Origin of the sequence: Sphaerospermopsis aphanizomenoides BCCUSP55 (assembly GCF_001586785.1) — a bacterium.
GTDB classification, from domain to species: domain Bacteria; phylum Cyanobacteriota; class Cyanobacteriia; order Cyanobacteriales; family Nostocaceae; genus Sphaerospermopsis_A; species Sphaerospermopsis_A aphanizomenoides_A.
Map to the genome: position 1 here is coordinate 1 of NZ_LUFH02000053.1, position 43,508 is coordinate 43,508.

The window sequence follows — 43,508 nt, forward strand, 5'->3', positions numbered from 1 at the left end:
CCCCACACCCCAGACCCCAGACCCCAATTCCAAATCCTTACTTTTGGTTGAGAAGCTTTAACTTTTATTTACTTAAACTTTACTCGATTCCCAGCCAAGAGTATGATGACTTGCTAGTTATCCAAATTAAACACTGTACAAGCCGCTTCGTTTTGTACAAAGAACTTCTTGTTTTGTAATAAAAGGAAACAACTCCATGCGACGATTGTTTGCTTTGATTTTAGCGATTGGTCTTTGGTTCAATTTTGCCCCTTCGGCTCATGCTCTGGGTGCTAACCTTGTACCTTGCAAAGACTCTGCCGCATTTCAAGCATTAGCTCAAAATGCCCGCAATACTACTGCTGATCCAGAATCTGGTAAAAAGCGGTTTGAGCGTTATTCTCAGGCACTGTGTGGTCCTGAAGGCTATCCTCATTTGATTGTTGATGGTCGTCTTGATCGCGCTGGTGACTTCTTAATTCCCAGCATTCTCTTCCTTTACATTGCTGGTTGGATTGGTTGGGTTGGTCGTGCTTATTTACAAGCGATCAAAAAAGAATCTGATACTGAGCAAAAAGAAATCCAAATTGATTTGGGTCTAGCATTACCCATTATCAGCACCGGATTTGCTTGGCCAGCAGCAGCACTTAAGGAGCTTGTTTCTGGTGAATTGACAGCTAAAGACTCAGAAATCCCCATTTCTCCACGCTAATTCATCTGCTCTCATTCACTTGTTCAAAGGAGGCTAAATTCATGGCTGACAAAAGCGACCAATCCTATTTGATCAAATTTATTTCCACAGCTCCTGTGGCAGCTACCATCTGGCTGACAATCACAGCTGGCATTTTGATTGAGTTTAACCGCTTTTTCCCAGACTTACTTTTCCACCCTCTACCATAGGGTAAAAACGGGATTTACATCAGTAAACAGTCAACAGTAAACACACTAATCACTGATCACTGTTTACTGATAACAGCATAAATGCCAACATTATGAATTTTGAGGCAAGATAAAACATGGCACAAGCAGTAGATGCATCAAAAAATCTCCCCAGTGATCCCAGAAATCGGGAGACAGTAAGACCTGCTGGACGTAACCCACAGGATGGAAACCTGGAAACCCCAGTGAATTCTTCTCCCTTGGTGAAGTGGTTTATTGGCAATTTGCCTGCTTATCGTTCTGGTCTAACTCCTTTCAGACGTGGGTTAGAAGTAGGTATGGCTCATGGTTACTTACTATTTGGACCTTTTGCTAAATTAGGCCCCCTGCGGGATGCTCCCAATGCTAACTTAGCTGGTTTGTTGGGTAGCATTGGCTTGGTTGTAATTCTCACCGCCTGCCTATCCCTGTATGCTAATAGCAATCCTGCTAAAGCACTTGCCAGTGTGACTGTACCTAACCCTCCAGTAGACGCTTTTAACTCTAAAGAAAGCTGGAATAACTTTGCCAGTGCTTTCTTAATCGGTGGTATTGGTGGTGCTGTAGTTGCTTACTTTTTGACTGGTAATTTGGGCATCATTCAAGGCTTAATCGGTTAATTTAATCGGTGGTAATGGGTAATAGGTCATTGGTAATTGTCAATTATGTGTGGCAATTACCCATTACTTCTGACTTATAGCAGCTTTCAGCAGTCAGCGGTCAGCAATCAGCAGTAAAACCCTATTGGTGCAAGGCTTTATCATCAAAATTTGTACCTTCTTGATCTGCAATATGCTGTATTACCACATGCAAATGCTTTTATCCAAATAAAACTGTTTCAATTTGATTTAAAGCAATTTCTAAATTGTCATTGACGATTTGAATGTCAAATTCATCAGCTGCTTGAATTTCCTCTTGGGCGCGGTGCAGACGGCGGGCGATCGCCTCTTCAGAATCTTGTCCCCGTCCGCGTATCCGTTTCTCTAATTCTGAAAATGACGGTGGTAATATAAAAATACTCAGAGCTTTAGGGAAGGAATTACGAATTTGTCTTGCTCCTTCGAGTTCGATTTCTAGTACTACCAACTTACCAGACTGAATCTGGTCAAGCACATCTGCACGGGGTGTGCCGTAGTAGTTACCAGCAAATTCTGCCCATTCCAAAAATTCTCCTTGAGCAACTAATTGTTCAAACTTACTGCGGCTGATAAAGTAATAGTTTTTGCCATTTATTTCTCCTGGACGGGGGGAACGAGTTGTTACAGATACTGAATAATACAGTTCTGGATGACGGTGGAGGAGCGATTTCATTAAAGTTCCTTTGCCAACTCCACTGGGTCCAGTTAAAACAATCAGCTTGCCCAGAGACGGGCATTCTTGGGTAGTAGCACCACTATGTATGGGTAAAACTTGCATTATCCGTTCAACTTGTGAATTAATCAATACACACTATTCATTAGTCTGGTATGAGTTACTAGAGTAACGAAAGACTAATGAATTGGTAGCACCAGTGACAGAAAACTTGTCTACTTCATATCCTACGGCCGATATAGTACAAATAGGGGGGTTGATAGCCCCACCCCTGATTAATTTTCTACAGTCTGATGGTCACGGGAAATAACAAAGCGATTTGCTACCGTTTCCGGCTGAATCGCTGATAAGATCACATGGCTAGAATCAGTGATAATTACAGCCCTAGTCCGACGACCATAGGTTGCGTCAACTAGTTGCCCTCTGTCCCTGGCATCGGTAATTATCCGTTTAATTGGGGCAGACTCTGGACTGACGATGGCAACTACTCGATTGGCAGATACGATGTTACCAAAACCGATGTTAATTAACTGAATGTCCATAAAAAAAACTGGCGCTAATGGCGCTAGGAAAAGCTTGTCATAAACATATCCCCATGTTATATCTAAAGAATCGGAGTTACAACGCTTAAAGTCTGGATAAATTAAGTTTTTTAATAACAACTGCTGTCTTTTAGCTATTTATAAGCTAAAACTGCTAAAAATCTTTCTAAAGATATATGGAAAATTATGCTCATCAGAGTTAAAAGAAAATTTCCATAAAACCATCCTCAATAAATTATACCAATTCAAAATAGTTCAGGAAGTGCCAAGGTTTGAGGCAGGGAAAAATATAGAGATTAAGGGACTTTTAAAATTAGCAGCACCAAAAGTAGCGTTGAACTTGCGACACCAGATAGCAACAGATTTGTAATTTCCTAAGTTAATGTTGTTAGAAATGAGATATTTATATTGGTTTGGGGAAAGGTGAAAGGTTTTTCTGTCCCTGTTCCCCCTCCTCATTCCTCCTTCATCAAGCGATATTGCCTAGAGATGGAATTTTAGGCTTAAAGGTTTTAGCTGGCAGTTGCTTTTTCGGAATTAGCTGCTTCAGCTGCTTTAGATGCAGCAGTTCCACCCATGCGAATCTCAGAGGTGAAGGAAGCCATACTAAAACCACCAAATCGCTTGAGGACACTTACACGCATCCGCAAATTGGGACTGGCAAACCATAGTCTTTCCTCAGACCACATGGTTTCATATTCAGTAATTAAAGTTAAAGCGCCATCTTCACCCATTTTGTAAGTTCCTGCTACGGGTGCTTTTTCTGCATAACCCATTTCTCGCAGTAACTTACCTTCATCGGGTTTATCTGCATCTGGTACTGTCACTAAAACTGTAGAACCTTCGTGTTTTTCTTCGTCCCATTCCATTGTCCCTTTCCAGGTAACTCTTGCACCACAGGAAGCCGCACTGGGAGGAATTTCATACTGTTGACACAGTTTGATCACTTCTGGATGGTCTGCGGCCAGCATTTCAATTATGATGTCTGATTTGCCGTCTTCTGATTGCTTAAAGGCTAAATGGTGACTAGTGCGATGGGAAAACCATTTACCAGCACTTAACTCAAAAAATTCTTCAATATTCATGAATCAAACTATCCTGAATCAAAAGACAAAAATTCCACTTTTATTATTAACAAGGTAGCAGGAAGCGTTAACTTAAACTTGATTTTCTACCTCTTCTAGTCTTTTGAGGGAAATCGTCGCGGCTTCAGCAACGTGAGGATGACTGTCTTTTTCTAAGTATTTTAAGGCTGAAATGCTCTTTGGTGTAGGTAAATTACCCAAAGCTTCTGCCAGACGTTGCCTAACTAACCAATCCTCTGCTTGGGCAAAACGCAGGATATGATCTACAGACTCTAGAGATTTAATTTCCCCTAAAGCAGAAATAGCTGCTTGTTGGATGACTACTTCTTTGCTATCTAGTGCTTGAATGAGAATATTATAAGCGCGAGAATCTTTAATATTACCCAGAGCTACAGCAGCACTAAATCTAACTAACCAATCAGTGTCTTCATAAAATGCCCGTGATAGCGCCTCAACGGCTCTGTTATCACCTAAATATCCTAAAGCACCAGCAGCATCAGCACGTATACCATAGTCCGGGTCTGTTTCCAAAATTTTGATTAAAATCGGATAACATTCGGATGTTTGCTTAATACCTAGAGCAAATATAGCCATTGAACGCAGTTGCAGAGATTCATCATCTAAGACCTTTTTAATCAAAGGTACGGCATCTTCTGAGGGGATATCACGGAGGTTAGCAAGGGCTACCATGCGATCGCGCAAATTGGGACTTTCTAACTGGGTAGAAATTACCTCTAAATTGGGAACAGTCATTTACTTTAAATCACTTTCTTTACTTATTTTTACTTTAACTTAATCAATACCAGGTTAAAAAAGAAGGTGATAAGTAGTCGTGCAAAATAAATTTTATAGTTAGGAGAGGGAACAGGGAACTCTGAACAGGGAACAGGTAAGGAATACAAACATTTTTGTTTTCACTCTATATGTTAAATTAATTTTGTTTGGGTACTTAGATGTAAACCTGGAAACCCAGATCAAATTTGACCGGGAATTTTAGATTTTAGATTTTAGATTTTAGATTTTAGATTAAAAAAGTTTGGTATAGTTCCTGGTCATTCAGGACGGAAAAATACTCGCTGCGCTGCGTACGCTTCGCTAACGTCAATCCAAAATCGAGTGACTGTCTTAATTTGTAATTTGTAATTTTTAATTTGTCTACCCCAAGTCTCATACTTATATCCTCAAATAGTAGTCAAAGGTCATAGTGAAACTGTATCTCAGGCATGACGAGAAGACTGAAGGCTAAACGTAGGGTTAAAAGGTACAACTTGAGAGTATAGGGTGAAACCTTCAGGAGAATAACAATGGTTCTACTCAATGAACGTCCAGGTGTTAAAAAAATCTCCAGCTTGCAAGATAAATTTATCTATGAAGTTGGTACTATGTACGATGCTGAAAATCGCTTTTTAGAAGCACAACAAATGATGCTTCAATGTTGTCAAAATAGCCAATTGAAATCACTAATTGAAACACACATTCGGGAAACCCAGCAGCAAATTGGCAACCTAGAGGAAGTTTTCAAAGCCTTGGGACAACCACCGCAACGAGTTACTTGTGATGCAGCGGCTGGTGTGATTAGTGACGGTCAAAAATTCATGCTGCTGGCTGCTGATAGTCAAAAAATTCTGGAACAGGGAATAGCAGGAGGACAGTTAGTAGTTGAACATTTGGAAATTGCCTGTTATCGCTGTTTGATTAAAACTGCTGAACAAATGGGACAAAGCCAAGTAGTACAGTGGCTACAACAAAACTTGCAACAAGAAGAACAAACAGCACAAAAATTAGAACAGTTCATCCCACAGTTACTGCAACAATCTTCCTCTAGTGAAGGAAAAACTACTGCCAAATCTCGCTAATTGACAGCGATTTGTATTCAAATAATCCACATTGTAGAGACGTTTCATGAAACGTCTCTTTGTGCGTATGAGACCAAAACCTCATTCTACAGACTAGGAGGCAAAATCAAGTTATCAATTACATGAATAACACCATTACTAGCTGGAATATCTGCCTTTGTCACCTTAGCATCATTTACATTTACTCCTGTATCAGGATCGACTTTCACAGTAATTGGATCACCTTGTAAACTAGGGACTTGACCAGATTTTAAATCACTGGACAGGACTTTACCTTTGACTACGTGATAAGTTAAAACCTTAACCAATACTTCTTTGTTTTCTGGCTTTAACAAATCCTGAACTGCATCTTGTGGTAACTTGGCAAAAGCTGCATCAGTGGGGGCAAAAACAGTAAACGGACCTTCTCCTTTTAACACTTCTGTTAGTCCAGCAGCTTGTAAGGCTTTGAGGAGGGTTGTAAAAGAACCTGCTGTTTCAGCTACTTTTATAATGTTTTTGTCTGCTGTTGTTCCTGCTGGTGGTTGGGTTGGCGCTGGCGGAACTTTTTCAGGTTTTTCACTATCTGGAGTGGATGGTACTTGTGTCGGAGACTGAATGGGTTGAGTTTTGTCAGGTGCAGTACGTCCGTTGTAGGGAGGTTCGTTAAAAATGCTGGGTCGGGGATTTGTGCGTTGTTGTGCTAGAGATGGTAAAGTCATCAAGAGACTAACGCTAGTTACTCCTAGTAGCCCAGCGATATTGGTGAACAATTTGTTGTAATTAGCCTTCATAAATTTTGTTTGTCGAAATTTTTAACAACCTACTTGACACTCCCCTACCTAAAGGCGTTCGCGCAAGGGTCTCGCCAGAGATGGGGATTCTACATTCACTGACTCGCCATTAGACGACAGGTTTACACCAATCGCCCAAGAGGGCAAATCTCCTGTAGCGTAAGTTCCCGAATGTCCTGCGGTACTTAATCCTAATTTCAGGATATTAATACTAGCATTTACATCTCTATCTTCTATGAATCCACAATGATGACAAATATGAGTTCTAGTTGATAGGGATTTTTTCACTTTTTGACTACAGTTAGAACAATTTTGAGAAGTATTATGGGAAGGAACGGCAATTGTTACCTTCCCATATTTATGGCCAAAATATTCTAACCATTGCCTAAAAGTAGACCAGCCAGCATCAGAAATTGACTTAGCTAAATGTCGGTTTTTTACCATGCCTTTTACATTCAAATCTTCATAGGCTACCAAATCGTTAGATTGGATCACGGAATATGCTAATCTCTTGCAATATTCTTTTCGCTGCCTACTTACTCTTAAATGTTTACGGGCATACCTATTTCTAGCTTTGTGGTAGTTGTTAGATTGTCTCTGTTTAGCTTTTTTACGTTCTCTGCTGTACTTTTTGGATTTTTTGCGGTTAGCTCGGTTTAGTTGTTTTTCTGACTTACGGTAAAAGTTGGGAGATTGTTCTACATTGCCTTTACTGTCAGCAATGAAGTAATTTAATCCCAAATCCAGTCCTACTACCTGATGAGTTGGTTGTGTTTCAACTCTAATATTTACATCAATTGCAAATTGAGCATAATAGCCATCAGCACGACGTACTAAATGCACTCGTTTAATTTGTTTGATGTCGTAGTAGTTCAAGTCATAAGTACCTTTTAATTTCAGAGTACCTATTCCTTTTTTGTCAGAGAAAGTAATTGCTTTTCTACTTTCAGATAGTTTCCAGCCACTTGTTTTATATTCAACAGAACGGCAATTTGTCTTAAACCTTGGAAAGCCTTTCTTGCCCTTAACTTTCTTTTTACAGTTGTCGTAAAAACGAGCTATTGCACTCCAAGCACGTTCAGCAGCAGATTGTCTTGACATTGAGTTGAGTTCATCAGCAAAGTTAAATTCAGATGCTAATACCGCACAATATTTGTTGAGGTCATATTTGCCCACACCTTTATTGTCCATCCAATAACGTAAACACTTGTTTTGGATGAATTGACTAGTGCGAATAGCCTCATCTATTGCTTGATATTGCTTATCTTTTCCTTTGACTTTGAACTCGTAAATTATCATGGTGACGACCTAACAACCATGATATTATGCTAAATTATAAAGCATAAACTGTCAAGTAGAAGCAAATATCACGAGCGGGCTTAAGCCTTGGGCTTAAGCTTTCATCCGCTATATAAAACCTACTCAAATCTACCTATCTACTGACAGACTGATTCTTGAGTGTCGTTTACTTCCTGCTTCCTCCTGAAAGTGTAGGCACTACTAGGGTGAAACAGGAAAAAAAAGCTGGCTCTTGTTAGCATTAGTTAGCTTTTTTGTATCGGCAGTTATGCTAAAGTAGCTTGAACAGGAATGGTAAAAAACCTGTATAAAAACTTAACTGCCTAACGGCAATCTGTACCTTGACAATTGAAGATTAGTGGGTTCTATTCCATAGTTCTAGTTCCTTCCCAGGAATAGGTAAAATCTTCATGGGAGCTAGAAACTAAGATTTTTGGATAAGGTATTGGGATATGAAACATTTTTTATTAACTTGGCTTGGTACTGCGATCGCATTACTAATTACAGCTAAAATTGTTCCTGGATTCATTATCAAGACTTTTGTTGCAGCTTTACTTGCTGCTATTGTAATTGGTTTGGTAAATGCTATTATCCGTCCAATTTTGAAAATATTAGCATTTCCCATCACTTTAATTACTTTTGGTCTATTTACATTTGTTATTAACGCCTTAACTCTGTGGTTAGCAAGTGCTGTTACTCCTGGTTATGGGTTTCACATTCAGGGTTTTATCCCTGCTTTTCTCGGTTCTATTGTGCTTTCAATTGTTTCTAGCATCATTAACTATTTTCTACGAGTCCTTGATTGAAGGGTATAGGGTGTAGGGGAACAGGGGAGCAGGGGAGAAAATAAATAATTACGAATTACGAATTACGAATTACGAATTACGAATTACGAATTACGAATTACGAATTACGAATAATTTGAGCAATAGCTACTGTTACAGATCCAGTTTCCCCTGGTAAGCGGAAAATTGTTTTGGGAACTAACAACCTGATCTGCGAACTCATTGTTGTAGCTGCTAGAATAGCCGCAGCCTCAGCTACACTTGGCGTTCCTACTGTTTGTTCGATAATTTTGGCCGGGTTGGGAACACTCACACTAGCGAGAATGTCTGCTGTAAAAGTTCTGAGGGAAAAATTGTGTAAACGACAAAATTCCAGTAACCCATGTTCTGAAGCTTTAGATTCTATGGTGGCAATACCCGCTATGGAGGAATAGGTAAATTGTGTGTCTCGCAAAATTTTCTCAATTGCCAAACTGATTAACTTAGCAGAAGTTCCCTTTTGACAACCGATCCCTACCCATAAAACTTGCTGATCTAGTAACTCTACTTGCATATTCAAATCATTCAGTGTTATCATGGGGAAAATTTAATATTTTATATAGAATCTCCTGAAAACCTTATCAGTAGCCAGAAAATCACACTTAAGAAAGATTGATTTTTGGCAAATGTACTTTTAGATACAATCAAAATGATAAGTTTAATACTTTTTGTCAAACAAAAACCGATATATTTAGTACATCTAGCACAGTAGGAAACATCGAGGGATAGACACAGCAAAGGTAAAAGGTAAATTAAGTCTTCATGTTTACTTTTTTCTTCCCTTGTAGAACAAGTTTTTGATCTTGGTGTTTCAATTTCTTATTTCTCCGTCGTAGCAAACTCACATCAGTTACGACGGAGTTTTGCTTGTTGAGTAAGGTAAACGGACTGGAGACTTGACCGAAAACAGGGTGTTGGGTGTTGGGAAAAATAAGCTTTTACACACATAGCTACAAGCAATTGATTTAATATGTTTTTGTAAAAGTGTAAGTCTTGTAGATGTATTTTGATGCACCTATTTTTATTTGCAAGTCCCTTACTCCTTGGCCCCAGCTTGGCGTAAAATACTAGCAATTTTGCGATAACCATTAAACTCAGCAATCATTAAAGCTGTGTAACCACCTTGGTTTTTTAAATTCACATCCGCCCCGGCTGTAATTAACATCTGCACAGCTTGGCCATATCCTTCAGCAGCTGCCCACATCAAGGCCGTTGCACCTGCTGAGTAGGTAAAATTCACATCTGCACCTTTTTCTAGCAACAGTTGGAATATTTCTGGCTGGTTGCTAACTAAAGCTTTGACTAAAGCCGTTTTACCGTCATTTGTTAAAGCATTGATATTAGCACCTTGGTCTAGTAATGTTTTCACAGCTTGGGTGTGTCCTTGGGATACTGCTAATGTGAGGGCAACTTCCCCCAAATTCTTTTTATTCATATCTGCTTTAGCACATATCAAAGCTGCCATTATGTCACTATGTCCCTGAAATGCTGCTATAAGTAGCGGTGTATCTCCAAGATGGTTTCTGATTTCTACATTTGCGCCGCGCTGAAGTAGAATTTTTACTACATCTAGGTAGTCTTCAACAACGGCAAAGTGGAGGGCGGTTTCACCTTCTTGATCTTGGTGATTAATTTGGGCATCTCCATCTAATAAAGCTGCAACAATATGACTATGGCCTGCGGCAGATGCGGCTAACAATGCGGTGCTACCATCGGGGTTTTTAAAGTTAGTATCAGCACCATGCAATAACAGTGTTTCTACTATATCTAAATATCCCAAGTCTGCGGCCATCATTAAAGGTGTTTCGCCTTCTGCATCTGGAACATTGACAATTTGAGTATATTGTAGTATTGATTGAACAATTGCTGTGTAGTCTTGTTTGATGGCTAGTTTTAAAGCTGTATCATCATCTTTATCGGCAATATTCGCATCAGCACCCGCAGCTAAGAGAACTTGCACGACATCAAGATGACCTTTTTGGGCTGCTGCCATTAAAGCGGTGCTGCCATCTTCATTAACGGCATTAATATCTGCACCTCTAGAGATTAAAAGCTTGACAATATCAACTTGATTGTTACTAGCTGCCAGCATTAACGCTGTTAAACCGTATGTTTTTCTAGGGAGGTTGATATTAGCGCCAAAATCTAAGAGCGATCGCACTATTTCTGTATAACCTAAATTAGCCGCAAACATTAATGCTGTCGTGCCATGGCGATCGCACCCATCCACCTGAGTACCAGTTGCTAGTAGTTCAGACAGTCTTTTGATATCGCCACTTTTTGCAGCTTTTAGCCATAAATTATTGTTGTTTTCAGTCATAGTAAAAGTCCCATATAGGTATATTTGAGTAAAAGGGAACTCTGAGATTATTTATTGGTATGATTGCAGGATACAACGGCTGTTGCTTTACCACTGTCACCTGTCACCTACTAAATGTGTACGCTGCATAAACTTTTAGTGTATATTTCGATGATGGGGAAATTGTGCCATAAAACGGCGATCAATACAGTCTTTCCATTGCCACAATAATTGATGGGGTGGTAAAGTCCAACTACCTCTATTAGCTAATGCTCGTCCGTCTCCTGTACCAATTAAACTCAAATAAGCTGTTTGTGGGTTGTAAGGTTTGAGAGATGCACTTAAAATCATCCTTCGTAAATTCTCATATAAAGGTTGACCTTGACGCACCGCAAATACACCAGCTTTTGGTAGTTGATAATTAATCATGGTGGCTATATCACCTGCGGCGAAAATATGCGGATGGGTAACAGATTGCAAATAATCATTGACTAAAATAAACCCTTGGTCATCAGTACCAATTCCCGAATCTTTTACCCAATTTGCTGCTGATGCTTGTGTCACCCAAAATACTTGATCACAAGTTACTATTAACCCAGATTCACATTTAATTCTCAAGCTTTCATTGATTAATTGTGTAACCTCACACACTGTTTCTGCTAAATGCAATTTCACACCTTTATTGATTAATAAATCTTGCATAATTCGCCGCACTGATGGGTGATGACTGGGCATTAATTCCCCACTACTTTGAAATAAATGAATTTCCGATTTTTGCAAGCCGGCAAGCATTGATAAGGCTAATTCCACACCACCAGCACCACCGCCAACAATGGCAATATTTAGGGATTTTTGAGGATTTTTAACTGAATTTTCCTGCAATTTATACCAGTGGGTTAAAAATTGTGCGACAGGTTTCACAGCAATTGTATATTCGGCTGCACCTAATACAGACAATTTTGTCGGAGTGCTGCCAATATCAATAGACAGCAGATCAAAATCTACCGCAGATTGGTTAGCACAAAGCACTTTTTTGTTGTTTAAATCCAGCCCAATTACGCGGTCAATATACAACTGCGCCTGAGCAAAATTACTTAAACTTTGTAAATCAATATGGCACTGGGAATAACTATAAAATCCGGCAATATGTCCGGGTAACATTCCTGAGTATGGCGTATATATATTTGGCGTAATTAAAATCAATCTGACTCCAGGTAAAGGTTGATTACCAAAAAGTCTCAACACTAGGGCATGACTGTGACCACCACCTATCAGCACTAGATTTTTCAGAATTGGCTGGGTATTTGGTTGCATCTCAAGAGTTTAGTAAATAACGTCAGGAGTATGGCTGACACCAAGCTATGCCTATGGCTCCTGCGTCGCCACGCAAGCTATCGGCACGCTGCGCGTTAGCGGAGCTTTCGCTTTAGCGATACGTTATCAGAAGCTAGGAGACAGAAGTTTTTTAATTTCGACTTTTGACCAACAATTCCTTGATGATATCAATCCAAAATCCAAAATCCAAAATCTAGAATCTAAAATCGAATGACTTTTAACTTGATTTATCTGTCTACACAAGTATGTTCAATTATCCCAGCGGATTGCTAGATCAATATGATGAAAATGTTAAAAATTATTCCTCTCACTTATGAATACGCCAAGAAAAATATTTTCATCAATCAAATACTGGCAATAAAAATCATCCATTGGATACTGGAAAATGCCAAAACAGTAAAACATAATCTACACAATAACTCCTATCAATATCACTTAATGAAGGTTATCAAAGGACTGGAGAATAATTCAATAGAAATCAGTTTATCTGCAATTCAGGATTTAGAGCGTCTTGCTGAAGTGAATCCACAATACCACTGGATAATTATGGATATGCTGATGAATTTCGTGCGAAATAAAGCTGGCAATCTATCATCACAGGAAGTAATAAATAATTCTACAGCTAATACGCGGATAGTAATTCAAGCAGCTATTACCGTGATTGCTAGAAGAGACGCAAACCAAGACCCAGAAAATGAGCAAATTGATTTAAGTTACACAGATTTAAGGGGAGTAAACCTACAAGGTGCAAACCTAGAACAAACAAATCTTTATCAAGTTAATTTATCACAAGCAAATTTGTCTGGTGCTAACCTTTCAGGTGCAATTCTCAGTGCAGCAAATTTGTCTGGTGCTAACCTTAATTGTGCCAACCTTTCTGGTGCAATTCTCAGTGCAGCAAATCTGTCTAGTGCGAATCTGTCTGGGGCAAATTTGCGTCGAGCGAATCTATATTTAGCTAGTTTACAGGATGCTATTTTGAATGATGCTATTCTTGATGGTGCAAATCTCAGAGAAGCTAAGTTGAACTGTTAAAATCAAAAATAAGGGTGTAAGGGTATAAGAGTGTAGGGATGTACGGGAAGAAATACTGTTTCTTTCATTCGCAGCAAGTAGTTTACCACCAGTGTGCCTGGTTTTAAGAAACAAAATATACCAAAAATACTAAAGAAAAGGGAAAAGGTAAAAATTTTTTCCCTTTTTTCGTGAGAAAAGTTTAGATATCTAAATTTGAAGCTAAATGCTATACTGTTTTTTTTATTCATCTCAGTAATAACTCATTCTTGTGAAGCATCTTTCTGGTATGTCTGCTAAAAAGACAGACGCAACTTTGCATTGGTTGATCACCATCATCGTTATTGCTGCTCTGTCCTTAATACTGATTGTCTTCGCATCTACTAATATTGAGAAGTTATCACTCCAGCAGCGAATTGCTGACAAAAATCAAGCATTAACTACTATTGCTATAGTTTTTTTGGGTTTAGCAGTGACGGTTAATGTTTACTACGCAGCCAAGCGGATTCAAGTAATGCAAAAAAATGCCATCACGGCTGAGAAAACTCTAGAAATTGGCATTGAAAATACTAAACTCACCCAAGAAAGACTAGTTGCAGAAAGATTCATTGGTTCTATTGCCCAGTTAGGACATGAAAAGGTAGAAACGCGCATCGGTGCGATTTATGCCTTGGAAAGAATTGCCCAAGATTTTCCTCAAGAACATTGGACAATTATGGAAATTCTTACTGCATTTGTCCGTGAAAATGCACCTATACAACTGGAGCGGAAGCCACAAAAACCAGAAGATTTTATGGCGATTGATTTCGCTAAAAATCGTGACAGGTTACGTCGTCAACAGTCAGCAGATTATTCTTTGCCCTTAGAATCTTTTAAACTTCGTACTGATATTCAAGCAGCTTTAACTGTCATCGGTAGACGCAATTTTCAACAAGATCGAGAAAATCAAAAACTCAATTTACGCAATACCGATATCAGACGAGTAAACTTAGCAGGGGCTAAACTACAACGAGTAGACTTACGCGGATCTGATTTGTGTGGTGCGGATTTGCGGGAAGTAGATTTAAGTGAAGCAGAATTGGATGGTGCAAAACTTATCGGTTCAATTCTTTATGAAGCCAATTTATTTAAAGCGAGTTTGCGGGGAGTTAATTTGAGTCGAGCCAATCTCAATCTTGCTAATTTATATGGAGTAAACTTGCGTTCTGCTAATTTGTTTGGTGCTAGTTTGCGTTCTGCTAATTTACAAGCTGCAAATTTGTATAAAGCTAATTTGCAACAGGCAACTCTCAAAGCAGCAAATTTATCTGGTGCTAAGTTATTTCTTGCTAACTTGCAAGGTGCGAAATTGGGTAAAACTAATTTACGTTCAGCAGGTTTGATTGCGGCGAATTTGCAAGGAGCAAATCTCAATGGTGCAAATCTCCAAGGTGCAAATTTGAACGCTGCCAAATTACAGCAAACGGATATCTATTTTGCTAATCTCAGTGAAGCTAGTTTAACAGAAGCTGATTTAGATCATGCGAATTTGATGGGAGCTAATCTTTGTCAAGCAACCCTTGATGAAGCTGATCTTTCTTGGGCAAATTTAATGGGTGCTAATTTGTCTGGCGCTCGTCTTTGTGATGTGAGACTGACTGGGGCAATTTTAACTGGGGCAAAAAACCTGGAATCTGAGCAGATAGTTATGGCGTTGGGCGATCGCACCACTCGTCTCCCTGATTATATCGAAGCGCCAGCCAGTTGGTTACAATCGGTTTAAATACCTCAACTTCAAGATTGCTAGTTTCGGTGCATTCTACCTTTTGTCAGCATTCAGCCGTCAGCCGTCAGCTATTTAATTGAAATATTGTTATCAAAATCTCATATTTTATGCTCAACAAAGTCATTAAATCATAACTTAATAATTGTCATGATTGCTTGTTTTTAAATTAGTGAATTCGTAATCAAAATAGCTTTTTAAAACTGTCACTTCATAGTAATTTTTAGATAAAGGGGAATAACTAGCAATTTCCAGGTGTAGGCAAGCTTTTGTATAACAAAGGCTAAAAAGTTATGCTGTTTTAAAAATACTATATTTGAGGATTAAAGTCTAATGAAATTTGATATTACTAACAATTTTTCTGATCATAAAGACCTGAATATTACTCCTATCTCCCCAGTAGATACCTTTCAAACTCAGGCTGATAGCAGTTTAAGTTGGGGTCATCGTAGTAGCTTACCGACTAAGGACAATAGTGAACCTATTTTCACCACTAGCAGCTATAACTCCCAGAATGGCTATGGCTTAGTCAATGCAGGAACAGCAGTCAGCAAAGCCGCTGGTGAAAGTCCTTATGCAGACGCGCCAGATTTGGGTGGAAATAATTGGGGTGCAGATATGGTGAATGCCCCCGCCGCATGGGAAAATGGACATACAGGCCAGGGAATAATTGTCGCTGTTTTAGATACTGGAGTTGACTATAATCATGAAGATTTAAATAATAATATTTGGACAAATAATAAAGAAATTGCTGGTAATGGTATAGATGATGATGGCAATGGCTATGTTGATGATTATCAAGGTTGGAATTTTGATAGTAAGAATAATAATGTTTTAGATGACAATGGTCATGGAACTCATGTTTCTGGAACTATTGCTGGGGAAAATAACGGTAGAGGTGTAACTGGTATTGCCTATAATTCCCAAATTATGGCAGTCAAAGTTTTAGATAAAAATGGTTCAGGTTCTTATGCAAATATCGCTAATGGTATCCGTTATGCTGTAGATAATGGTGCTGATGTGATTAACCTGAGTTTAGGAGGAAATTCTTCTAACAATACTCTGAAATCAGCGATTGAATATGCGGGCAGTAAAGGGGTAATTGTGGTGATGGCCGCAGGTAACGATGGCGATTCTACACCAACCTATCCGGCTCGTTATGCTTATGATTCAGGAATTGCTGTTGGGGCGGTAAATCAAAATAATCAACTAACTAATTTTTCTAACCGTTCTGGTTCTCAAGAAATCAAATATGTGACTGCTCCAGGTGAGGATATTTACTCCACATTGCCAGATAATAAATATGGTACTTACAGTGGAACTTCTATGGCTGCTCCCCACGTTGCAGGGGTGGTGGCGTTGATGCTGAGTGCTAACCCTAACCTGACAGAAAGCCAAGTGCGGGAAATTATCACAAGTACGGCTGAAAATGGGACAAATGCTCAAGATCCCACTCAGCCTTCAAATCCTATGCCTTCTATACCCTCTGAATTTCCGCCGCTAGATTCTTTCTTTCCTATCGACATGATTGATATAGGATCTCAATTTCCTTTTGATATTGGTTCATTCTTTCCACTAGGTTCAGAAGCACAATCAACTATGCAATTACCGCCGGTTGTTTTGTCTGTTGGTGATGATAATTTACAGTTAAGATTTGGTGATGGTGGTGCTAAAACTCCTAAGTTGGAGAGTTTAAATCAGGGGGATGATGATAAATTGGTGAGTTTAGTTGCTCAGTCTTTATCGCGTTCTTATGATAGTGCTGGGGTGAAATATACTATTGCTGGTGATGGGGATATTGAGAGGGAGGATTTGTTTAAGAAAAGGTAATCAATAGGGTGAATAAACTCATATAATTTTTTATTATTTCATTTCGCGCAAGCGAATTTTATTTGTGTAGCCACATTTTCTCAAGCTTTGTTTAGATATTTTACTCAAGGGTCAACTTGTGCCAAAATTAACCATACATCAACCAAGATGACTTTTTGAGTAGGGGTGAATATCAAAATGAAGATAGGTGGGCGTTACGAATATGATAATTACAAACCCTTGGGGAAAGGTGGGTTTGGAACTACTTTTTTAGCGAAAGACACCAAACGACCAGGAAACCCTTTTTGTGTAGTTAAGCAGTTTACACCACCCAGTATAGAAGCAGATACTTTAAAAAAACTTAAAGAATTTTTTGACCAAGAAGCAGAGATTTTAGAAAAGCTAGGACAACATGATCAAATACCCACTCTTTTAGCTCATTTTGCAGAAAATAAAGAGTTTTTTATAGTTCAGGAATATATAAAAGGCCATGATTTGAGTGATGAATTAATATCAGGTCAAAAAAAGAGAGAATCTGAAGTTATTCAACTCATAATAGAAATTTTAGAAGTATTAGAATTTGTTCATAAAAATGAAGTTATACACAGAGATATTAAGCCAGATAATATCCGCCGTCGTCAATCAGATAATAAAATTGTGATCATTGATTTTGGTGCAGTTAAAGAAGTGACAACACAGGTGATAAATAGTCAGGGAAAACTTACCTCTACTATAATTATTGGTACTCCTGGTTATATGCCACCAGAACAACAAAGAGGTAAACCACAATTGAGTAGTGATATTTATGCAATAGGAATTATTACCATTCAAGCACTTACAGGTTTATTACCTCATGAATTAGCAGAAGATGCAAAGACAGGAGAAATTATTTGGCGTAAATATGCAAATGTTAGTCCAAAACTAGCAGCAGTTTTAGATAAAATGGTGAGCTATGACTTTCGTAACCGTTACCCGACTGCAAAGGAAGCTTTACAAGCAGTTAAAAATTTAATACCAAAGCCTATACCTAAACCGATAGATTGGCGGGTTTGGGTAGGATTAGGAATTGCCACCGTTACTAGCTTAATTATCTTCCTGATTCCCAAAGATGATTTTAATTTATATGAAAATTCCAATTATGGAATCAAGTTAAAATATCCAAAAGTCTGGGAAAGACAAGATTTAGAAAACCCGATTACTGCGGAAATTGTTACTTTTATCTCTCCTAAACAAAGTGATACAGATAATTTTCAAGAAAAGGTAACAATTAGTGTTGATAGATTTTCTGGTACATTAGAGGCGTTGCAAGCATCCAATATTCAAGAAATTCAAAATACTTTTTCAGGTTCAAAGATAATTGAAAAATTGATAACAACAAAGGCAAATAAACCAGCTAGTCAATTAATTTTTAGTGGCACGAATGGGAAATATAGTTTGAAAAATATGCAGGTTGTGATTTTAAAAGGTGAACAGGCTTATACAATTTTTTATACTGCAACAATAGCTGATTATGATGAGTTTGTGGAAACAGCAGAAAAAATGATTAAATCATTGGAAATTGATTAATTGTCTGAATCATGATTTACAGCATTTAGTGATAATACTAGAAAATCATTACAGTTTTCTTATCCTGTAAATCCTTTAATCCTGGCAATCCTGATTCAGACAGTAAAGAACCTATTAGTCTTTAGGACATTCTCTGACCTTATTGGATACCCATCTCTTGCAAGGAGAGAAAAAACCTTTACCTTTTTCTGCACAGTATCCTTTATCTACTTCTGTGGCTTCTCGATAAACTTCTGATACAGTGGAACTTCTGTTCACGACAGCCGAAAATTGTCCTCTTTCAACTACTGAATTGTTCTCCCTAATTTCATATTCAAATTCATTGTTATCATCTCTAATAACAAATGTACTGTCTCTATGTTGAGTACCAAAAGTTATGTCAGTTGACTCTGCGGATCTACCCTTGCTATAGTCCCTTTCTGTGAATGGAAAGTTATCAGGAGACATTCCCCGCGAAATGTTCCTAATAATTACTTTTCTATCTTTTCTGGGAGGTTGAGTTGAGGATGTAAACCAGGCTTTAACTTTACCTGCATAAATTTTAGAACTGGGACATTCACCAACATATCTAAATAAAGGAACAACTATTTGATTTAGTTCTGATTGTCCTTCAACTTCAAAACCAATTTCAGGATCAGTAGGAAGTAATTGTCCCCAACTTGGTAAAGATGGTATGAATACCAATGGAGTTGAGAATAAAAAAAGATTAATCAAGTAGGATACATAGCGAGTTTTAAGAGACATTTTTCACCTCAAAAGTCGAGTATAAATTTACTTAACTATATATTAATGTATTAAATTTTGCAAACATCTAAATAGGCAATAAATTTTCCCCAAATTGGTCCATCTAAAAATAATCTAGGCAGATGTCCTACAGGAGCATTTAAGGAATAGTTAATCTGCTCCTTGGGCAAGAAACGACCACGATAACGCCAACCCAACTCAGTAGCAAAATCATCAAAATATTCATTTGTTGCTTCAAATTTATTCCCAAATAAACTCTTCCATTTTTGTGCTTGCACAGCAAAACCAAAACGTCCTTGACTATTGCTTCTCCAAATTCTATTAATATTACTGAGACTTGCACAAGACAATCGAGGAATTGACTGAGCATTCAGTACATTAGAAGATTGACTCATACGTAAAATCAAAGATTTTGTTTCTTCATCAGCTTCTTGAAAATTACCTTGGGATAATAATTCTTCTAATCTTTCGGTAGAAAAAAAACTTTCACTATTGCTATTAGTGGATATTGTTTCTGTGACTGAACTTACATTTACATCTAAACCTATTCTCGCTAATAATTTCAAAAATATAGAACTGGCAATGCCTAAATTTCTACCTGACTTGACAGTAGCAACAGAGGAATTAATCAGATCAATATCAATATCAATTGCTTGCTCACCTCTACCATGAATTCCTATAACTTGAGAATTATCATTTAAAACTGGTCCTCCACTCATTCCCGATAACGTAGGATTATCATAAATTAAATTATAACCGTTATTATTTAATGATGTATTTATATTAGTAATATTGTCAATCAATTTACCATCACGGCAATCATAAACAGATACATTCACTGAGCCTGTTTTCACAGGAAAACCAGCTACATAAACTTTTGTTCTTCTTTGTAATTTTTGAGAATTACCAAATTGAGCTACTTGATAATTTCTACTACTGTTGAACTGCAAAACAGCTAAATCTATATTCTTATCCAGTAGTTTTACTGTCTGATAAAGTGGATAGCGTTGATTATCTGGGGTGACAATTTCATATTTAAGTTGGCTATTTTTAACAACATGATAAGCTGTGAGAACAGTATAAGTATTGCCTTCTCTCTTAATAATTACTCCAGAGCCAGATGCCTTACTGTCAATTAAGACAGTGATTTTTTCAGCTATTTCATCCACTTGTTTATTACTACATATTGCCAGGGCTATTTGCGGCTGTAAAAATGTGATTAATATGCCTATTACTATAGTTAAAAATGTGTAATGAATTTTCATTTTTTTATATCCTCATATATCTCCAATTTTTCCATCTTTTGCATCACATTATATATTGGTACAGCCCAACTCAAACGGATAATTTGCTGATGTAAATTTTCCTCTGCTTGCTCACCATCCATAAATATAGAGGGAACATCCCATAAAGGATAAGCGTGCATACCATTCACACCAACAACCTCACCACTTTTATTCAATAAAGCTCCTCCACTCATTCCCTTTTCTAAACGGTTGGTATATCCAACTTGATAGCCTTGTCCTAAAGCTTTTTCTAAAACTAAAGAAACGTTACCGCTATTAAACACAAAGTTAATTTCTTCTGTTTCTTCCTGCACAGGAAAACCTGCCACAAATACTTCATCACCCACCTTTGGAGAAACACCTAAAGCAGCTACATAATACTCTTTTTTTACACTTGTAAATTGCAATATTGCTAAATCATAATCTTGAAAATTCACATTGTTTGGTACACTCGCTTGATAGATTTCACCATCTGGTGTTTGAATCCAATAAGGGGGGTCATCTGCTCTCAAAATATGGGCATTAGTTAATACTGTATAAACGGAATTTTGTTTATTCAGTAATATTCCTGAGCCTAAGAAATCTGTTGATAATATCTTCACAGAAATGGCTGCTGCTTTTTCCTTTAATTGTTCTATTGATAATTGAGTAGGCGGTTCTGTAATGCTGCTTTTTTCAGCAGAAATACTGATATTTATTGCTGAAGCTGAAAGCAACATTGACAAACCGCCAATACAGGCGACAAATTTTAATATGTGCCAGTTCATGTTCATTTAATCTGGTTCAACTGTGGCACTTTCCAAGAAACGCTCAAAATCAATATTAATGGTATCGCTCGCACTTTCATCGAGAGGGTTATTACCAGCAGCTAGACCCCGACGATCTAATAGTCTACGTAAAGTAGCACTAGGATTAACCCCCCGTTTGAGAGTAAATAACAAATTACTACTTGTACAATTAGGATTTTGGCTAGTACCTGCACAAACTACAGGTTCACCGTTCACTATCCCAGTAGTAATATTTTTCAGTGTACCGTTGTCATTGCTTCTTTGAAATCTGCGCGATACCTCTTCACAACGACGTTGAGCAGTCCAAGGTGGTGGAAAATAAGCATTAGAAGTCCAGCGAATTATAGTTACTTTTCTACCATCTTGAGTACGGGCAAAGGTGACGGGTAGACCTTTACTTTTACCACAGTAAAAGGTTGCGCTTCCCGCATAGCTGGGTTGGTTAATCACTGAGGTTGTGGCTAATGCTGTTAAAGAAGCTAGGGTAACGGTTCGCATCAAGGCTGCGAATAATTGCCTGGAAAAAGGTTTGTTCATAATTTATTTGCTTTATTTATCGCTATTATGCAACATAGTAGTAGTACACGCTTAATTATTATGTAAAATTACCATAAAGATATGTTTCTAGTAAAATTGCTTAGTTACATTATTTATAATTTTTATACACGGCTAGATAGATAATTATTAATTATTTCCCCTTCTCCTCTATAACACTAGTTATACACACTACAGTATATTTACTAGTAACGTCTAATTACATAAATAATTTATACTTAATGATTAACTATACTATACAAGTAAGAGAACTACTATGGCACAACCTACCGCACGGACAAGAGAAATACTGGAACTAGTGAATCAGTTTCGGCTCAATTCCGCACAAGAACTTTCACTTCTCATCAACTCTTCAAATTCTAATGTTATTTTTGAAGTCCCCGGATTGATGATACCGCTTAACTTCAACAAAGTTACAACAGTGGAAGTTTAAAATTTTCAGATATTTATATCTATATTTTTAGACATAAAAACCATGATTAAATCATAAAACTTGCAGTGATGGAAAATTGTATCTTCCCATATTTATACATCTGAGATATTGCCTACAACACATATCATGAAATGATATCGAGTATTTTTGATCAGGCAGTTGGGCGCAAAGCAATTATGGGTTTTCAACAATGCGGATTTGTTCCTGATGTTACTTGAAATTTAATAGACAAGTGTAAGCAAAACATCCGTCATTCTATTTCTTTCCCTGACTGCAATGTATATTAATCTAAGCATGAATTTTTTTGAGAGCCATAGAAGATCCCTCATTTAATAACTGATATAATTTTAAAAAAAATTAGGAAAAATTACTGTGGATTCTCGATATAACCCAGCCGAAATTGAGGAAAAATGGCAACAAACATGGTTAGAACTTGGTTTAGATAAAACACCTCAAGACAAAAACAAGCCAAAGTTCTACGCGCTTTCCATGTTCCCCTACCCATCCGGTAGCTTGCACATGGGTCACGTCCGCAATTATACAATTACAGATGTGATTGCTCGCCTTAAACGGATGCAAGGATATCGTGTATTACATCCAATGGGTTGGGATGCTTTCGGACTACCAGCAGAAAACGCCGCCATTGATAGAGGTGTACCCCCCGCCAAATGGACATATCAAAATATAGACCAGATGCGGAAACAATTACAGCGTCTGGGTTTATCCTTAGATTGGGATGCAGAATTAGCTACTTGTTCTCCCGATTATTACAAATGGACACAGTGGATTTTTCTGCAATTTCTAGCAGCGGGTTTAGCTTATCAAAGAGAAGCCGCAGTTAATTGGGACCCCATTGACCAAACTGTATTAGCTAACGAACAAGTTGACAGCGAAGGACGTTCTTGGCGCAGTGGGGCAATAGTAGAACGTAAATTATTGCGTCAGTGGTTTTTGAAGATTACCGACTATGCCGAAGAATTATTAAATGATTTGGATAAATTGCCTGGTTGGCCAGAACGGGTAAAATTAATGCAGGCAAACTGGATTGGAAAATCCACAGGTGCATATTTAGAATTTCCTATTGTTGGGGCAGAGGAAAAAATCGGCGTTTATACCACCCGTCCCGACACCGTTTATGGCGTTAGCTACGTCGTATTAGCCCCAGAACACCCCTTAACTCAACTTGTCACCACATCAGAACAAAAAGTAGCCGTAGAAGCCTTTATTAAAGAAGTTAGCAATCAAAGCGAGTTAGAAAGAACCGCAGAAGATAAACCAAAACGGGGTATACCCACTGGGGGGAAAGCTATCAACCCCTTCACTGGGGAAGAAGTACCTATTTGGATTGCAGATTACGTACTTTATGAATATGGTACTGGTGCGGTGATGGGTGTACCTGCCCATGATGTGCGAGATTTCAAATTTGCAAAGGAGCAGAATTTAGCGATTAAAGTAGTAATTGTTCCGGAAATTGGTGCAGAGGAAACTTTAAAAGCAGCATATACAGAACCGGGAATTTTAGTTAATTCCGGTGAGTTTAATGGCATAAATTCTGTAGATGCGAAAAAGGCAATTACTGAATTTGCAGAAAAACAAGGTTTTGGTAAAGAAAGGGTACAATATCGTTTGCGAGATTGGTTAATTTCTCGTCAACGTTATTGGGGCGCACCTATCCCTGTTATTCATTGTCCTGAATGTGGAATTGTCCCCGTACCAGAAAAAGATTTACCTGTACAATTGCCAGAAGAAATTGAATTAAGTGGCCGTGGTGGTTCACCTTTAGCACAATTAGAAAGTTGGGTAAATGTGCCTTGTCCAAGTTGCGGTACTCCAGCAAAAAGAGAAACCGACACGATGGATACATTTATTGATTCTTCTTGGTATTTCTTGCGGTTTACTGATGCTACAAATGCAGAAAAGATTTTTGATGGTAGCAGAGTAAATGACTGGATGCCGGTTGATCAATATGTGGGTGGAATTGAACACGCGATTTTACATTTATTGTATTCTCGTTTCTTTACCAAGGTGTTAAGAGATAGAGGTTTGTTGAATTTTGATGAACCATTTCAAAAGTTATTAACTCAGGGAATGGTACAGGGTTTAACATACATGAACCCGAAAAAAAGCGGTAAGGATAAATGGATTCCTTCTCATTTAGTTGATGCAAATAATCCTGTTGATCCGCAAACTGGAGAACCTTTACAACGTCTCTATGCTACCATGTCTAAATCTAAGGGGAATGGTGTTGCACCGGAAGATGTGATTAATAAATATGGCATTGATACGGCGCGGATGTTCATCTTATTTAAAGCACCTCCAGAAAAAGATTTGGAATGGGATGAAGCTGATGTTGAGGGACAATTCCGCTTTTTAAATCGCGTTTGGCGGTTGGTGACAGATTACGCTGCGGCGGGAGTTTGTAAGCAAAAAGCTGATTTGGAAAAGTTAAGTAAAGAGGAAAAGGATTTAAGGAGAGCGATTCATTTAGCAATTCAAGCAATTACGGAAGATGTGGAAGATGAATATCAATTCAATACCGCAATTTCGGAATTGATGAAGTTAAGTAATGCGTTAACTGATGCTAAATGTAATAATTCACCGATTTATGCGGAAGGGATTCAAACTTTGGTGATTATGTTAGCGCCTTTTGCACCACATATTGCTGATGAATTATGGCATTTGTTGGGAAATAAGGGGACGGTACATACACAAGTTTGGCCGATTTTTGATTCTGCGGCTTTGATAGCTGATGAGATTACTTTGGTAATTCAAATTATGGGTAAAACTCGCGGTGCTATTCAAGTTCCTTCGCAGTTAGATAAGGCTGAGTTGGAGAAGTATGCGCGGGAGTCTGAGGTGGCGAAGCGTTATATTGAAGGGAAGGAAATTAAGAAGGTGATTGTTGTTCCTGGTAAGTTGGTGAATTTCGTTTTAGGTTAATTTTTGTAGGTTGGGTTAAATGCAATGCAAACTAACACATTTATTATTGGTTGATGTTCGGTTTCCTTACGTCAACCCAACCTACAGAATTAATCACAAACCTGTCATAAACATGAAAATCTTATAGTCGGCTTCAGCCGACTTTTGCTATTAGACTGGGAATTCATTCCCAGGCGGGTTATCGGGTTTTAACAATTTATTTCCAGGCGGTTGATAGCATCTGGACTTAAAAATTCCACTGATATCCACATCCCATCTTCCTATTATCCCCAAGTCCGCCTCAGAATGAATTCTGAGGCTAATAGCAAAAGTCAGCTAAAGCTGACTAAATGTAAATTACATATAAATTTTCTGCGGTGGATCATCATCTTGATTAAAATCTTCCAAAGATTTAATTATCGTATTCTGTGAATGATGTTCCTTTTGATTTTTCACATAAATCACAGCTTCTTCTAGTTGCTTTCTCCCTAACGAAAATACACCATATCCTCTTTGCCAAGCAAACATATCTGGTAACGAAAATACATTATTAATATAATGAGTGCTGCTACCTTTGATTTTTTGCACAAATTCAGATATGGAAATTTTCGGAGGAATGGAAGCTACTATATGAATGTGGTTTTCTGTACCATTAATAGCATGAATAATTGTTTCTAATTCATCAGCTTTGCTAATAATGTAACTATAAATTTTCGGTTCTCTTTCATCGGTAATTAATAACTGACGCTCTTTTGTTGCCCAAACCAAATGATAATACAATCTCCACAAAGCCATAATACACCCTAGTTATTGATCATTATCAATGTTTTCATATTCATTATTCCCAAAAAAATAGTCAGCTTCAGCCGACTTTTGTTATTAGACTGGGAATTCATTCCCAGGCGGTTATATTATGAGACTGAGAATTAATTCCCAGGCAGTCATGTTATTATTGCTTGATATTGGGTTTACTTAACCCAACCTACAAATTGATATAATCACATTAATAAAAATTACCCATTGCTAATGGTAAATGATATGGATACTGAAAAACTGAAAATACAAATCGAAGAACAGAGAAACTTATTAAACACCGATAGACTTGATGTATCCTTCGGTGAAATCATGAGTATGTATGAACGGAGGGAAATAGTTATTAAACCTGCATTTCAAAGATATTTTCGCTGGGATGAAGAACAGAGAACACGGTTTATTGAATCTATACTTTTAGGTATTCCCATCCCTCCTATATTTGTAGCTGAAGACAGTGATGGAGTATGGGAATTAGTTGATGGGTTACAAAGAATTTCTACTGTACTTTCTTTTTTCGGAGTTTTGAAAAGCGAAGATGAAGGTATTAGGAAGAAAAATAATTGGATGTTAACAGCAGGTGAAAGAGTCGAAGCTTTGGAAGGATTTACCTATGAAACAATACCAAATCAGTTTAGATTGAATATCAAAAGAGCTACTTGTAGAGTAGAAATTCTCAGATGGAATAGTAACTATGATATGCGCTTTGAACTTTTCAATAGATTGAATACTGGTGGTTCTCCGTTGACTACTCAGGAAATTAGAAATTGTATTTACAGGGATATTTCACCTAAGTTTAATGATTTTCTCAAAGAACTTGCAGCTAATCAAGATTTTCGGACATTAATTGATTTGAGCAATGAGCAATATGAGCAATTATATGATGAGGAATTAGCATTGAGATTTATTTCTCTTTACCAAAATCAGAAAAATGTCCGCACCAGTATTTCACAACACATGACTCAGTTCATGAAAGATGCGTTAGAAAATGAAAATTTTGACTATGAAGGTTACAAAAGAATATTTACTCAAGTATTTGCATTACTTAAACCTTTAGGAAGAAAGATTTTTCGACAGCCTGACGGCAATTTCGCAACTGCTCTTTATGATGTTATTACGATTGGTATGGCAGAAAACTATGATTATTATAAACTTCAGCCATCAGAAGTTATCTTGAATAAGATAAATCAGGAAGTACGTACAGATAAAACTGTAATGAAGTTTTCCAGAAGAGGAGGAAAAGAAGGAAATAATCAAAAAGACAGAATTATCAATCGTCTGACAGCAGCAAAGCGAATATTTGGAAAAATCAATAATAATGACTAATCAGATTACTCTTTTAGAACAAGAAATAATGTCAGACATTGATGAAAGAAGAGAGTTAATGTCATGGTTAAAATTGCTGTGCGCTAGATATGGATTTTCAAACACAGATGAGGAATTATTCCTTTACTATTCAATCCCAATAGTTTATGCTACTTGGGAAGGTTTTATTCAAACTGCTTTTCAAATATATGTTCGAGAGCTAAATAAATTAGAACTTACTATTGATCAAGTGTGTGACTCAATAATAATATATCATCTTGAATCTACATTTCCCCAATTTAAACAATATCCAGATGCAGATAAATTTAACAAAAAAGTAAATTTTTTTAATAGGTTGGGTGTGTTTTATAAAACTAATCCCTTGGAAATCAGTCCAAAGATCAATACAGAAAGCAATGTTGGTTTTAAAGTATTAAATAGAATATTGTCTGATTTCAATTTAGATAAAATTCCCGAATATCCAGAACCTAAATATTCATTAGAAGAGGAACTCGATAAATTCCTCCTCAAAATTAGAAATACAGTTGCTCATGGACAACAAAGTTCTATAGTAGTAAAGAGAGAAGATTTAGAAAGAGCAATTAAACTGGTTGATAAACTTATGGATTTAGTGTTTGAGAGAATTAAAACTGGGTTTATAAATAGGTCATATCTTAAATAGTGTGTAGGTTGGGTTAAATGCAATGCAACCCAACTTATATATCATTGTTGGTTGATTGGGGGGTTTATTGTACAATTATTTCTGTGACTTCGTTTTTTACTTTTAAACTTAGAAAGCGCCTTCTTGACCTGAGTAAAGAAGCCCACACTGACCTGACGGTACAGTGTGGATAGTTCACGACCAAGAATCTAAATCCAAAGATTGCATTCCTCGACTACTGACAAATTCCAGCAAACTTCCTAACTGCAACCAAACAAACAAACAAGTTCCCAAACTCAGGGGTAAACCAATACCTAAAGCCAGAGGAGATGGAAAGCCAAATATCTCTAACCCAGAAGACATGAATAAACAAACACCTCCACTGATGCCGATAAATGGCAGCAACAATTGTTTTAAGGAGGAGCTAGATTTTATAGGTTCTTGGGGCAACTTTGGCCATTTCTGCACAATTACTTTCAAAGTTCCAGATAAGGCTAAACCACAAGTTAATGCTGTGAGAAATCCCACCAAAAGTAGGACATAAGGTGGTTGCAGAGGGTAATAGTACATGAAAATTCCTAATTGTTAGTCAATAAATTTTTACTTGGTGTCTGGTTACTAGTAAAGGAAATCAAAGATGTAACTTGTGGCAGGATAGCCGCTATACCTTCCCTAGATAACTCTGTTAAAATACCGATTGCTACATCTAACAACCGATTTGGTGGTAAGTCATTTTTGACTAAATTCCACAGTCTTTGTACTTCGTCGGTGTGCAAGCGGTCATCTTCAGTTAATGCCAACACCAATTGACGACGGAGAAATTTACCTTCTTCCGAGAGTAGATATTGTAAACCCATTCTCGCTGTCGGTAAAACATCAAATTCCCCATCAGTACGCGCAATGGAAATTAAATTCTCTAGCCTCTGCCATTGAAATTTACCGTCTTTAAATAACACATTCAGTAAGCGCCTTCTTAATGCCGGAGATTCTCCTGTGAGTAAACGCCTAGCTATGTAAGGATAACCTACTTCCACAATTTTAAAATTGGGGTTGAGGCTCAAAGCTATACCTTCCTGTGTCACCAGGGAACGAATAATTAAAGCAAACTTCGCAGGTACTCGAAAAGGATATTCATACATCAATTCCGAGAATTCATCGGTGATAGTTTTGAAGTTAAAGTCTTTAACATTTTTACCAATGGCATTTCCCAGCACTGCTTCTAATGCTGGCACAATTGGCGCAATATTTGTTTCTGGAGCGAGAAAACCAAGTTTCACAAAGTCTTCTGCTAAGTCGGTATAATCTTTGTTAACAAGATGTACCAAGGCATCGACCAATGTTTCCTTCGTAGTCTCCTCCAATTGATCCATCATGCCAAAGTCGATGTAAGCCATCCCTCCTTCAGGAACAGCAAATAAATTACCTGGATGAGGATCGGCATGAAAGAAGCCATGTTCTAGTAATTGTTGTAACCCAGATGTGACACCGATCTGAATTATGGCTTCGGGATCTAAACCTGCTTTGCAGATGCTTTGGGTATCTGTGAGTTTAAATCCGTTAATCCATTCCAGGGTTAAAACGCGACTAGTGCTGTAACGCCAGTAAATAGCGGGAACTTTGACTTGAGGGTCGTCACGGAAGTTATTCGCAAATTTTTCGGCGTTCCGACCTTCGTTAATGTAATCAATTTCTTCAAATAATTTTGTACCGAACTCGTCCACAATGAGTGTCAGATCGTGTCCGAGATTGAGGGGCAACCAAGGACTCAGCCAACTCGCTGCCCAGCGCATTAAATACAAGTCTCGTGTAATCACTGGACGGAGATAAGGTCGTTGCACTTTTACTGCTACTTCCTCCCCACTCATCAGACGACCCCGATATACTTGACCCAAGCTGGCCGCTGCCACTGGTTTGGGAGATAGTTCTCTAAATACCTCTCCAATGGATCGGTCAAGTTCAGTTTCAATAATATGTTGCGCTAAGGCTTGATCAAACGGTGGTAACTGGTCTTGCAATTTCACCAGTTCTGCTAAAAAATCTTTGCGGATTAAGTCAGGCCGGGTGGAGAGGGCTTGACCAACTTTGATGAAGGTCGGACCAAGGTTAGTGAGCAGTTCTCGCAATTGGGTAGCGCGTTTACCCTGATTCTGATCCACTTGATTTTGCCATTCATCCCACTTGAGACTGAGTATAAAACCTGCAAAAGAGAAGATGATTCTCAGTAGTCTGCCCCAAGCTAACCAGGGACGGTAACGATAGTAACGAGCGATCGCGTCTGGATTATACTGCTGTAATTGAGCAGGTTGATACTGACCCACGCCTTTATTTGCCTCTTCAACTGGTAACTTTACAGTGTTGCTTGTTTTTTTAGCTACAAGCTGATTGTTAGTCAAGAATTCTAGGTAGAGTAATTATATTCTTTCTGTTTTAGCTACAAGAAAAAATTAAACCTTACCTATTTCTAGATGTCCTCAGTAATATATACGGGAAACTAAGCTTATTTTTACTGCCTAGATTTCTTTATCTTTTTCTTAATTATACTTTATAAAAGTACAAGTTTTTGTCTCATAACTGGACTATTTTATCTTTTCTTAATGATTTGGTTTCTAAATCACGTTACACAACCGCTTGGGAATGTGGTTTTTTTTATACAAAAAAAATTACAACGTGATGTCTGAAAACTTTAGACTAGGTATTCAGCCATACTTCTGAACACAGATAACTTTTGCAGCAAGCCCGACTTACTTTATACCCACATCCCACACCCTTCAAATCTTTGTAATTTGATCTGGCAACTTATTCTGTTTACTCATACAATTTTAAACTAGGTAAAGTTTGTAAGAACAGAGTTCTAACTTAATGAGTCCGTTAACAGGTCAGGGTGTGAGAGCTATCACTAAATATCCGATGGTAGATAGAATAAATGATATCGCTTGGCAAGCTCGTCAAGGTAGTGTGGCAGCGATTATTCAACTGCTGAATGAAAAGCTAGTTATGTCTGGTGTCAGAACCAGAGCTATTTTCGCTGATGGTGTCTTACAACTGTTGTGTGAGGCAGCTACAGTAGAGCAACTTGATCAATCTACTTTGGTGCAAGAAATTCAGCAAACTCTTGATGCGACTGCACCTCGTAACATTCGCAAAGTCAATATTAATTGTCGAATTGTCAAGGAAGAACAATTACTGTGGTTAGAGGAAATTAACCGCGATCGCACTAATCAATTACTGTGGTCACAGGAAATTACGCTCTCTCAACCAGGTATGATCAAACGATTAATTCAAGATGTGATAGCAGTTTATACTGAAACTGGAAAACCAATTTTACCTAAATCTCAACCTTTATTAACTAAAAAATATAGACACAAAATTTCCGCTAAAAAAACAATCATAGCAGCTACTGGTTTATGTACAATCGTGGTGTTGTTTGGAAAAGCTGATTCCCGCTTAGGAAAAACAATCAAAAATCTTATTCCCCTGGATATTTCACCATCCTTGCAAACAACAAATCAGATTCAATCACCAGCATCATCCCTCAACGCTCAAAAAAGTCTTTCTTCTCCAACAAATGATTTATTTGCAGATGCTGTGAGGCTGGCCAACCAAGCTACCGCTGCTGGTAAAATAGCTACAACTTCAACTCAATGGTTAGAACTAGCTGCTAGATGGCAAAGGGCTTCTGATTTAATGAGCCAAGTTTCACCCGAACATAGCCGTTATCAAGAAGCTCAAATTAGGGCTAAATTATACAAAGAATATAGTCAAGCAGCACAGCAGGAAGCACAAAAACGCAAATCAACACCGACGGGAAATTAGGCAATTCCAAATAAAAAAGTACCTCAGCCAGATTAATTATACATTTTGCCAAAAAAATAGAAATTCCTAAAATCTGGTTCTTTTCCCCGTTCCTGTGCCAAAATGTGCAATTTATTTGGCACGACGACTATTTATTCATGCACCAAAAGAAGTTTGCTACTGACTGCTGGCATAAAACAAAATGTTTGCCCTTGGAGTAGAAAAATCAAAAATGATCAATCAGGCGAGTTATGTAACATCACCCGCCTTGAAAAATTTTAGATTTTAGATTGGTGATTTTAGATTACGAACAATGATCGGTTTACAATTGCATCAATTTGTGAATTTTCAATCCAAAATCTAAAATCCAAAATCTAAAATAAACTCAAACCTCTATTCCCGATGTGAACCCAATTTTTGATTGCTAGGTGTAATAGAAGGTTCACGGCGGTTTGTCCGTAACTTGGGCTTGGGTGTTCCCCGTCCTTCTTCACCATTGTTGTCTGATTTAGACCAAGAAGAACGACTACGTTCGCCACCACCGCTACGTGGTTGTTCGCCACCATCACGACGCTTGTTGAGTTTGGGTTTGGGAGTGGCTTCTTCTTGGGGAATATCTACACCAGATTGTAACCAAGCCGGACGAGTTTGATCGTAGGCAATTTGTAAAGCCGCAGCTGCGATCGCTTGAGCATCATATTTTTCAATCAATTCGCTAATGATTGGTAAAAACGAAGCCAAACGTTCACCAGTTAAAGCTTCTGCTACCTGTTCTTGCAGTTTTTGAATGTGTCTGGCTTCAATTTGCGCCCTGGTAGGAATTGACAATACTTGCCAACTTTGGCGGTTATGGCGTTCAAATGCTTGTTGTTTGCGACGTTCAAAAGGTTGTACCAAAGAAATCGCAGTTCCTTCTTTACCAGCGCGACCAGTCCGACCGATACGGTGAACGTAGGTTTCTACGCTATCGGGCAGGTCATAGTTAATCACGTGGGAAAGCAGATCCACATCTAAACCCCGTGCAGCAATATCAGTCGCTACCACCCAGCGGACTTGGCGATTACGGAAGCGGGTCAATAACCTTTCCCGTGCTTGTTGAGACAAGTCGCCATGATATTCATCCACACTATGGCCAGCAGCTTGTAATTGGTTGGTTAGTTCTGCGGCAGTGCGTCTGGTGCGAACAAAGATTAAAGCTGTTTCTGGATCTTCCATTTCCAGAATTGGCTGTAAAGCTTTAGCTTTTGTCCAATGACGAGGAATCAAGTAAGCTACCTGATTGATTTTGGTGGGTGCAGCTTTTGGTTGCTCAACGGTGACAGTCACCGGAGAGTTTAAAAACTTGTTCACCAATTGGCGAATGGATGGGGGCATAGTTGCCGAGAATAAAGCCGTTTGGCGGTCTGTAGGGGCTTGGGACAGAATTTTGATCACATCATCAATAAAGCCCATGCTCAACATTTCATCAGCTTCATCTAAGACAAACCACTTCACTTGGTCGAGCTTTAAGCTACCACGCTCTAGCAAGTCAATCACCCGTCCTGGTGTACCCACGACAACGTGAACACCACGTTTTAGCTGCATCATTTGACGGTCAATAGACTGACCTCCATAGATTGCCAATACGCGCAATCCATCATCACCCATAAATTGGGAAATGGCATCATGAACTTGCATTGCCAATTCACGAGTAGGTGTTAAAACTAGGGCTTGTACAGCTTTTTTGCTCACATCCAGCTTTTCTAACATCGGTAGTGAAAAGGCTGCTGTTTTGCCTGTACCTGTTTGCGATTGACCAACCACATCACGACCCGCTAATAACTGGGGAATAGCTTGAGCCTGAATATTTGTAGGTGTGGTAAAGCCAAGTTTTTCTAATTGCTCAACACGCTCTTGGGAAATGCCTAGTTCTTGAAAGGTAAGATTCATTAATTCTCCTAGATTTTATTGTGAGTTTTGGACTTGTAAACCGATACTTATTTGTAAATTGGGCATTGGGTAATTCAATTTTGGATTTTGGATTTTGGATTTTGGATTCTCCTAAATTGACTCCAATCTAAAATCTCAAATCTCAAATCTAAAATTTCCCTAATTCCCGGCAATGACAATTTGTCCGTAGAGGTCGTAGGCATCGGCATTGTGGATCTTTACTGGCACGATGGTTCCTAGCCTTGCGTCGCCTTGAACATAGACTTGACCATCAACTTCTGGGGAAAATCTGCCGGAACGGCCGATTAATTCTCCACTTTCGGGGTTTTCTTGCTCAATCAGGACATCAACTATTTTGCCTACTTCCTGTTGATTTTTGTGGAGGGAAATTGGTTGTTGGAGTGCCATGAGTTGATCACGACGCTCTATCATCAATTCTTGTGGCAATTGATTTGGTAAATTGTAGGCGGGGGTTCCCTCTTCCGGTGAGAAGGTGAAGACACCAACATGATCAAATTCATGTCGCTTGGTAAACTCTAATAAATGTTCAAAATGCTCCTGTGTCTCTCCAGGAAAACCAACAATAAATGTGGTTCTTAGCACTGATGAGGGGAGGGCGTTTTTAATTCGCTCAATAATTCCATCATTAACTCTTCCTTGCCAGGGACGGTTCATGGCGCGAAGAATTTCTGGATGGGAATGTTGCAAGGGTAAATCTAAATAAGGCAGAACGTTGGGTGTTTCTTGAATTGCTGCTATTACATCTGGGGTGAGTCCAGTAGGATAAGCATAATGCATTCTGATCCACGGTATATCTACTTTCCCTAAAGCTCGAAGTAATTCCGCTAACTTTGGCTGTCCGTAAATATCCAAACCATAATTGGTGGTAATTTGGGAAATTAGAATAATTTCTTTTACCCCTTGATTTGCCAATTGCTCGGCTTCGGCAACTATGGATTCAATGGTACGCGATCGCTGATTCCCTCTCAGATGGGGAATAATACAAAATGCACAACGATAGTCACATCCTTCGGCAACTCTCAGGTAAGCTACTCCTTCGGTTGTCGTCCGGTAGCGGGGTGTGGTTTCATCCGCTATGTAGGTAGGTTGGGCGGTAATTTGTTTCACCCTCTCTCCCTGTTCTACCCGCTCAATGACATTGACAATTTTGTGGTAATCCCCTGTGCCAATTACGGCTACTGCTTCTGGCAACTCTTCCAATAATTGTTCTTGAAAGTGTTGCGCTAGGCAACCAGTAATAACAACTTTTTTATTGGCTTCTGCCAGTTCTACTAAGGTTTTTACCGATTCTTCCCTGGCGGCTTCGATAAAACTACAAGTATTGACAATTACATAATCCGCTAATTCTTCGTTTGTATCTACACCATAACCTGCTTCTACCAACAGTCCTAACATATGTTCTGTATCTATTCGGTTTTTCTCGCAGCCCAAGTGAGAAATGGCAATCGTTGGCTTGTCACCCATATTTTGAAAATATCTTCAGTTTTTTTCTCTTGCAGTCAAACATTAAAAACAATAATGAGGTGCTTTTTCCCGCACCTTGATCAGGAAACAAAAGACGAACAGCAAAAGGCTCTTAAGACAGAGAGGAGAAGGCTGGTGGTTATTTTTTACCTACATCCCTACACCTTTAAACCCCTGAACCCTTACATTTTTATAACTAGCAACTTGGGTTAATGGGTCTCCACTGTCGGTAGTTTTTTGTAAATGCCCGTGGACGTATGACTCTAATCAGTCACGATATAGAGGTCATGCTATGATGTTTTTATTAATCTGTTTCCTAGGGTAAAAGTGAGTGTCTTTTGGTAGTTGTAACACTCTTAATATTTTTAACGATTCGCTTATTGGTATTTTACACTACCGCAGCGTGTGCGTTGTTAATTTACCCATCGGGAAGCCGCCCAAAGGGCTGTTTTTGAGAAGTCGCTACCTTCAGGGAAATCGCAAACGCGACTACGCCCATAAAGCCGTAATGCTACCCTATATCTTAGGTTAGACCTGCGACAATGCGCTGGCAATGTGCCTAAATCACGGGAAGCTGCCTTGCGTCTTGTGAGTGGCAAACTCCTCTTGTAGCCAAGTTTTATCTTAACATATCTTATGAAAGGTTTAACACCAATTTACATCTTGAGAAGGAAGAGATGCACCAACTCCTGAATCATGAACCTGAGTACCGATTACCGAGTACCGAGTTAGGAGTTTCAGAAGCATGGCTATAGCTTGCGTGACGACTTAGGATTAATACGCCAAGCTATGCCTACGGCTCACTTCAGGGATACGCTATCAATAGTTCAGTAGTTTATCTTCCCTGCACCCTGCACCCTGCCTCCTACATACAACAAAAAAATTTCAATTCTGGACTTTGCCAAACAAATTAAAGACGTGGACTTATATCAGCTATTCAAAACTCGTAGACCGATTATTGGCGTAGTTCATCTACTACCCCTACCTACCTCACCCCGTTGGGGAGGTAGCCTCAAAGCGGTAATTGACCGCGCTGAACAAGAAGCTACAGCCCTTGCCAGTGGAGGGGTAGACGGCTTAATTGTGGAAAATTTTTTCGATGCTCCGTTTGCTAAAAACCAAGTTGATCCAGCAGTTGTCAGTTCCCTAACTGTTGTGGTACAGCGAATACAGAATCTGGTGACTTTACCTGTGGGCTTAAATGTTTTGCGGAATGATAGCATCAGTGCAATGGCAATTGCTAGTTGTGTGCGAGCGCAATTTATTCGCGTTAATGTTCTGACAGGGATAATGGCTACAGATCAGGGATTAATTGAAGGAGAAGCCCATCAATTACTCCGTTATCGTCGGGAACTAGGCTCTGATGTGAAAATCCTAGCTGATGTATTGGTCAAACACGCTCGTCCTTTAAGTTCTCCTCATCTCACAGTTGCTGTTAAAGATACAATTGAACGCGGATTAGCAGATGGAGTGATTTTATCAGGCTGGGCTACTGGCAGTCCTCCTAACATAGAAGATTTGGAACTTGCTTATGGTGCTGCTGCTGGTACACCGGTATTTATCGGTAGCGGGGCTAGTTGGGAAAATATTGATAGCCTCATGCAAGTTGCAGATGGTGTGATTGTTTCTAGCTCTCTCAAACGTCACGGACAGATTGCTCAACCGATAGATCCCATCCGCGTCAGTCAATTTGTGGAAGCTGCTCACCGGAGTTGGAACTCTCAAGGTGAAAGTAAATCAAGTTCAGAAGTAAAATTACATTCTTAGGAATTGGGGACTGGGGACTGTAAACAGGTATTCCCTATTCCCTATTCCCTATTCCCTATTCCCTGAGTAATACTTATGATTCGCCGGCGTTCTACTCCTTGGATTCATAAATGGTCGCGTCCATTAATCGGTGCGATCGCTGGATTAGGTATCTTAAATACAGGTTATCTCACCTTTGAAAAGCTCACGGGAGGTAATCCTGTTTGTACCACGCCAGAAAATGTTAAAGGTTGCACAGACGTACTTTCTAGTGCCTGGGGTACAGTTTTTGGACAACCTTTAGCTTTGTTTGGCTTGTTGGCGTATATCAGTATGTTTGTATTGGCTTTATTTCCCTTGGCTTTGAACTCGGTGGAAGGGAATAAAAGTCGTAAACAGATAGAAAACCTGACTTGGTGGTTGCTGTTGGTGGGAGCGATCGCTATGTCAGTATTTAGTGGATATTTAATGTATGTCTTGGCATTTGAACTCAAAGCTGTATGTTACTACTGCATTGCTTCGGCTTTGTTTGCTTTGAGTATGTTAACCCTCACTATCCTAGGACGCGACTGGGAAGATATTGGACAAATCTTCTTTACTGCTCTTATTGTCGGTATGGTGACACTGATTGCAACATTGGGTATTTACTCTGGTGTTAATACATCAGGTAATATTGCTGAACCCACAGATGGTAAAGCAGTGCAGATTTTCTTCGATCCGAAAAAAGAAGAACCAACACCAGATGTCGGTTGGAAAATTACCACTACTTCTGGGGAGTCAGAAATTGAGTTAGCAAAACATTTAACCAAAATCGGTGCAAAAGAGTATGTTGCTTGGTGGTGTCCGCACTGTCACGAACAAAAGCTACTCTTTGGCCAAGAAGCTTACAAAGAAATCAACCACGTTGAATGTGCTTCTCCTGGTAATCCCAACCTACAAACACAAGATTGTATAGCTGCAAAAATTGAAAGTTATCCCACCTGGATTATCAATGGTAAAACCTATAGCGGTGTACAGAACTTGAATGAACTAAGTAATATCTCTGATTATACAGGTTCTCGCAATTTCAAGTATTTTAAGTAAACTACCGTCAGAATTCACAAACAAAAGCTACGTTCAAAACTAGCAAACTAGCATCAGTCCGAATCATACCCTTACACCCTTACCAAACTATTTCTTTTAAATCTGTCCCTAGCTTTGCTGATGGCTGAAGTTGGGGATTTGGTATTTTTATCAAAACACTGTCAAAATCAGTAAGTAATGTTCAGTTACTAGTCACTCGATTTTGGATTTACGTTAGCGAAGCGTACGCAGCGCAGCGAGTATTTTTCCGTCCTGAAGGACTCCTGACCTATACCAAATTTTTTTAATCTAAAATCTAAAATCTCAAATTCCCCGTTAGAAGAAGAAATTTTCCCTCTGCACCCCTACACCCTTGTTTCTTGGACGAGGTTTTTATGAATCAACAGTTCCACAATTTTCTTCTTAGACTTGTATTTGCAATCCAACAAATACTTTGTCAAGGACGCAGAGAATTAATGACAGCCTCGTGGATTGCTATTTGTGTACTATTATTCCGATATGTGGGATTATTACAGTTTTTGGAATTAGCAGCTTTAGATCAATTGTTTAGTTTACGTCCCTATGAAGCGGCTAATGAACGTATAACTATCATAGCAATTGATGAAACTACTGTGCGTCAGTTAGGTTCTTGGCCTATTTCTGATGAGAAGATAGCTCAAGTTTTATCCAAATTAAATAGATATAAACCCCGCGCCATTGGCTTAGATATATATAGAGATTTGCCTGTACAGCCCGGTCATAGAAAACTTTTGGAAGTTTATCAATCAATGCCAAACTTAATTGGTATCGAACTACTGGCAAATAACAAAAATAGTAGGGTTTTCCCTGCACCCAAATTAAAGCAGCTTGGTCAAGTGGGGTTTAATAATGTGCTTTATGACCCTGATGGCAAAGTTCGTCGTAGTCTGTTATATTGGCATTCTAATAATCAAGCCTATGAAAGTTTGGCTTTGAAGTTGGCCGTTTTATATCTAAAATCAGAGGGAATTACACCTCAAAAATCTGCCAGCAATCCTGAATATTTACAGTTAGGTAAGGCTATATTTACTCGATTTGAAAGTAACAATGGTGCTTATGTTGGTTCGGATGCTAGAGGATACCAAATCTTATCTAATTTTCCGAAACCTCAATGTCAAAATTCACTGAGCCAACGTTGTGGTTATGATCAGGTATCTTTGGTAGATGTATTAGCTAATAAAGTTCCAGAAAATTTAATCCGCGATCGCATCATTCTCATCGGTTCTACAGCACCTAGTCTCCAGGATTTTTTATTTATTCCCCACTCTAGTCATTTCCTGGGTATGAGTGAGGCCAAACCTGTCTCTGGTGTGCAATTGCAAGCTTATGTTATTGATGAATTAATTTCTGCTGCTCTGCAAGGAAGACCATTACTTAAAGTCTGGTCTGATTTATTAGAAAGCTTATGGATTTTTCTTTGGTCTTTCGTAGGAACAGTAACTGTATGGCGAATTAAACACCCAAACAAGAATATATTGATATTTATATTGTCTGGTTTGGTGTTGAACATCATTGTTTATATTGCATTTTTATTTGGCTGGTGGATACCTATTATTCCTGCTTGGTTAACTTTTTTAGCTTCAGCTATTGCCTTGAATTTTTACAATGCTTACATACAGGAAGAATTAAAACGTTCTAAAGATTTTTTACATCAAGTTATTAATACTATTCCCGACCCCATTTTTGTGAAAAACCAAAAACGTGAATGGATTGTTTTAAATGAGGCTTATTGTCAATTTATTGGTTATCCCTATCATTTATTGATGGAAAAATCGGATTATGACCTTTTTCCTCAACATGAAGCAGACATCTTTCGGCAACAAGATCAGCTTGTTTTTCAAACTCATCAAGCCCAAGAACATGAAGAAGAATTTACTGATGCCAATGGCAATACTCATCTAATTGCCACTAAGCGATCGCTCCACAAAGATGCGGCTGGTAATTTATTCTTAGTGGGTGTAATTAGAGATATCACTCAACGCAAACAAATCGAAACTGAATTGAAACGTACTGCTGATGATTTATCTCGTTCCAATTATGAATTGAAAATTCAAGAAAACCATCTCCGGCAATTAGCATACCATGACCCTCTCACTGGGTTATCAAATCGCAAATTTTTCACGGAACAACTTTATGAATCTCTTAATTGGTCGAAAAATAACAATTTAATGTTGGCATTATTGTTTATTGACTTAGATGGTTTTAAATCAGTAAATGATACATTAGGTCATGAAATGGGCGATCACCTGCTGGTAATTATTGCTCAACGTCTAAATAATGCTTTACGTGCTAGTGATACGATTTCTCGTTTAGGTGGTGATGAGTTTACAGTAATATTACGGGCTATTTCTAATGTGCAAGTTGCAGCTACAGTGGCAGAAAAACTTTTAAATGTTATCACTGAAACAATTATTTTGGATGGTCATACCATTACTGTTTCTGCCAGTATAGGTATTAGTATTTACCCCATCAATGGTGAAAACAGTGAAACTCTGATTAAACAAGCTGATATAGCAATGTACCAAGCCAAGCATCTTGGGAGAAATCGTTATCAGTTTTCCTGAAGAGTGTTTTAACCAGGGAGGAGGCAATATTTTGAAATAATTAAAGGAATCACCTTAAAAAGCGATTTTAGCTGATGAGTGACGGCTGACTAGTGAATGCTTAGGTCTAAGTTTGATTTCTTAAATTTTGTTAAAATTTGGTGATTTTCCTCATCATCCAACAATAATTTACATGACGAATAATAATTATTTTTGAATATTTATACTTTTTTTCTCTAAAAAATTAGTATTTACACCCACAAAAATTAAGCTTTGATTAAATATTAGCTAAATTACTCATTTTATTCTGATAAATAGTAAATATCCATCTGAAGACTGATGCTGCAAGGGGCATATTAGAAATATTTCTTAATAAGAAGAGTTTTTTCAAAAATAATAGTTTCGATACTCAGGAAAAAATTAACACAACCTACTTATCCTAGGTTCAGTAGTTTTTTGTTAACAGCAATACAGCCGTCAATCAGGATTTAGCGCGTTGAACTTTACTTATAAAACAGTAAAACCTTCTTGATACCTGCCTTAAGGTCTACTTATTTGGTCTAGAAAGCAATACGCTGTAATTTTACCAAGCTGTGATTTTAAATGGAAAACTTTATCAATCCCAAATTGACAGCAAAACAAATCGGGACGCACATATATGCTATTAAGTTTATTGAGGAATATTGAAAACAATGCTAGAATAACAGGGATTGTACTGCTATGTATAATAGCTGTATTTATCTTGATTCCCAAAATGACAGAGGTAACAATTACCTTTCATAGTTTAATAGTTAATGGTTTTAGCGATACTGAAAACTCCAACTTCACAGCTAATGAGATAAATAGTATTGAGCAAAATAGATATATTCCTCCAAACTATGGAGCGCCTGATAGTGAATATGGTAGTGGAACACGCTGATTTGGGATTTTAGATTTTGGATTTTAGATTTTGGGAGGGTCCCCATAAAAGCCAAAATAAACGCAGCAATACTAAAAACTCTCTTAAACCCTCTTAACTTTGTGTCCTACCCTGCGGGAAGACGCTCCGCGTCTATGCGTTCTTTGCGGTTGATTCATATCAAGCCTGAGAGCTATTGCCAGATTTTCAAAAAATAAACTTACACATTTGAGATGCTCCCTAGACTTGAGACTTTGTATTTTGGTTAAATTTGTAATATTCAATCAGATTTGTACCAGTGATTATTTCGGATAGTTGTGTGAACTTGCCAATCAGGATCTAGTTGAGGGTAATCTAGACGGTAGTGTCCGCCGCGACTTTCAGTTCTAAAAGCAGCACTTTTGAGAATTAAATAAGCTACATCTAATAAATTTTGGGTTTCTGCCCAAAGTCGCAACTGTTGATCAATATTTGGTAAGTTGAAACTGGCGGTTTCTGTAGGATGTAAATTTTGCAAGAATTGACTTAAGGGTAAATTAGAAAACTCATTTTGCCAAGATGCAACTGTAGCGATCGCACTTTCCAAGGTTGACTGTTCTCGACAAATACCAGCACTTTGCCAAACTACACGAGGTAACTTGTCCCTGATGGCTTCTAGCTGCACTTGTTGATTTTCCCAATCATTGAAAGACAACTCAAAAGATAAAGGTTGGGAGAGAGATTTGGATTCTTTAGTTTGAACCTTGCTAGATATTTCCATCTCTAAATCTGCCATTTGCGCTCCAAATACGATGCATTCCAGTAGAGAATTACTCGCAAGACGATTAGCGCCATGAACTCCCGTACTAGCCGTTTCTCCCACAGCGAATAAACCAGGGATGTTGGTGCGATTTTGCAAATCTGTGAGAATACCACCCATCCAGTAATGAGCAGCAGGGGCTACAGGAATCGGTTCATTAAAGACATCAATACCCCAATGCTGGCAAACTTTAATAATGTTAGGGAAACGATGGCGAATTTTATCAGCAGGGATGGGGCGCATATCTAACCAGACATGTGCCGTGGCAAGATCAACAGCCGTATTTTGCAAATGGCTAAAAATAGCTCTACTTACCACATCTCTTGGTGCAAGTTCTCCATCGGGGTGATAATCAAAAGCAAAACGTCGTCCTTGATTATCAACAAGGTGCGCTCCTTCACCACGTACAGCTTCGCTGATGAGAAAGCGTCCTGGTTTTGTCAAGGCTGTGGGGTGAAACTGCACAAACTCTAAATCGCGGAGAACAGCCCCAGCCCGCCAAGCTATAGCTACTCCATCGCCTGTACTTACAGCCGGGTTAGTGGTTTGGGCAAATACTTGACCACCGCCACCTGTTGCCAAGACTACAGCGTTAGCCTTTACCCAGATAACCTTACCTTGATAAAACAGACTGATTCCTTGACAATGCCCTGTTTCTGGTTCTATCCATAAGGATAAAGCTAAAGCTTGCTGTATAACTTGGATATTTCGACAATGTAATACTTTAGCAGTGAGAGTAGTGGTTACTTCCCTGCCTGTAGTATCTGCGGCGTGAAGAACGCGATGGCGGGAATGGGCGGCTTCTAAAGTTAAAGCCAGGTTGTTACCATGACGGTCAAAGGCTACCCCTAAGTTAACCAGGGATTGAATACAACTAGGGGCTTTTTGAGCCAAAAATTCTACAGCTTTGACATCACACAAACCCGCACCTGCTTTTAATGTATCTTCTATATGCAGTTTTGGTGAATCTTCTGGAGAGATGGCAGCGGCAATACCACCTTGGGCCCAATCACTAGCAGATAAAGCTACGGTTTCTTTAGTAATTAAACCGATTTGTAGGGATTCAGGTAAACACAAGGCTGTGTATAGTCCAGCCGCACCAGCACCGACTATTAAAACATCAAATTGGTTAGGAATATCTAATAAATTCAAAATGATAAAAGAATTTCAGGAGTTCAGGAGTTCAGGAGTATGGCTTACGCCACGCTTCGCACTTCAGGAGTATGGCTAACGCCACGCTTCGCACTTCAGGAGTTCAGGAGTTCAGGAGTTCAGGAGTTCAGGAGTTCAGGAAGAAGAAGAAAGAAGAAAGAAGTAATTTTTCCCCTGCCCCCTGCACCCT

At 38.5% G+C, this 43,508-nt stretch carries 38 protein-coding genes and 1 pseudogene; 18 read left to right on the forward strand and 21 right to left on the reverse strand.

Annotated features, from left to right (window positions below; translation table 11 throughout):
- Positions 1-196: 196 nt before the first annotated feature.
- The 3 genes from A0J48_RS14640 (at position 197) to A0J48_RS14650 (ending at position 1,517) form a co-directional block, all read left to right on the forward strand.
- Positions 197-691 (forward strand): Photosystem I reaction center subunit III, encoded by a 495-nt coding sequence (locus A0J48_RS14640; RefSeq protein WP_200324185.1) that lies wholly within the window; start codon positions 197-199, stop codon positions 689-691.
- 41 nt (positions 692-732) lie between these two features.
- On the forward strand, positions 733-879 hold the full coding sequence (gene psaJ, locus A0J48_RS14645) for a photosystem I reaction center subunit IX (RefSeq protein WP_200324187.1): 147 nt from the start codon (positions 733-735) through the stop codon (positions 877-879).
- Between the two features lie 116 nt (positions 880-995).
- Positions 996-1,517, forward strand: a complete 522-nt coding sequence (locus tag A0J48_RS14650) for a photosystem I reaction center protein subunit XI (protein WP_200324189.1) — start codon at positions 996-998, stop codon at positions 1,515-1,517.
- Positions 1,518-1,716: 199 nt separating this feature from the next.
- Here A0J48_RS14650 and gmk read toward each other — a convergent pair whose 3' ends face one another.
- From gmk to A0J48_RS14675, 5 genes and pseudogenes are all read right to left on the reverse strand, one after another.
- Positions 1,717-2,313 (reverse strand): guanylate kinase, encoded by a 597-nt coding sequence (gmk, locus tag A0J48_RS14655; protein ID WP_200324251.1) that lies wholly within the window; start codon positions 2,311-2,313, stop codon positions 1,717-1,719.
- 170 nt (positions 2,314-2,483) lie between these two features.
- Positions 2,484-2,750 (reverse strand): extracellular matrix/biofilm regulator RemA, encoded by a 267-nt coding sequence (gene remA, locus A0J48_RS14660; RefSeq protein WP_200324191.1) that lies wholly within the window; start codon positions 2,748-2,750, stop codon positions 2,484-2,486.
- Positions 2,751-3,005: 255 nt separating this feature from the next.
- Positions 3,006-3,152: pseudogene (locus A0J48_RS14665) on the reverse strand (DM13 domain-containing protein); the annotation flags it as partial.
- Between the two features lie 110 nt (positions 3,153-3,262).
- Complete coding sequence (locus A0J48_RS14670; protein WP_200324193.1) at positions 3,263-3,835, reverse strand: phycobiliprotein lyase; 573 nt, start codon at positions 3,833-3,835, stop codon at positions 3,263-3,265.
- Positions 3,836-3,907: 72 nt separating this feature from the next.
- Entirely contained in the window at positions 3,908-4,588 is a 681-nt protein-coding gene (locus A0J48_RS14675) for a HEAT repeat domain-containing protein (RefSeq protein WP_200324195.1), read from the reverse strand.
- A gap of 551 nt (positions 4,589-5,139) precedes the next feature.
- On the opposite strand from A0J48_RS14675, the gene A0J48_RS14680 reads away from it, so the two are divergent.
- Positions 5,140-5,691, forward strand: a complete 552-nt coding sequence (locus A0J48_RS14680) for a YciE/YciF ferroxidase family protein (RefSeq protein ID WP_200324197.1) — start codon at positions 5,140-5,142, stop codon at positions 5,689-5,691.
- An 86-nt stretch (positions 5,692-5,777) separates the two neighbouring features.
- On the opposite strand, the gene A0J48_RS14685 is transcribed toward A0J48_RS14680, so the two are convergent.
- Both A0J48_RS14685 and A0J48_RS14690 read right to left on the reverse strand, forming a co-directional pair.
- A complete protein-coding gene (locus A0J48_RS14685) occupies positions 5,778-6,464 on the reverse strand; it encodes a fasciclin domain-containing protein (RefSeq protein ID WP_200324200.1) in 687 nt (228 codons plus the stop codon).
- Positions 6,465-6,512: 48 nt separating this feature from the next.
- Positions 6,513-7,763, reverse strand: coding sequence for an RNA-guided endonuclease InsQ/TnpB family protein (locus A0J48_RS14690; RefSeq protein WP_200324202.1), 1,251 nt, complete (start codon positions 7,761-7,763; stop codon positions 6,513-6,515).
- A 452-nt stretch (positions 7,764-8,215) separates the two neighbouring features.
- Between A0J48_RS14690 and A0J48_RS14695 the strand changes: the two genes are divergently transcribed.
- Positions 8,216-8,569: a phage holin family protein gene (locus A0J48_RS14695; RefSeq protein ID WP_200324204.1), complete on the forward strand. Its 354-nt coding sequence runs from the start codon at positions 8,216-8,218 to the stop codon at positions 8,567-8,569.
- 97 nt (positions 8,570-8,666) lie between these two features.
- Here A0J48_RS14695 and A0J48_RS14700 read toward each other — a convergent pair whose 3' ends face one another.
- The 3 genes from A0J48_RS14700 to A0J48_RS14710 all read right to left on the reverse strand — a co-directional run bounded on the left by A0J48_RS14700 (position 8,667) and on the right by A0J48_RS14710 (position 12,200).
- Entirely contained in the window at positions 8,667-9,125 is a 459-nt protein-coding gene (locus A0J48_RS14700) for a cobalamin biosynthesis protein (protein ID WP_234300929.1), read from the reverse strand.
- 498 nt (positions 9,126-9,623) lie between these two features.
- Entirely contained in the window at positions 9,624-10,907 is a 1,284-nt protein-coding gene (locus tag A0J48_RS14705) for an ankyrin repeat domain-containing protein (protein ID WP_200324206.1), read from the reverse strand.
- 135 nt (positions 10,908-11,042) lie between these two features.
- Positions 11,043-12,200: an FAD-dependent oxidoreductase gene (locus tag A0J48_RS14710; protein ID WP_200324208.1), complete on the reverse strand. Its 1,158-nt coding sequence runs from the start codon at positions 12,198-12,200 to the stop codon at positions 11,043-11,045.
- 303 nt (positions 12,201-12,503) lie between these two features.
- Between A0J48_RS14710 and A0J48_RS14715 the strand changes: the two genes are divergently transcribed.
- The 4 genes from A0J48_RS14715 to A0J48_RS14730 all read left to right on the forward strand — a co-directional run bounded on the left by A0J48_RS14715 (position 12,504) and on the right by A0J48_RS14730 (position 18,372).
- On the forward strand, positions 12,504-13,256 hold the full coding sequence (locus tag A0J48_RS14715; RefSeq protein WP_234300932.1) for a pentapeptide repeat-containing protein: 753 nt from the start codon (positions 12,504-12,506) through the stop codon (positions 13,254-13,256).
- 268 nt (positions 13,257-13,524) lie between these two features.
- On the forward strand, positions 13,525-14,997 hold the full coding sequence (locus A0J48_RS14720; protein WP_200324209.1) for a pentapeptide repeat-containing protein: 1,473 nt from the start codon (positions 13,525-13,527) through the stop codon (positions 14,995-14,997).
- Positions 14,998-15,330: 333 nt separating this feature from the next.
- Positions 15,331-16,827, forward strand: coding sequence for a S8 family peptidase (locus A0J48_RS14725; RefSeq protein WP_200324211.1), 1,497 nt, complete (start codon positions 15,331-15,333; stop codon positions 16,825-16,827).
- A gap of 177 nt (positions 16,828-17,004) precedes the next feature.
- On the forward strand, positions 17,005-18,372 hold the full coding sequence (locus A0J48_RS14730; protein WP_200324213.1) for a serine/threonine-protein kinase: 1,368 nt from the start codon (positions 17,005-17,007) through the stop codon (positions 18,370-18,372).
- 114 nt (positions 18,373-18,486) lie between these two features.
- Here A0J48_RS14730 and A0J48_RS14735 read toward each other — a convergent pair whose 3' ends face one another.
- Genes A0J48_RS14735 through A0J48_RS14750 form a run of 4 tightly spaced genes read right to left on the reverse strand, consistent with a single transcriptional unit; the run spans position 18,487 to position 21,727 of the window.
- Positions 18,487-19,116, reverse strand: a complete 630-nt coding sequence (locus tag A0J48_RS14735; protein ID WP_200324215.1) for a hypothetical protein — start codon at positions 19,114-19,116, stop codon at positions 18,487-18,489.
- 50 nt (positions 19,117-19,166) lie between these two features.
- A complete protein-coding gene (locus A0J48_RS14740) occupies positions 19,167-20,381 on the reverse strand; it encodes a GUN4 domain-containing protein (protein WP_200324217.1) in 1,215 nt (404 codons plus the stop codon).
- Positions 20,378-21,169, reverse strand: a complete 792-nt coding sequence (locus A0J48_RS14745) for a S1 family peptidase (RefSeq protein ID WP_200324219.1) — start codon at positions 21,167-21,169, stop codon at positions 20,378-20,380. The genes A0J48_RS14740 and A0J48_RS14745 overlap by 4 nt, the downstream gene beginning before the upstream one ends.
- Before the next feature lie 6 nt (positions 21,170-21,175).
- Positions 21,176-21,727, reverse strand: coding sequence for a COP23 domain-containing protein (locus A0J48_RS14750; RefSeq protein WP_200324221.1), 552 nt, complete (start codon positions 21,725-21,727; stop codon positions 21,176-21,178).
- 274 nt (positions 21,728-22,001) lie between these two features.
- Here A0J48_RS14750 and A0J48_RS14755 point away from each other — a divergent pair, with 274 nt between their 5' ends.
- Complete coding sequence (locus A0J48_RS14755; RefSeq protein ID WP_200324223.1) at positions 22,002-22,178, forward strand: hypothetical protein; 177 nt, start codon at positions 22,002-22,004, stop codon at positions 22,176-22,178.
- A 372-nt stretch (positions 22,179-22,550) separates the two neighbouring features.
- Positions 22,551-25,118, forward strand: coding sequence for a leucine--tRNA ligase (gene leuS, locus A0J48_RS14760; protein WP_200324225.1), 2,568 nt, complete (start codon positions 22,551-22,553; stop codon positions 25,116-25,118).
- 336 nt (positions 25,119-25,454) lie between these two features.
- Here the strand turns inward: leuS and tnpA are convergent, their stop codons facing one another.
- Positions 25,455-25,892, reverse strand: coding sequence for an IS200/IS605 family transposase (gene tnpA, locus A0J48_RS14765; RefSeq protein ID WP_200324227.1), 438 nt, complete (start codon positions 25,890-25,892; stop codon positions 25,455-25,457).
- Between the two features lie 243 nt (positions 25,893-26,135).
- Between tnpA and A0J48_RS14770 the strand changes: the two genes are divergently transcribed.
- Both A0J48_RS14770 and A0J48_RS14775 read left to right on the forward strand, forming a co-directional pair.
- Positions 26,136-27,233 carry a DUF262 domain-containing protein gene (locus tag A0J48_RS14770; RefSeq protein ID WP_200324229.1) on the forward strand — a complete coding sequence of 366 codons (1,098 nt, stop codon included), beginning with the start codon at positions 26,136-26,138 and terminating at the stop codon, positions 27,231-27,233.
- Positions 27,226-27,894 carry an MAE_28990/MAE_18760 family HEPN-like nuclease gene (locus A0J48_RS14775; protein ID WP_200324231.1) on the forward strand — a complete coding sequence of 223 codons (669 nt, stop codon included), beginning with the start codon at positions 27,226-27,228 and terminating at the stop codon, positions 27,892-27,894. Before A0J48_RS14770 ends, A0J48_RS14775 begins: the two co-directional genes overlap by 8 nt.
- 174 nt (positions 27,895-28,068) lie before the next feature.
- Here A0J48_RS14775 and A0J48_RS14780 read toward each other — a convergent pair whose 3' ends face one another.
- Entirely contained in the window at positions 28,069-28,443 is a 375-nt protein-coding gene (locus A0J48_RS14780; RefSeq protein ID WP_200324233.1) for a hypothetical protein, read from the reverse strand.
- An 8-nt stretch (positions 28,444-28,451) separates the two neighbouring features.
- On the reverse strand, positions 28,452-30,191 hold the full coding sequence (locus A0J48_RS14785) for an ABC1 kinase family protein (protein WP_200324257.1): 1,740 nt from the start codon (positions 30,189-30,191) through the stop codon (positions 28,452-28,454).
- A 541-nt stretch (positions 30,192-30,732) separates the two neighbouring features.
- Here A0J48_RS14785 and A0J48_RS14790 point away from each other — a divergent pair.
- Entirely contained in the window at positions 30,733-31,686 is a 954-nt protein-coding gene (locus A0J48_RS14790; protein ID WP_234300931.1) for a hypothetical protein, read from the forward strand.
- Positions 31,687-32,058: 372 nt separating this feature from the next.
- Here A0J48_RS14790 and A0J48_RS14795 read toward each other — a convergent pair whose 3' ends face one another.
- From A0J48_RS14795 to A0J48_RS14805, 3 genes are all read right to left on the reverse strand, one after another.
- Positions 32,059-33,594 carry a DEAD/DEAH box helicase gene (locus A0J48_RS14795; protein ID WP_200324235.1) on the reverse strand — a complete coding sequence of 512 codons (1,536 nt, stop codon included), beginning with the start codon at positions 33,592-33,594 and terminating at the stop codon, positions 32,059-32,061.
- A 159-nt stretch (positions 33,595-33,753) separates the two neighbouring features.
- Positions 33,754-35,079 (reverse strand): 30S ribosomal protein S12 methylthiotransferase RimO, encoded by a 1,326-nt coding sequence (gene rimO, locus A0J48_RS14800; RefSeq protein ID WP_200324237.1) that lies wholly within the window; start codon positions 35,077-35,079, stop codon positions 33,754-33,756.
- A gap of 413 nt (positions 35,080-35,492) precedes the next feature.
- The gene (locus A0J48_RS14805; protein ID WP_200324239.1) at positions 35,493-35,678 is read right to left on the reverse strand and encodes a hypothetical protein; all 186 of its coding nucleotides are present in this window, start codon (positions 35,676-35,678) and stop codon (positions 35,493-35,495) included.
- Between the two features lie 319 nt (positions 35,679-35,997).
- On the opposite strand from A0J48_RS14805, the gene btpA reads away from it, so the two are divergent.
- The 4 genes from btpA (at position 35,998) to A0J48_RS14825 (ending at position 41,388) form a co-directional block, all read left to right on the forward strand.
- Positions 35,998-36,846, forward strand: a complete 849-nt coding sequence (gene btpA, locus A0J48_RS14810; RefSeq protein WP_200324241.1) for a photosystem I biogenesis protein BtpA — start codon at positions 35,998-36,000, stop codon at positions 36,844-36,846.
- Positions 36,847-36,921: 75 nt separating this feature from the next.
- Positions 36,922-37,908 carry a vitamin K epoxide reductase family protein gene (locus tag A0J48_RS14815; RefSeq protein WP_200324243.1) on the forward strand — a complete coding sequence of 329 codons (987 nt, stop codon included), beginning with the start codon at positions 36,922-36,924 and terminating at the stop codon, positions 37,906-37,908.
- Positions 37,909-38,282: 374 nt separating this feature from the next.
- Positions 38,283-40,490: a CHASE2 domain-containing protein gene (locus A0J48_RS14820; RefSeq protein ID WP_200324245.1), complete on the forward strand. Its 2,208-nt coding sequence runs from the start codon at positions 38,283-38,285 to the stop codon at positions 40,488-40,490.
- Between the two features lie 733 nt (positions 40,491-41,223).
- Positions 41,224-41,388 (forward strand): hypothetical protein, encoded by a 165-nt coding sequence (locus A0J48_RS14825; protein ID WP_200324247.1) that lies wholly within the window; start codon positions 41,224-41,226, stop codon positions 41,386-41,388.
- Positions 41,389-41,647: 259 nt separating this feature from the next.
- Here A0J48_RS14825 and nadB read toward each other — a convergent pair whose 3' ends face one another.
- The gene (nadB, locus tag A0J48_RS14830) at positions 41,648-43,318 is read right to left on the reverse strand and encodes an L-aspartate oxidase (RefSeq protein ID WP_200324249.1); all 1,671 of its coding nucleotides are present in this window, start codon (positions 43,316-43,318) and stop codon (positions 41,648-41,650) included.
- Positions 43,319-43,508: the final 190 nt, after the last annotated feature.

What these genes read in the sequence shown, in the direction of transcription:
- A0J48_RS14640 (WP_200324185.1), top strand. Translation starts at nt 197, where the DNA reads ATGCGACGATTGTTTGCTTTGATTTTAGCGATTGGTCTTTGGTTCAAT.
- psaJ (WP_200324187.1), top strand. Translation starts at nt 733, where the DNA reads ATGGCTGACAAAAGCGACCAATCCTATTTGATCAAATTTATTTCCACA.
- A0J48_RS14650 (WP_200324189.1), top strand. Translation starts at nt 996, where the DNA reads ATGGCACAAGCAGTAGATGCATCAAAAAATCTCCCCAGTGATCCCAGA.
- gmk (WP_200324251.1), bottom strand. Translation starts at nt 2,313, where the DNA reads ATGCAAGTTTTACCCATACATAGTGGTGCTACTACCCAAGAATGCCCG.
- remA (WP_200324191.1), bottom strand. Translation starts at nt 2,750, where the DNA reads ATGGACATTCAGTTAATTAACATCGGTTTTGGTAACATCGTATCTGCC.
- A0J48_RS14670 (WP_200324193.1), bottom strand. Translation starts at nt 3,835, where the DNA reads ATGAATATTGAAGAATTTTTTGAGTTAAGTGCTGGTAAATGGTTTTCC.
- A0J48_RS14675 (WP_200324195.1), bottom strand. Translation starts at nt 4,588, where the DNA reads ATGACTGTTCCCAATTTAGAGGTAATTTCTACCCAGTTAGAAAGTCCC.
- A0J48_RS14680 (WP_200324197.1), top strand. Translation starts at nt 5,140, where the DNA reads ATGGTTCTACTCAATGAACGTCCAGGTGTTAAAAAAATCTCCAGCTTG.
- A0J48_RS14685 (WP_200324200.1), bottom strand. Translation starts at nt 6,464, where the DNA reads ATGAAGGCTAATTACAACAAATTGTTCACCAATATCGCTGGGCTACTA.
- A0J48_RS14690 (WP_200324202.1), bottom strand. Translation starts at nt 7,763, where the DNA reads ATGATAATTTACGAGTTCAAAGTCAAAGGAAAAGATAAGCAATATCAA.
- A0J48_RS14695 (WP_200324204.1), top strand. Translation starts at nt 8,216, where the DNA reads ATGAAACATTTTTTATTAACTTGGCTTGGTACTGCGATCGCATTACTA.
- A0J48_RS14700 (WP_234300929.1), bottom strand. Translation starts at nt 9,125, where the DNA reads ATGATAACACTGAATGATTTGAATATGCAAGTAGAGTTACTAGATCAG.
- A0J48_RS14705 (WP_200324206.1), bottom strand. Translation starts at nt 10,907, where the DNA reads ATGACTGAAAACAACAATAATTTATGGCTAAAAGCTGCAAAAAGTGGC.
- A0J48_RS14710 (WP_200324208.1), bottom strand. Translation starts at nt 12,200, where the DNA reads ATGCAACCAAATACCCAGCCAATTCTGAAAAATCTAGTGCTGATAGGT.
- A0J48_RS14715 (WP_234300932.1), top strand. Translation starts at nt 12,504, where the DNA reads ATGAAAATGTTAAAAATTATTCCTCTCACTTATGAATACGCCAAGAAA.
- A0J48_RS14720 (WP_200324209.1), top strand. Translation starts at nt 13,525, where the DNA reads ATGTCTGCTAAAAAGACAGACGCAACTTTGCATTGGTTGATCACCATC.
- A0J48_RS14725 (WP_200324211.1), top strand. Translation starts at nt 15,331, where the DNA reads ATGAAATTTGATATTACTAACAATTTTTCTGATCATAAAGACCTGAAT.
- A0J48_RS14730 (WP_200324213.1), top strand. Translation starts at nt 17,005, where the DNA reads ATGAAGATAGGTGGGCGTTACGAATATGATAATTACAAACCCTTGGGG.
- A0J48_RS14735 (WP_200324215.1), bottom strand. Translation starts at nt 19,116, where the DNA reads ATGTCTCTTAAAACTCGCTATGTATCCTACTTGATTAATCTTTTTTTA.
- A0J48_RS14740 (WP_200324217.1), bottom strand. Translation starts at nt 20,381, where the DNA reads ATGAAAATTCATTACACATTTTTAACTATAGTAATAGGCATATTAATC.
- A0J48_RS14745 (WP_200324219.1), bottom strand. Translation starts at nt 21,169, where the DNA reads ATGAACTGGCACATATTAAAATTTGTCGCCTGTATTGGCGGTTTGTCA.
- A0J48_RS14750 (WP_200324221.1), bottom strand. Translation starts at nt 21,727, where the DNA reads ATGAACAAACCTTTTTCCAGGCAATTATTCGCAGCCTTGATGCGAACC.
- A0J48_RS14755 (WP_200324223.1), top strand. Translation starts at nt 22,002, where the DNA reads ATGGCACAACCTACCGCACGGACAAGAGAAATACTGGAACTAGTGAAT.
- tnpA (WP_200324227.1), bottom strand. Translation starts at nt 25,892, where the DNA reads ATGGCTTTGTGGAGATTGTATTATCATTTGGTTTGGGCAACAAAAGAG.
- A0J48_RS14770 (WP_200324229.1), top strand. Translation starts at nt 26,136, where the DNA reads ATGGATACTGAAAAACTGAAAATACAAATCGAAGAACAGAGAAACTTA.
- A0J48_RS14775 (WP_200324231.1), top strand. Translation starts at nt 27,226, where the DNA reads ATGACTAATCAGATTACTCTTTTAGAACAAGAAATAATGTCAGACATT.
- A0J48_RS14780 (WP_200324233.1), bottom strand. Translation starts at nt 28,443, where the DNA reads ATGTACTATTACCCTCTGCAACCACCTTATGTCCTACTTTTGGTGGGA.
- A0J48_RS14790 (WP_234300931.1), top strand. Translation starts at nt 30,733, where the DNA reads ATGAGTCCGTTAACAGGTCAGGGTGTGAGAGCTATCACTAAATATCCG.
- A0J48_RS14795 (WP_200324235.1), bottom strand. Translation starts at nt 33,594, where the DNA reads ATGAATCTTACCTTTCAAGAACTAGGCATTTCCCAAGAGCGTGTTGAG.
- rimO (WP_200324237.1), bottom strand. Translation starts at nt 35,079, where the DNA reads ATGGGTGACAAGCCAACGATTGCCATTTCTCACTTGGGCTGCGAGAAA.
- A0J48_RS14815 (WP_200324243.1), top strand. Translation starts at nt 36,922, where the DNA reads ATGATTCGCCGGCGTTCTACTCCTTGGATTCATAAATGGTCGCGTCCA.
- A0J48_RS14820 (WP_200324245.1), top strand. Translation starts at nt 38,283, where the DNA reads ATGAATCAACAGTTCCACAATTTTCTTCTTAGACTTGTATTTGCAATC.
- A0J48_RS14825 (WP_200324247.1), top strand. Translation starts at nt 41,224, where the DNA reads ATGACAGAGGTAACAATTACCTTTCATAGTTTAATAGTTAATGGTTTT.